58 protein-coding genes and 1 tRNA gene (1 of these 59 only partly in view) are annotated in these 55068 nt (G+C 60.4%); 34 read left to right on the top strand and 25 right to left on the bottom strand.

Annotated elements, in window-relative coordinates:
* Positions 1-882, top strand: the 3' portion of a protein-coding gene (locus ACO07T_RS08160; protein WP_422048993.1) for a Tex family protein. The gene continues 1479 nt to the left of window position 1, outside the view; only the last 882 of its 2361 coding nucleotides appear in the window; its start codon lies off the left edge, out of view; it ends in the stop codon at positions 880-882.
* 158 nt (positions 883-1040) lie between these two features.
* Here ACO07T_RS08160 and aroQ read toward each other — a convergent pair whose 3' ends face one another.
* Positions 1041-1478 (bottom strand): type II 3-dehydroquinate dehydratase, encoded by a 438-nt coding sequence (aroQ, locus tag ACO07T_RS08155; protein WP_422048992.1) that lies wholly within the window; start codon positions 1476-1478, stop codon positions 1041-1043.
* A 217-nt stretch (positions 1479-1695) separates the two neighbouring features.
* Between aroQ and ACO07T_RS08150 the strand changes: the two genes are divergently transcribed.
* Complete coding sequence (locus ACO07T_RS08150) at positions 1696-2805, top strand: MHYT domain-containing protein (RefSeq protein WP_422048991.1); 1110 nt, start codon at positions 1696-1698, stop codon at positions 2803-2805.
* 92 nt (positions 2806-2897) lie between these two features.
* Here the strand turns inward: ACO07T_RS08150 and ACO07T_RS08145 are convergent, their stop codons facing one another.
* The 7 genes from ACO07T_RS08145 to cofG are packed head-to-tail and all read right to left on the bottom strand — an operon-like array spanning position 2898 to position 9378.
* The gene (locus ACO07T_RS08145) at positions 2898-3929 is read right to left on the bottom strand and encodes a TIGR03842 family LLM class F420-dependent oxidoreductase (RefSeq protein ID WP_422048990.1); all 1032 of its coding nucleotides are present in this window, start codon (positions 3927-3929) and stop codon (positions 2898-2900) included.
* Positions 3930-3974: 45 nt separating this feature from the next.
* A complete protein-coding gene (gene npdG / locus ACO07T_RS08140) occupies positions 3975-4643 on the bottom strand; it encodes an NADPH-dependent F420 reductase (protein ID WP_422048989.1) in 669 nt (222 codons plus the stop codon).
* Positions 4640-5404 carry a coenzyme F420-0:L-glutamate ligase gene (gene cofE, locus ACO07T_RS08135; protein WP_422048988.1) on the bottom strand — a complete coding sequence of 255 codons (765 nt, stop codon included), beginning with the start codon at positions 5402-5404 and terminating at the stop codon, positions 4640-4642. Before cofE ends, npdG begins: the two co-directional genes overlap by 4 nt.
* Positions 5401-6030: a 2-phospho-L-lactate guanylyltransferase gene (cofC, locus tag ACO07T_RS08130; RefSeq protein ID WP_422048986.1), complete on the bottom strand. Its 630-nt coding sequence runs from the start codon at positions 6028-6030 to the stop codon at positions 5401-5403. Before cofC ends, cofE begins: the two co-directional genes overlap by 4 nt.
* Positions 6027-6998, bottom strand: coding sequence for a 2-phospho-L-lactate transferase (gene cofD, locus ACO07T_RS08125; RefSeq protein ID WP_422048985.1), 972 nt, complete (start codon positions 6996-6998; stop codon positions 6027-6029). The genes cofC and cofD overlap by 4 nt, the downstream gene beginning before the upstream one ends.
* A complete protein-coding gene (cofH, locus tag ACO07T_RS08120) occupies positions 6995-8251 on the bottom strand; it encodes a 5-amino-6-(D-ribitylamino)uracil--L-tyrosine 4-hydroxyphenyl transferase CofH (protein ID WP_422048984.1) in 1257 nt (418 codons plus the stop codon). The genes cofD and cofH overlap by 4 nt, the downstream gene beginning before the upstream one ends.
* Entirely contained in the window at positions 8230-9378 is a 1149-nt protein-coding gene (gene cofG / locus ACO07T_RS08115) for a 7,8-didemethyl-8-hydroxy-5-deazariboflavin synthase CofG (RefSeq protein WP_209077380.1), read from the bottom strand. The genes cofH and cofG overlap by 22 nt, the downstream gene beginning before the upstream one ends.
* 472 nt (positions 9379-9850) lie before the next feature.
* Between cofG and ACO07T_RS08110 the strand changes: the two genes are divergently transcribed.
* The 7 genes from ACO07T_RS08110 to ACO07T_RS08080 all read left to right on the top strand — a co-directional run bounded on the left by ACO07T_RS08110 (position 9851) and on the right by ACO07T_RS08080 (position 17131).
* Entirely contained in the window at positions 9851-10684 is an 834-nt protein-coding gene (locus ACO07T_RS08110; protein WP_422048983.1) for an FAD binding domain-containing protein, read from the top strand.
* An 11-nt stretch (positions 10685-10695) separates the two neighbouring features.
* Positions 10696-11190 (top strand): (2Fe-2S)-binding protein, encoded by a 495-nt coding sequence (locus tag ACO07T_RS08105; protein WP_209060036.1) that lies wholly within the window; start codon positions 10696-10698, stop codon positions 11188-11190.
* Positions 11187-13616, top strand: coding sequence for an aerobic carbon-monoxide dehydrogenase large subunit (locus ACO07T_RS08100; RefSeq protein ID WP_422048982.1), 2430 nt, complete (start codon positions 11187-11189; stop codon positions 13614-13616). Before ACO07T_RS08105 ends, ACO07T_RS08100 begins: the two co-directional genes overlap by 4 nt.
* An 80-nt stretch (positions 13617-13696) precedes the next feature.
* Entirely contained in the window at positions 13697-14563 is an 867-nt protein-coding gene (locus ACO07T_RS08095; RefSeq protein WP_422048981.1) for an AAA family ATPase, read from the top strand.
* On the top strand, positions 14563-15765 hold the full coding sequence (locus ACO07T_RS08090; RefSeq protein WP_422048980.1) for a vWA domain-containing protein: 1203 nt from the start codon (positions 14563-14565) through the stop codon (positions 15763-15765). Before ACO07T_RS08095 ends, ACO07T_RS08090 begins: the two co-directional genes overlap by 1 nt.
* A gap of 27 nt (positions 15766-15792) precedes the next feature.
* Positions 15793-16563 carry an XdhC family protein gene (locus ACO07T_RS08085; RefSeq protein WP_422048979.1) on the top strand — a complete coding sequence of 257 codons (771 nt, stop codon included), beginning with the start codon at positions 15793-15795 and terminating at the stop codon, positions 16561-16563.
* Positions 16564-16678: 115 nt separating this feature from the next.
* Positions 16679-17131: a CoxG family protein gene (locus ACO07T_RS08080; protein ID WP_209060064.1), complete on the top strand. Its 453-nt coding sequence runs from the start codon at positions 16679-16681 to the stop codon at positions 17129-17131.
* Positions 17132-17208: 77 nt separating this feature from the next.
* On the opposite strand, the gene ACO07T_RS08075 is transcribed toward ACO07T_RS08080, so the two are convergent.
* Positions 17209-17285, bottom strand: a tRNA-Met gene (locus ACO07T_RS08075).
* A gap of 300 nt (positions 17286-17585) precedes the next feature.
* Between ACO07T_RS08075 and phnC the strand changes: the two genes are divergently transcribed.
* The 5 genes from phnC (at position 17586) to ACO07T_RS08050 (ending at position 22412) form a co-directional block, all read left to right on the top strand.
* Complete coding sequence (gene phnC, locus ACO07T_RS08070; protein WP_422048978.1) at positions 17586-18410, top strand: phosphonate ABC transporter ATP-binding protein; 825 nt, start codon at positions 17586-17588, stop codon at positions 18408-18410.
* 58 nt (positions 18411-18468) lie between these two features.
* Positions 18469-19371 carry a phosphonate ABC transporter substrate-binding protein gene (gene phnD / locus ACO07T_RS08065; RefSeq protein ID WP_209060068.1) on the top strand — a complete coding sequence of 301 codons (903 nt, stop codon included), beginning with the start codon at positions 18469-18471 and terminating at the stop codon, positions 19369-19371.
* A 71-nt stretch (positions 19372-19442) separates the two neighbouring features.
* A complete protein-coding gene (phnE, locus tag ACO07T_RS08060; RefSeq protein WP_422048977.1) occupies positions 19443-20345 on the top strand; it encodes a phosphonate ABC transporter, permease protein PhnE in 903 nt (300 codons plus the stop codon).
* Positions 20342-21667 (top strand): phosphonate ABC transporter, permease protein PhnE, encoded by a 1326-nt coding sequence (gene phnE, locus ACO07T_RS08055; RefSeq protein WP_422048976.1) that lies wholly within the window; start codon positions 20342-20344, stop codon positions 21665-21667. Before phnE (ACO07T_RS08060) ends, phnE (ACO07T_RS08055) begins: the two co-directional genes overlap by 4 nt.
* 127 nt (positions 21668-21794) lie before the next feature.
* Complete coding sequence (locus ACO07T_RS08050; protein WP_422048975.1) at positions 21795-22412, top strand: chloramphenicol acetyltransferase; 618 nt, start codon at positions 21795-21797, stop codon at positions 22410-22412.
* 33 nt (positions 22413-22445) lie between these two features.
* Here ACO07T_RS08050 and ACO07T_RS08045 read toward each other — a convergent pair whose 3' ends face one another.
* Both ACO07T_RS08045 and phnF read right to left on the bottom strand, forming a co-directional pair.
* Positions 22446-23627, bottom strand: coding sequence for an alpha-D-ribose 1-methylphosphonate 5-triphosphate diphosphatase (locus ACO07T_RS08045; RefSeq protein ID WP_422048974.1), 1182 nt, complete (start codon positions 23625-23627; stop codon positions 22446-22448).
* Between the two features lie 84 nt (positions 23628-23711).
* A complete protein-coding gene (gene phnF / locus ACO07T_RS08040; protein WP_209077405.1) occupies positions 23712-24443 on the bottom strand; it encodes a phosphonate metabolism transcriptional regulator PhnF in 732 nt (243 codons plus the stop codon).
* A 96-nt stretch (positions 24444-24539) separates the two neighbouring features.
* Here phnF and phnG point away from each other — a divergent pair, with 96 nt between their 5' ends.
* The 7 genes from phnG (at position 24540) to phnN (ending at position 29584) form a co-directional block, all read left to right on the top strand.
* The gene (gene phnG, locus ACO07T_RS08035) at positions 24540-24983 is read left to right on the top strand and encodes a phosphonate C-P lyase system protein PhnG (RefSeq protein WP_422048973.1); all 444 of its coding nucleotides are present in this window, start codon (positions 24540-24542) and stop codon (positions 24981-24983) included.
* Positions 24983-25552 carry a phosphonate C-P lyase system protein PhnH gene (phnH, locus tag ACO07T_RS08030; RefSeq protein ID WP_422048972.1) on the top strand — a complete coding sequence of 190 codons (570 nt, stop codon included), beginning with the start codon at positions 24983-24985 and terminating at the stop codon, positions 25550-25552. The genes phnG and phnH overlap by 1 nt, the downstream gene beginning before the upstream one ends.
* Positions 25552-26646: a carbon-phosphorus lyase complex subunit PhnI gene (locus ACO07T_RS08025; RefSeq protein WP_422048971.1), complete on the top strand. Its 1095-nt coding sequence runs from the start codon at positions 25552-25554 to the stop codon at positions 26644-26646. The genes phnH and ACO07T_RS08025 overlap by 1 nt, the downstream gene beginning before the upstream one ends.
* Complete coding sequence (locus ACO07T_RS08020; RefSeq protein WP_422048970.1) at positions 26643-27512, top strand: alpha-D-ribose 1-methylphosphonate 5-phosphate C-P-lyase PhnJ; 870 nt, start codon at positions 26643-26645, stop codon at positions 27510-27512. The genes ACO07T_RS08025 and ACO07T_RS08020 overlap by 4 nt, the downstream gene beginning before the upstream one ends.
* Complete coding sequence (phnK, locus tag ACO07T_RS08015; protein WP_209060095.1) at positions 27509-28279, top strand: phosphonate C-P lyase system protein PhnK; 771 nt, start codon at positions 27509-27511, stop codon at positions 28277-28279. The genes ACO07T_RS08020 and phnK overlap by 4 nt, the downstream gene beginning before the upstream one ends.
* A gap of 61 nt (positions 28280-28340) precedes the next feature.
* On the top strand, positions 28341-29030 hold the full coding sequence (phnL, locus tag ACO07T_RS08010) for a phosphonate C-P lyase system protein PhnL (protein ID WP_422048969.1): 690 nt from the start codon (positions 28341-28343) through the stop codon (positions 29028-29030).
* A complete protein-coding gene (gene phnN, locus ACO07T_RS08005; protein WP_422048968.1) occupies positions 29030-29584 on the top strand; it encodes a phosphonate metabolism protein/1,5-bisphosphokinase (PRPP-forming) PhnN in 555 nt (184 codons plus the stop codon). Before phnL ends, phnN begins: the two co-directional genes overlap by 1 nt.
* Here phnN and ACO07T_RS08000 read toward each other — a convergent pair.
* Entirely contained in the window at positions 29566-30249 is a 684-nt protein-coding gene (locus ACO07T_RS08000) for a DUF1045 domain-containing protein (RefSeq protein ID WP_422048967.1), read from the bottom strand. The two genes, phnN and ACO07T_RS08000, sit on opposite strands and share 19 nt — an antisense overlap.
* 52 nt (positions 30250-30301) lie before the next feature.
* Here ACO07T_RS08000 and ACO07T_RS07995 point away from each other — a divergent pair, with 52 nt between their 5' ends.
* Positions 30302-31447, top strand: a complete 1146-nt coding sequence (locus ACO07T_RS07995) for an alpha-D-ribose 1-methylphosphonate 5-triphosphate diphosphatase (protein WP_422048965.1) — start codon at positions 30302-30304, stop codon at positions 31445-31447.
* On the opposite strand, the gene ACO07T_RS07990 is transcribed toward ACO07T_RS07995, so the two are convergent.
* The 3 genes from ACO07T_RS07990 to ACO07T_RS07980 form a co-directional block, all read right to left on the bottom strand.
* Positions 31444-31926, bottom strand: coding sequence for a GNAT family N-acetyltransferase (locus ACO07T_RS07990; RefSeq protein WP_422048964.1), 483 nt, complete (start codon positions 31924-31926; stop codon positions 31444-31446). The two genes, ACO07T_RS07995 and ACO07T_RS07990, sit on opposite strands and share 4 nt — an antisense overlap.
* A 47-nt stretch (positions 31927-31973) precedes the next feature.
* Positions 31974-32360, bottom strand: a complete 387-nt coding sequence (locus ACO07T_RS07985) for a VOC family protein (RefSeq protein WP_422048963.1) — start codon at positions 32358-32360, stop codon at positions 31974-31976.
* A 104-nt stretch (positions 32361-32464) separates the two neighbouring features.
* A complete protein-coding gene (locus tag ACO07T_RS07980; protein ID WP_209086019.1) occupies positions 32465-34063 on the bottom strand; it encodes a phosphoenolpyruvate carboxykinase in 1599 nt (532 codons plus the stop codon).
* 374 nt (positions 34064-34437) lie between these two features.
* Here ACO07T_RS07980 and ACO07T_RS07975 point away from each other — a divergent pair, with 374 nt between their 5' ends.
* From ACO07T_RS07975 to ACO07T_RS07945, 7 genes are read left to right on the top strand one after another with little or no spacing between them, the layout of a single operon-like run.
* The gene (locus ACO07T_RS07975; protein ID WP_209060121.1) at positions 34438-35139 is read left to right on the top strand and encodes a response regulator transcription factor; all 702 of its coding nucleotides are present in this window, start codon (positions 34438-34440) and stop codon (positions 35137-35139) included.
* A gap of 33 nt (positions 35140-35172) precedes the next feature.
* Positions 35173-36858, top strand: a complete 1686-nt coding sequence (locus ACO07T_RS07970) for a sensor N-terminal transmembrane domain-containing protein (RefSeq protein ID WP_422048962.1) — start codon at positions 35173-35175, stop codon at positions 36856-36858.
* Between the two features lie 27 nt (positions 36859-36885).
* Positions 36886-37338: an HPr kinase/phosphorylase gene (locus ACO07T_RS07965; RefSeq protein WP_422048961.1), complete on the top strand. Its 453-nt coding sequence runs from the start codon at positions 36886-36888 to the stop codon at positions 37336-37338.
* A 9-nt stretch (positions 37339-37347) separates the two neighbouring features.
* Positions 37348-38271, top strand: coding sequence for an RNase adapter RapZ (rapZ, locus tag ACO07T_RS07960; RefSeq protein WP_422048960.1), 924 nt, complete (start codon positions 37348-37350; stop codon positions 38269-38271).
* Positions 38268-38660, top strand: a complete 393-nt coding sequence (locus tag ACO07T_RS07955) for a PTS sugar transporter subunit IIA (protein WP_209060126.1) — start codon at positions 38268-38270, stop codon at positions 38658-38660. The genes rapZ and ACO07T_RS07955 overlap by 4 nt, the downstream gene beginning before the upstream one ends.
* A 4-nt stretch (positions 38661-38664) precedes the next feature.
* Positions 38665-38943: an HPr family phosphocarrier protein gene (locus tag ACO07T_RS07950; protein WP_247738586.1), complete on the top strand. Its 279-nt coding sequence runs from the start codon at positions 38665-38667 to the stop codon at positions 38941-38943.
* Positions 38944-38974: 31 nt separating this feature from the next.
* Positions 38975-39862 carry a lysophospholipid acyltransferase family protein gene (locus ACO07T_RS07945; protein WP_422048959.1) on the top strand — a complete coding sequence of 296 codons (888 nt, stop codon included), beginning with the start codon at positions 38975-38977 and terminating at the stop codon, positions 39860-39862.
* 132 nt (positions 39863-39994) lie between these two features.
* Here the strand turns inward: ACO07T_RS07945 and ACO07T_RS07940 are convergent, their stop codons facing one another.
* Positions 39995-40870 carry a 3-hydroxybutyryl-CoA dehydrogenase gene (locus ACO07T_RS07940; protein ID WP_209060130.1) on the bottom strand — a complete coding sequence of 292 codons (876 nt, stop codon included), beginning with the start codon at positions 40868-40870 and terminating at the stop codon, positions 39995-39997.
* A gap of 161 nt (positions 40871-41031) precedes the next feature.
* Between ACO07T_RS07940 and ACO07T_RS07935 the strand changes: the two genes are divergently transcribed.
* Positions 41032-41868 (top strand): DUF6473 family protein, encoded by an 837-nt coding sequence (locus tag ACO07T_RS07935; RefSeq protein ID WP_422048958.1) that lies wholly within the window; start codon positions 41032-41034, stop codon positions 41866-41868.
* Between the two features lie 75 nt (positions 41869-41943).
* On the opposite strand, the gene ACO07T_RS07930 is transcribed toward ACO07T_RS07935, so the two are convergent.
* The 6 genes from ACO07T_RS07930 to ACO07T_RS07905 form a co-directional block, all read right to left on the bottom strand.
* Complete coding sequence (locus tag ACO07T_RS07930) at positions 41944-42873, bottom strand: electron transfer flavoprotein subunit alpha/FixB family protein (protein ID WP_209060135.1); 930 nt, start codon at positions 42871-42873, stop codon at positions 41944-41946.
* Complete coding sequence (locus tag ACO07T_RS07925; RefSeq protein ID WP_209060137.1) at positions 42873-43631, bottom strand: electron transfer flavoprotein subunit beta/FixA family protein; 759 nt, start codon at positions 43629-43631, stop codon at positions 42873-42875. Before ACO07T_RS07925 ends, ACO07T_RS07930 begins: the two co-directional genes overlap by 1 nt.
* Positions 43632-43919: 288 nt before the next feature.
* Entirely contained in the window at positions 43920-44492 is a 573-nt protein-coding gene (locus ACO07T_RS07920) for a cob(I)yrinic acid a,c-diamide adenosyltransferase (RefSeq protein WP_209060139.1), read from the bottom strand.
* 4 nt (positions 44493-44496) lie between these two features.
* A complete protein-coding gene (locus ACO07T_RS07915) occupies positions 44497-44700 on the bottom strand; it encodes a twin transmembrane helix small protein (RefSeq protein WP_209060141.1) in 204 nt (67 codons plus the stop codon).
* Between the two features lie 79 nt (positions 44701-44779).
* Entirely contained in the window at positions 44780-45613 is an 834-nt protein-coding gene (locus ACO07T_RS07910; RefSeq protein ID WP_422048957.1) for an SDR family NAD(P)-dependent oxidoreductase, read from the bottom strand.
* A gap of 87 nt (positions 45614-45700) precedes the next feature.
* Positions 45701-46309, bottom strand: a complete 609-nt coding sequence (locus ACO07T_RS07905; protein WP_422048956.1) for an SH3 domain-containing protein — start codon at positions 46307-46309, stop codon at positions 45701-45703.
* 162 nt (positions 46310-46471) lie between these two features.
* Between ACO07T_RS07905 and ACO07T_RS07900 the strand changes: the two genes are divergently transcribed.
* On the top strand, positions 46472-48817 hold the full coding sequence (locus tag ACO07T_RS07900) for a DNA topoisomerase IV subunit A (protein WP_422048955.1): 2346 nt from the start codon (positions 46472-46474) through the stop codon (positions 48815-48817).
* Between the two features lie 136 nt (positions 48818-48953).
* On the opposite strand, the gene ACO07T_RS07895 is transcribed toward ACO07T_RS07900, so the two are convergent.
* Positions 48954-49994, bottom strand: a complete 1041-nt coding sequence (locus ACO07T_RS07895; protein ID WP_422048954.1) for a hypothetical protein — start codon at positions 49992-49994, stop codon at positions 48954-48956.
* Between the two features lie 291 nt (positions 49995-50285).
* Here ACO07T_RS07895 and ACO07T_RS07890 point away from each other — a divergent pair, with 291 nt between their 5' ends.
* A complete protein-coding gene (locus ACO07T_RS07890; RefSeq protein ID WP_422048953.1) occupies positions 50286-51020 on the top strand; it encodes a substrate-binding periplasmic protein in 735 nt (244 codons plus the stop codon).
* Positions 51021-51190: 170 nt separating this feature from the next.
* Here the strand turns inward: ACO07T_RS07890 and ACO07T_RS07885 are convergent, their stop codons facing one another.
* The gene (locus tag ACO07T_RS07885) at positions 51191-51907 is read right to left on the bottom strand and encodes a hypothetical protein (protein WP_422048952.1); all 717 of its coding nucleotides are present in this window, start codon (positions 51905-51907) and stop codon (positions 51191-51193) included.
* A 306-nt stretch (positions 51908-52213) separates the two neighbouring features.
* Complete coding sequence (locus ACO07T_RS07880; RefSeq protein WP_422048951.1) at positions 52214-53476, bottom strand: cytochrome P450; 1263 nt, start codon at positions 53474-53476, stop codon at positions 52214-52216.
* A gap of 278 nt (positions 53477-53754) precedes the next feature.
* On the opposite strand from ACO07T_RS07880, the gene ACO07T_RS07875 reads away from it, so the two are divergent.
* Both ACO07T_RS07875 and ACO07T_RS07870 read left to right on the top strand, forming a co-directional pair.
* Entirely contained in the window at positions 53755-54378 is a 624-nt protein-coding gene (locus tag ACO07T_RS07875; RefSeq protein ID WP_422048950.1) for a hypothetical protein, read from the top strand.
* A gap of 101 nt (positions 54379-54479) precedes the next feature.
* A partial coding sequence (locus tag ACO07T_RS07870; RefSeq protein WP_422048949.1) for a GTP-binding protein occupies positions 54480-55068 on the top strand: 589 nt, incomplete at its 3' end.

Genomic DNA, 55068 nt, shown 5'->3' with positions numbered 1-55068 from the left:
GTGGACCTGAACATGGCCTCCGCACCGCTCTTGGCGCATGTCTCCGGTCTTGGGCCCGGTCTGGCAGAAGCGATTGTGGCGCATCGGGACGAAAACGGCGCCTTTGGCTCGCGCAAGGAGCTGTTGAAGGTGGCGCGCTTGGGGCCGGTGGCCTTTGAACAATGCGCGGGGTTCTTGCGGATCACCGAAGGAGATGAGCCGCTAGACGCCAGCGCGGTGCACCCGGAAGCCTATGATGTGGCACGCAAAATTGTTTCGGCCTGTGGTCGGGACGTGCGCAGCCTTATGGGCGATGGTGCGGCGCTGAAGCGGCTGCGGGCGGAGGAGTTTGTTTCCGAGAAGTTTGGTCTGCCAACCGTGCGCGATATTCTGAGCGAGCTGGAAAAGCCGGGGCGTGACCCGCGCCCGACGTTCAAGACCGCGACCTTTGCCGATGGGGTGGAAGAGATTTCAGACCTCAAGCCTGGCATGGTGCTCGAAGGCACAGTGACCAATGTGGCGGCCTTTGGGGCCTTTGTGGATGTGGGCGTGCATCAGGATGGTTTGGTGCATGTGAGCCAGCTGGCGGATCGCTTTGTGAAAGACCCGCATGAGGTGGTGAAGGCTGGCGATGTGGTGAAGGTCACCGTGACCGAGGTGGATGTGCCGCGCAAACGCATCGGGCTTTCCATGCGCAAGGATGGCGGGGCATCGGCCAAAGAAGACCGCAACGCACGCGCGGGCTTTGGCGGCAAAGGACGTGGTGGGCCTGCTGGCGGGCCGCGTGGGAAAGGGCCGCGCGGCGGTGGCGGCGGAGGCAACTACAGTGCCAAGCCCAAGCAGCAAGACAGCGGCAATGGCGCATTGGGCGCTGCGTTGATGGATGCGATGCGCAAGAAGTGATGAGGGGAGGGCGGCGCCTGCCTGGGTAGGCGCTTTTGCAGCGTGAAAGGCTGCGCTGTGGTTCCCCAAACCACTTGGCTCACTATCTGTTGAGCCGTTGCAGATGCGCCTGCCGGGGGGCAGGCAGGCGCAGACCTCCCTGCGGTCGGTCGGAAGGATTAACCCAGCAGTGTGCCCATGCGGCGCATGGCCAGTGCGTAGCCTTCCACGCCAAAGCCTGCGATCACACCTTCGGCGCGGGCAGAGACATAGGAGTGATGCCGGAAGGTCTCGCGTTTGTGAATGTTGGAGATATGCACCTCCAGCACCGGGCCTTCAAAGGTGTTGAGCGCATCCAGAATGGCTACGGACGTATGGCTGTAGGCGGCAGGGTTGATGATGATCCCGGCCGCTTGCGCGCGGGCCTCATGGATCCAGTCGACCAGCTCGCCTTCGTGATTGGATTGCAGCAGCTTCACCGACAAGCCAAGCGCGGCCCCGACCGCGGCGCAGGAGGTTTCAACATCGGCCAGCGTGTCGTGGCCGTAAATCTCCGGCTCGCGTTTGCCCAGAAGGTTCAGGTTGGGGCCGTTGAGGATGTAGATTGTGCTGCTCATCTGCGCTCTGCCTTTTGTGGTGCTTCCGACCTAGCCGGAAACGGCGGGCCGGGGCAATAGGGCGCAAAAACGCGCAGGAAATCTGTGACATGGGAGAAAAGCCCGGTGCGGCACTTCTAACGCCATAAAAGTGCGGGAGAAAATTGCCTTTGAACGGGGGCTTTGCTAGCGTCGCCACAGCAACCAAAACGGCAGCGATCGGGGGAGGGTCACAGGCGTGTTGGATTTTTCGCACAACCCCTGGCTTGTGGCGACGTCATTGGCGGTGGCGCTGATGGCGGGGTTCACCGGGTTGTCCCTCACACGCGGGGCCAATGCGCTGCCCGATGCGCGGCGCAAGATTGTGGTGGCGCTGGCGGCGGTGGTGCTCGGCGGGGGCATCTGGTCGATGCATTTTGTCGCCATGCTGGGGCTGCAGCTGCCGATCCTGTTTTTCTATGACGCGCTGATCACCTTGATCTCTGCGCTGGTGGCGATCCTGATGGTCGGGCTGGCGCTGTTGCTGCTGCACTTCCGAGAACGCTCGCCGCAGGTGATCCTTGGGGCAGGTGTGATTGTCGGCCTTGGCATTGTGGTGATGCACTATGTCGGCATGGCCGGGATGCAGCTGTGCCGACCAGTTTATGGCGTGCTGGATGTGGTGATCTCCACCGTGGCCTCTGTGGTGCTGTCGATTCTGGCGATCTGGGTCGCCTATGATGCGCGCACGCAGCGCAATATTGTGCTGGGCACCGTGTGTTTTGGCTTTGCTGTGTTCTCCATGCATTTTGTGGCGATCTTGCTCACAGGGTTTCTGCCCAGTGAGGCCGCCGCTGTCGCTGGCCCGGCGCTCGACAATCAGGTGCTGGCCATGGGGGTCACGCTGGCAGTGTTTCTGATTTGCGGGGCTTTCCTGCTGACCGGGATCACCTTCATTGCCCCGCAAGAAGACACCGAGACCGCACCGCCAGAGCCCGTCGCAGAGCCTGCGCCGACGCCACAGCCTTTGGCGGCCACGGCGGGGGTGCCGTTTGAGCGTGAGGGGCAGACGTTTTTTGCAGACCCGACGCAGGTCGCGGCCATTCGGGCGGAGGGGCATTATACGGTGCTCTATCTTGGGGCGGAGAAGCTGTTTTGCCCCTGGTCCATCACGGAGGCGGCCAACCGGCTGGAGGCGAGCGGGTTCTTAAGGGCGCACCGCAGCTATCTGATCAATCCGAGCCATGTGAGCAGCTTTGAGCGCAACAAGGACAATGGCACGCTGTATTTTGAGACGGTGGAGTCGCTCAGCAAGGTGCCGGTGAGCCGCTCCCGCATGGGGCCGCTGCGCGAAGCGCTGGGGTTGTGAGGGATTTGGCCCTGGCCGCAGCATAGCTTGCATGGCTGCTGGGCTGAGTACCGGCCCCATAGGTCACGGAGCCGGTTATGTCTGGGGCAGATTTATTCCGCTGCGATGGCCTCGTCGGCCTGTGCCTGGAAGGCCGGGATGATGTGGTTGCCGTAGTCGGAGATGATTTTCTCCTCCTCGCCATTGTCCAGATAGATGTTGAACTGGGTCACACCGGCCTCTTTGAGTTCGTTGAGCTTGCTGATGTGCTCGTCGATCTCGCCCAGAACGCTGAAGCTGTCGACGATGTCATCGGTGATGAAGTCGAGGTAGGGGTTATCGCTCTGGCCGTGTTTGGAATAGTCATAGCCTTTGCGGTCTTTGATGTATTCGGTCAGGGCTTTGGGGATGTCTTCGCGCTCGGTGCCGTATTTCTCAACGATGTCAGCGACGTGGTTGCCAACCATGGCGGGGAACCATTTGGTGGCTTCGCGGCCTTTGGCGCGGTCGCCTGTGTAGGCCGGCGCGGCGGCCATGACGCCGAAGTTGGACATGTCGCGGCCTTCGGCCTCGCCTGCGGCAATGGCCTGATCGGTGAGCCATTTGATGATTGCAGGCTCGGCAATCTGCAGGATCAGACCATCACCGACGCGGCCTGCTGAGGACAGGGCCTTGGGGCCATAGGCGGCGACCCAGACGGGGAGTTCATAGCCGGTGGCCCATGGGAACTGGATCGGGTTTGGCGCGTCGCCGTATTGTGCCTCATCGCCGCGCACGAGGGCTTTCACGACATGAGTAAACTCCTCAAGGCGGGCGAGGGGGGCTGGCTTTTTGCCCATCACGCGCACGGCGCTGTCGCCGCGGCCAAGGCCAAGTTCAAAGCGGTTGCCGGATTGCTTGGCAAGGGAGCCAAAGAGCGAGGCGGCGTGGGACCAATCGCGGGTGTTCGGGTTGGTGACGCAAGGCCCGAATTTCATCTTGGTGGTGTGCTCCATGCACATGGCCATGGCCACATAGCTTTCGCGCCACAGGATGTGGCTGTCATAGAACCAGCAGTAGGTGAAGCCTGCGTTTTCGGCTTGGCGCACAAGTGCCTTGGCGCGCTCAGGCTCAACGAAGCCTTTAAAACAAATACCAAATTCCATGGGGGTCTCCTTGTTGGGTGTTGTTGTGTTTGGGGGGCGGGTGGATCAGTGATCCGGCGCCCAGATTTTGATGCCGGCGTGGGAAAACGGCACGGCTTTGGAAATATTGGTGCGGATCAGGATCGGGGTGATTGCCTCAACACAGCGGGCGGCCTGTGCGGGGCCTGCGTTATAGGCGGTGACGCCAAGTTTCTCGCAGAGTTCCATGACCTTTTTGCGCGCGGCCAGCTGGTTGCCGCAGACGAGGATGTCGCAGTTGATGTCCCACTCAAGCGTGTTCAGGGTGACCGCAGAGACATTGTGCAGCGCGCCGATCACCGGGATGTCGGCTCCGAGAATGGCCTGCGCGGCCTCGGTTGCGGAGCCTTCTGGCGGCATGTCCACAAGCTTGGGGTCGCCCTCTGCCAGCGGCACCACGATGTCCACAAGGATCTTGCCCGCAAGATGGGGTTTGAGCGCCTCAAGCGTGGCGTTGTGGCCCGCAAATGGCACCGCGAGGATCACCATTTCCTCGGCGGCCTGTGTGGCACCTTCGTTGTCGGCTCCGGTGATCGGGGCGGCGTCGGCGGCCAGTTTGGACTGAAGCTCGGTGGCGATCTCGCTGGCGCGGGCGCCGTCCCGTGAGCCGAGCACCACCGGCACGCCCGCGCGGGCAAAGCGCAACGCGAGACCTTGGCCCTGCGGGCCGGTGCCGCCGATAATTGCAATTTTCATCTGAACATATCCTCTTTCTTTTTGCGGACCAGATCGCTGGCCTGTCCGGTGTTTCCATCCCAGGTGAGGCCCCGGATCACCACGAGGGGTGTCTGTGAGGCTTTGGAGATTGCGAGGCCTGAGGCGGCGGCCAGTTCATCGCCGAAGGCCGGTTGCGTGACCGCCAGATCGCGGCCGTGGGCGTCTTTGTTGCCGACCTCGGATTTGAGCGCGGGCAGCCCGGCCATGCCGATGGCCACATTGACCTGCCCCAGCCGCCATGGGCGGCCGAAGGTGTCAGAGATCACCACGCCCAGACGGGTCTGAAACCGCGCGGTGAGGGCCGCGAGCAGGGCGGCGGCGCTGGCGTCGGGATCGCGGGGCAAAAGGAGCGCCATGTCCTCGCCGCCGATATTGGACTGATCAACGCCTGCGTTGGCAGAGATGTGGCCGCTGACATGTTCACAGATCAGGGTGCCTTCGCCCGCGTCGGGGTGTTTCCAGCTTTTGACCACGCGCGCGCTTTCGCGCAGCACCACCTCGACCTTGCGCGGGTCTTTGGAGATGCGCTGCGCCAATGCGTTTGCCTCCTCCCCCGGGGTGACGGTGGCGAGATCGACCAGCAGCCCTTCGGCTTTGGACACCACCTTCTGGGCGACAATCAGAATGTCATTGGGCTCCACGCCGATTGGCTCCAGAGCCTCGGCAAGAATGGCGGCGAGATCGTCGCCGGGGTGGATTTCAGGGATGCCGGGGACAGCGATGATGGAAAGCGCGCTCATAGGGCCTGTTGTCCTGTGGAGGGGCGTTGGCGCAGCTGTTGGATCTGGGCCAAATCGCGGGTGGTATCGACGTCAAAGCGCAGGGTGCTGCTGCGCAGGATGTGGCAGGCGAGACCCGCGCGGGCGGCGGCTTTGCGATGCGCGCGGAAGGAGCCGGGGCCAAAGCAGAACGCGAACTCGGCCTCTGGATGGAGCATCAGGCAGTTGGTGCCGCCATCGCTGGATTCACAGAGCGCCGCGGCGGTGGGCGGCAGGACGAGTCTCGAAAGCTGCGCAATGTCGGCCGCAGAGAGCAGGGCGAGATCGCCGGGCAGGATGGCCAGATGGACAAAGCCTTGCTCTGCGGCCCAGAGCTTGGCCTGCGCGCAGGCGCTGTTGAGGCCCTGCGCCGCTTCTTCCATCAGCACAGCGGCCCCGCGCGCTTGCGCTTCTTCGGCTATAAGGGAGCTGGCGGTCACGACCACCACCGAGGCGTCACATTGCGCCGCTGCAATCTGATCAAGCGTGCGCAGGAACAGGGAGAGGGCGAACCTCTGCCGCTCCTGCGGGGGCAGGGCCTCGCTGAGGCGGGTTTTGGCCTGTTTCGGGTCCTTCATCGGAATGGCGATCAGCAGCTTGCCCGTCATGCGCAGACCTCATCCGGGGCGGGGGCAGAGGGAGACAGGTTGGCGAGATGCAGCAGGCGCTGCGCCAGCGCGCATTTGTCGGCGCGGGTTTTCATCACGGTCTGCTCGGCATGCAGAGGCAGGTCGGTTGCCACCTGATCCCCCGCGTCGGTCACGTCGATCACCAACCCGTCGATCAGCCCGTCATAGAGATCGGCGATATAGGCGGTGGAGGGCGTGTGACCGAGGCTTTGCAGCATCTTGTCGGCCGGTCCTTTGAGCGCGCGACCCCCCACAAAGGGGCTGACTGCAAGGCGGGGGGCGGTGGCCTGTGCCAAGGTCTCGCCGATCCCGGGAATGCCGAGAATGGGCATGATCGACATCAGGGGATTGCTGGGCGCAATCACGATCAGGTCGGTGTCGGTAAGCGTGTCCAGTGCTGCCGGATTGGCGCGGGCGGCTTCCTGGTCCTCATAAGCCAGATCGCGCACCGCAGGGCGGCATTGATCACGCACGAAATACTCCTGAAAGCTCTGCCAGCCGCTCTCTGTACACACCCGGGTTGGCACTTGGTCTTCGGTGGAGAGAAGCAGCCGTGCGGAAAGGCCAAAGGCTTTGGCGATGTGATCTGTGATCTCCTGGCGCGCGCGGCCCTGCACCAGTTGCATGGTGCGGAAGATGTGCAGGCCGAGGTCACGGTCGCCCAGCGTCATCCATGTTTCTTGTCCCAGATCCTTAAGGACCGAAAGCGCGCGCAGGGCGTCGTCTTCCACGCCCCAGCCCTGTGCGCGGTTGATGCGGTCGCTCAGCGTGTAGAGCATGGTGTCCACATCCGGTGACACCCAGAGACCGTGGAAGCTGTCGTCATCGCCGATGTTGCAGATCACGCGCAGATCAACATTGGCCAGATGCGCAAAGCCTTCGGCCATTTTGGCACCGCCAACGCCGCCGGCGATCAGGGTGACGCGGGTTTGAGATAGGCCGGTCATTCTGCGGCCACCCGTGTGGTGTCTTCCTCAAGGAAGGCCAGCGGATCCTGGCCCTGACGGGCGACGAGGGGCGCTTGGGTGTCAGGTGTGTGATCATCGTAGGTTTCCAGCGTGTCATAGACCGTGTTGCGGCGCACCGGGATGCGGCCTGCGGCGCGGATGATCTCGACCATTTCGGCGGCCATGATCTCCTGCCCGTTTTTGGCACCGGCAGAGCGGCTGATGCTTTCGTTCATCAGGGTGCCGCCCAGATCGTTCACGCCGCGATCCAGCATGTAATGCGCGCGCTCGGCCCCGAGTTTGGTCCAGCTCACCTGAATGTTGTCGATCTGGCCGTGCAGGAAGATGCGGCTGACGGCGTGCATCTTTTCGGTTTCATCATGGGTCGGGCCGGGGCGGACAATTTCCGGATTGGCGGTGAAGAGCGGGGAATCCTCATGCACAAAGCTGAGCGGGACCAGCTCGGTGAAGCCGCCGGTGTCTTTCTGAATGTCACGCAGGATGCGCATGTGCTGCGCCCATTGTTTGGGGCCGTCGATATGGCCGTACATGATGGTGGCGGTGGTTTTCACCCCGACGGAATGGGCGGCGCGGATGATCTCGACCCAGCGCTCGGCGCTGAGCTTGTTCTTGGTCAGCTGTTTGCGAATATCCGTGTCCAGAATTTCGGCGGCGGTGCCGGGCATGGAGCCAAGGCCGCATTCTTTGAGATCCTGAATGAAATCGGCAAAGGACAGTTTGGTTTTGGCCGCGCCGTACCACACCTCAAAGGGCGAAAACGCGTGGATGTGCATGTCGGGCAGTTCGGCCTTCAGCCCGAGCAGCAGATTGCGGTATTCCTGACCGGACATTTTGGGATGCAGGCCGCCCTGAATGCAGACCTCGGTGGCACCTCGGTTCCAGGCCTCCACCGCGCGGGCGACAACCTGATCCACATTGAGCCACTCGGCTCCCGCATCTTCGCGGCGTTTGGCAAAGCCGCAGAATTTGCAGCCCATGTAGCAGACATTGGTGAAGTTGATGTTGCGGTTCACAACAAAGCTGACCTGATCGCCGTTGGCGCGGTGGCGCAGCTGGTCCGCAACCGCAGAGATTGCCGCGATGTCTGCGCCCTGCGCGGCAAAGAGGGTTTCGCCCTCCTGTTCGCTGATCTCCTGACCGTCGAGGGACCTTTCAAGGATGGCGCGCACGGCAGGCGAGGTGCCGTGCAGCGAAACGGGGGCGGGGCCGTTCACGCAGTTGTGGTCAAACATGTCTCTTCCTCCTGTTGCAGCGCGAGCCCGTCTGCGCGGGCCTGTGCCTTGGCGCGCTGTGCCAATTCCGGCGCCATGAAGCGGGCGCTGCGCTTGAGATAGGCGGGGTAAACGGTGAGGCGTTCCTGCAGTTGGTGGCCGGTGCGCGCGGTGTTTTCGGCCAGCGTGCGGATTTCGGGCCACTCGTGCTGCGGGTTGATAAAGTCGATGGTCACCGGGCTGATGCCGCCCCAGTCGTTGATCCCGGCGCTCAGATATTCCAGATGCCGGGCGCTGAGGTTCGGAGGCGCTTGAAGGCTGACATCGGCGGGCAGGATCAGGCGCGCCGCGGCAAGCGTTTTGAGCATGTCCTGAAGGCTGGGCTCCGGATGGTGCTCCATGGCGATGCCGGGTTTGGCCTGAAAGTTCTGCACGATCACTTCCTGCACATGGCCATAGGTCAGATGGCTTTCGCGAATGGCATGCAGCGCCTCTATGCGTTCTTCCCAGGTTTCACCGATGCCGATCAGAAGGCCAGTGGTGAAGGGGATCTCAAGCCGCCCGGCGCGCTCCAAAGTGCGCAGGCGTTGCACCGGGGTTTTGTCGGGGCAGGCGTAATGCGCCATACCTTTTTTCATGAGCCGCCGACTGGTGGTTTCCAGCATCATGCCCATGGAGGCGCTGACCGGTTTGAGCTGTGCCAGCTCGTCCTCAGTGAGGGAGCCCGCGTTGACATGGGGTAGCAGGCCGGTTTCATCCAGCACCAGCCGGCACATGTCGCTGAGGTAGTCGACCAGAGTGTCATAGCCATAGGCCGCCAGCGCCGCGCGGGCCTTCTCATAGCGTTTCTCTGGCTTCTCTCCGAGGCTGAAAAGCAGCTCTTTACAGCCCTTGGCTTCGCCGCGTTTGGCGGAGGCCAGAACCTGCTGGGGAGACATGAGCTGCGCGGCGGGATCATCGGGGTGTTTGACAAAGGTGCAGTAGCCGCAGGTGTCGCGGCACATGTTGGTCAGGGGCACAAAAACCTTGCGCGAGTAGGTCACCGTTTTGCCCCAGTGGCTGTCTCGCATGTCACGCGCCCGCGCCATTAGCGTCTCAAGATCAAGGGCTTGCAGTGCGTCTGCCGTCAGTTTGAGTGGGTCGGTCATGGGGCCTCCTGTTGGAGGTAGGGTTTGATCAATTGATCAAAAAAGCCAGAAAAAAATTTTACCAAACGATAAAATAAGCAAAATAGTCAGGAATCCACATGGATTTGATTAAATTGCGGGCGGTTTGGGGGGGCGGCGTGCCGGGTTCAGCGTCTGATTGCGCCGAGAGAATCGCTTTTGCGCCTCAGAGGAGATTCGCCCTTTTGTGCCGTTTGAGGCGGGCGGGTAGGATTTGCGGCGCTCTTGAGAGGAACGTGTGGCGCGTCAGGTCCGCCAGCGGAGGACGGCATGTGGCTTGCGGAGTATCAGCGACGCATCTGGTGGATTTTGCGGGTTTCGCAACTCGTGCAGCCTATTCGCATTTCGTGCAACGAACCGCGCGGGCTGTTTTTAAAGGCTGGCGCGGATCCTCTGCTGTTGGCGGACTGGTTGTCGGAGGCGCGCACTGGGCGTGCCAGGGAGGACAAGCCAGATGATACCAGCGGGGTTCGAGTACCACCGTCCGTCTGACATTGCGTCAGCGGTTTCGATTTTGCAGGAACATGGAGATGAGGCGCGGGTGATCGCGGGCGGGCACAGCCTGATCCCGATGATGAAACTGCGCATGGCCGATATGGGCCACCTGATTGATCTTCAGGATATCGACGCCTTGAAGGGCATTGAGATTGGCAGCGATGCGGTGACCATCGGGGCGATGGTGACACAGCATGAGCTGATCACACATGAAGGTCTGTCAAACGCGGTGCCCTTGATCAAAGAGGCAGCGCTTTTGATTGCCGATCCGCAGGTGCGCTACATGGGCACGGTGGGCGGCAATGTCGCCAACGGTGATCCGGGCAATGACATGCCGGGGCTGATGCAGTGCCTGAACGCGCGCTTTGAGCTGAGCGGGCCGGATGGGGTGCGCGCAGTGGCGGCGCGTGAGTTCTATGAGGCGGCTTATTTTACCGCGCGCGATGATGAGGAGATCCTGACGCGGATCACCATTCCTGTGCCAGCAAGTGGCACCGGCTATGCCTATGAAAAGCAGAAGCGCAAGATTGGCGATTATGCCACGGCGGCGGCGGCTGTGATGACTGGTGGCGGCACGGCGTCGGTGGCGATGACCAATCTCGCGGACACGCCGATCTGGTCTGACGCGGCTGGCGCGGCGTTGGCGGCGGGGGACGTTGACGGCTGTGTCAGCGCGATGATGGGGGCGATTGATCCGGTGGCGGACAACCGCGGGCCGATCGAATTCAAGAAACATGTGGCTGCCGTGATCCTGCGCCGCGCGATTGCGCGTGCTCAGAGCCGTGCGAGCTGAGGGGGGACGTCATGTCAAAGATGCATGTAAAGATGACCGTGAATGGCAAAGAGGTGGAAGGGCTTGCGGAGCCGCGCACGCTTTTGATCCATTTCCTGCGTGAAAACCTGAACATCACCGGACCGCATATCGGCTGTGAGACCTCCCATTGCGGGGCCTGCACGGTGGATCTGGACGGCAAGTCTGTCAAAAGCTGCACCGTGTTTGTGGCCCAAGCGCAGGGCAAAGAGCTGACCACGGTGGAAGGTCTGGTGAACGAGGACGGCAGCCTCGGTGTGCTGCAGGAGATGTTCCGCGAGCATCACGGGCTGCAATGCGGCTTCTGCACACCGGGGATGATCACCCGCGCGCACCGTCTGTTGCAAGAAAATCCTAATCCGACCGAAGAAGAGATCCGCTTTGGCATGGCGGGCAATATCTGCCGCTGCACCGGATACCAGAACATTGTGAAGTCGATTGCGGCGGCGGCGGACACGCTGAACGCTCAGAAGGAGGCGGCAGAATGAATGATTTGACCCCAAGCCCCGAAGAACGCGCCGCCAACCTGAAAGGCATGGGCTGTGCCCGCAAGCGTGTGGAAGACGTGCGCTTTACCCAAGGGCGCGGCAACTATGTGGATGACATCAAGCTTGACGGCATGCTGTTTGGCGACTTTGTCCGCTCGCCCTATGCCCATGCGCGGGTTGTGAGCATCAATTCTGAGGAGGCCATGAAGGTTCCCGGCGTGGTGGCGGTGATCACCGCGGCGGATCTGGAACCGCTGGGTTTGCACTGGATGCCGACACTGGCCGGTGACAAGCAGATGGTGCTGGCGGATGGCAAAGTGCTGTTTCAGGGCCAAGAGGTGGCCTTTGTGGTGGCCGAAGATCGCTATGCGGCGGCTGATGCGGTGGAACTGGTGGAAGTCGAGTACGAAGAGCTTCCTGTCATCGTGGATCCGTTTGAGGCGTTAAAATCCGACGTGGTACTGCGCGAGGATACGGTGGATGCCAACGGTAAGGCCACTGATGGCGCGCATGGGCCGCGCAATCACCCCAACCACATCTTCACCTGGGAACAGGGTGATGAGGCGGCAACCGAAGCGGTGATGGCGGAGGCCGAAGTGGTCGCGGAAGAGACCATGTATTACCACCGCACCCACCCGTGCCCGCTGGAAACCTGCGGCTCTGTGGCCTCGATGGACAAAGTCACCGGCAAGCTCACACTCTGGGGCACGTTTCAGGCGCCCCATGCGATCCGCACCGTGGTCTCGCTGATTTCCGGCATTGAGGAGCACAATATCCGTGTTATCAGCCCCGATATCGGCGGCGGCTTTGGCAATAAGGTGGGCGCTTATTCAGGCTATGTCTGCTCGGTTGTGGCCTCGATTGTCACCGGCAAGCCGGTGAAATGGGTTGAAGACCGGATGGAAAATCTGATGACCACGGCCTTTGCGCGGGACTATTGGATGAGCGGCAAGATTTCCGCCACCAAAGAGGGCAAGATCACCGGGCTGCATTGCCATGTGACCGCAGATCACGGCGGCTTTGACGCCTGCGCCGACCCGACCAAGTTCCCGGCTGGGTTCATGAACATCTGCACCGGCTCTTATGATATTCCGACAGCCTATCTGGCGGTGGATGGGGTTTATACCAACAAAGCGCCGGGCGGGGTGAGCTATCGCTGTTCCTTCCGTGTGACGGAGGCGGTGTACTTTATCGAGCGGATGATTGAGGTGCTGGCGATCAAGCTCAATATGGATGCCGCCGAGCTGCGCCGGATAAATTTCATCAAGAAAGAGCAGTTCCCTTATCAGTCCGCGCTGGGCTGGGAATATGACAGCGGGGATTACCACACCGCCTGGGACAAGGCGATGGAGGCTGTGGATTACCAAGGCCTGCGCGCGGAACAGGCGCAGCGGATTGAGGATTTCAAAGCTGGCAAGACCCGCAGCCTGATGGGCATCGGTCTGACCTTCTTTACCGAGATCGTCGGGGCGGGGCCTGTGAAGAATTGCGACATCCTTGGCCTTGGCATGTTTGACAGCTGTGAGATCCGCATTCACCCGACAGGCTCTGCGATTGCCCGACTGGGCACGATCAGTCAGGGGCAGGGGCATGCGACCACCTTTGCGCAGATCCTCGCCTCTGAGATCGGTCTGCCTGCGGACAGCATCACCATTGAGGAAGGCGACACAGATACCGCGCCTTACGGGCTTGGCACTTATGGGTCACGCTCTACCCCGGTGGCGGGGGCCGCGACAGCGATGGCGGGGCGCAAGATCCGCGCCAAGGCGCAGATGATTGCGGCCTACCTCTTGGAAGTGCATGACGATGACGTCGAATTTGACGTGGATCGCTTTGTGGTCAAAGGCGCGCCGGAACGGTTCAAGACGATGAAAGAGATCGCCTTTGCCGCCTATAATCAGGCCATTCCGGGGATTGAGCCGGGGCTTGAGGCGGTGAGCTATTATGATCCGCCCAATATGACCTATCCCTTTGGCGCTTATGTCTGTGTGATGGACATTGATGTGGACACCGGCGTGCCGGAAATCCGCCGCTTTTATGCGCTGGATGACTGTGGCACGCGGATCAACCCGATGATCATTGAAGGGCAGATCCATGGCGGCCTGACCGAGGCGCTGGCCGTGGCGCTGGGGCAGGAGATTGCCTATGATGAGATGGGCAATGTGAAGACCGGCACGCTGATGGATTTCTTCCTGCCCACATCATGGGAAGTGCCCAACTATGAAACCGACTACACCGTGACCCCAAGCCCGCATCACCCGATTGGCGCAAAAGGCGTGGGCGAGAGCCCGCATGTGGGCGGTGTGCCCTGTTTCTCCAATGCGGTGCATGATGCCTTCCGCGCCTTTGGTTTGACGCAGACCAATATGCCGCATGATCACTGGCGGATCTGGAAGACCGCCAACGATCTGGGCCTGCATGGCTGATCCGCTAATGACCTCGCCCGCGTTGCGGGCGGGGGCCTCCGGCGGGGATATTTTGAGAATGAGAAGGTGAGGGGCGCGCGATGAGCGTGAACGATTTGCAATCTGCCTTGGCGGAAGAGGGCTATGTAGCGGATGCGCGCCTTGCGATGGCGCTGCATCTGGCGGAGACCCTGGGGCGGCCCTTGCTGCTTGAGGGGCCTGCGGGGGTTGGCAAGACCGAGGTCGCCAAGGCGATGGCGGCGGTGCATGAGACCAAGCTGATCCGGTTGCAGTGTTATGAGGGTTTGGACGCAAGCCACGCGATTTATGAGTGGAACTATCAGCGCCAGCTCTTGGCGATCCGCGCGTCTGAGGCGCAGGGCGGCATGGCGGAGGCGGCGCTGTTTGGGGAAGACTATCTGTTGAAACGCCCGCTTCTGGAAGCGATCACTCAGGAGCAGCCGCCAGTCTTGTTGATTGATGAGATCGACCGGGCGGATGAGGAATTTGAAGCCTATCTTTTGGAGGTGTTGTCTGATTTTCAGATCACCATTCCGGAGGTGGGGACCGTTGAGGCGGTCACGCGGCCCATGGTGATTTTGACCGCCAATGGCACGCGGGAGCTGTCAGACGCGCTGCGGCGGCGGTGTCTTTATGCTTATGTAGAGTATCCGGATCGGGAGACCGAGCTGGCGATCCTGCGCACACGCATGCCGGAGATGGAAGGCCTGCTGGCGCGCCAGATTGTGGGCGTGGTGCAGGATTTGCGCCGTGAGGAGCTTGAGAAAGCGCCGGGTGTGGCGGAGATGCTGGACTGGGCGGCGGCGCTGGCGGGACTTGGGGTGAATGATCTGGCCCAGAGCCCGGAGGCGGTGCAGGCGACATTGGTGTGTCTGCTCAAGACCGCGGCGGATTATGATGCGGCCCCACGTGAGGTGATGGACCGACTGATCGGGAAGGTCGCCTGATGCAGGTGACGCGGTTTCCCTCCCGTGCCGAAGGATTGGCTGACCGCATGGCGGGGTTCATGGCGCATTTGCGTATGAATGGCTTGCCTGTGGGTGTGGCGGAGACCGGCGATGCGCTGGCCGCTTTGGCGGCGGTGGAGGCGACGGATGTGGATCGGGCGCGTGAAGCGCTTTGTGTGCTGCTGTCAGGAGATGCGGAGAGCTGGCGCAGGTTTGACGACCTGTTTGATGCCTATTGGTTCAACGCAGGCAAACAGAAGCAAGGTACCGCCAAAAGCGATCATGTGAAGGTGCAGGCGGCGCGGCCTTTGCTGTGGCAGACGCATTTTGGCGACGGTGCAGAGGACGGCGCTGAGGGTGGCATCGAGAGTTCTGAAGACGCCTTTGCGCCGGATGAGGGCGATGGCGAGGCTGAGGGCACCGATGGGCGGCTGATTGCGACCCGGACGGATAACCTCTTCCGGCGGGATCTGCGTGAGTTGATGGATGAGGACAGTCTGCGCCGTGCCGAAGCGGCGGCGGTGCGGATTGCGCGCGTGATACGGGATCGGCGCTCGCGGCGGCGCAAGCAGGCGCTGCGCGGTCAGCAGCTCGACATGCGGCGCATTCAGCGGGCCTCGCTGGCACGTGGTGGCGAGCCGATGGAGCTGCATCGGCGGGCGCGGCCACCGAGACCGATGCAGATTGTGGCCCTGTGTGATGTGAGCGGGTCGATGACGGTTTATGCGCGGGTGTTTCTGGCCTTTCTCAATGGGTTGGTGAGCAGTGAGACGCGCACCGATGCCTATCTGTTTCACACGCGGCTGATGCGGGTGACGGATGCGATGCGCGATCATGACACGCTGCGGGCGGCCTCTCGGCTGTCGCTGATGGCGGAGGGCTTTGGCGGGGGTACGGATATTTCCGGATCGCTGGAGCGTTTCCTGAGTGGTTATGGCGCACGGGCGCTCAATGGGCGGACGGTCGTGATCATTCTGTCGGATGGTTATTGCACGTCTGATCCGGAGGCGCTGGGCGCGGCTTTGGCAAAACTGAGGAAGAAGGCGCGGCGGATTGTCTGGCTGAACCCGCTGAAGGGCTGGCGGGATTATGCGCCGGTGGCGGCGAGCATGCAGGCGGCGCTGCCCTATCTGGATGCGCATCTGCCGGCGAACACGCTTGAGGCGCTTGGCGCGCTGGAGCGAGAATTTGCCCGCCTGTGACGGTGCGTGGCTTTGAAGGAGGAGCGCATGGAGGCGTTTGACATATTTGATACGGTGGCGCGGCTGCGTGAGAAGGGGGCGCCGTTTTGCGTCGCAACTGTGGTGCGCACCGCCGATGTGACCTCTGCCAAAGCAGGGGCGAAGGCGGCGGTCACGCAGAGCGGTGAGATCATTGGGCATCTGGGCGGGGCCTGTGTGAAACGCGCGGTCAAAGAGGCGGCCGCAGAGGCCTTGGTGGCGGAGACGCCGCGCATGATCCGGGTGAAACCTTCAGACAAAGTGGTGACCTTGCTCGATCCGGATGGGGTGCAGACGTTTAAGAGCGGGTGCCCGTCAGGCGGCACGGTGGATGTGCTGATCGAGCCTTATCAACAGGCGCAGCGACTGGTGATTTTTGGCGACACACCGATTGCACAGGCGGTGGCAGCCCATGCCACGCTGGCCGGGTTTCGGGTGTGCCGAGGCGATGAGGGTGTGGGCCAGATCGAGGCGCGTGATTTTGTGCTGGTGGCCTCGCAGGGGCAGCGGGACAGCGATGCGCTGCGCTCGGCGCTGGAGACCCCGGCGCGGCGGGTGTCGATGGTGGCGAGCCGCAAAAAAGCGGCGGTGCTCTGTGAGAAGCTGATTGCGGCAGGGCTGGAGGAGGCCAGGGTTGGCCGGCTGAAGAGCCCGGCGGGGCTCGATATTGGTGCGGTGGACCCACATGAGATCGCGCTGTCGATCCTTGCGGAGATCGTTCAGTGGCGCCGGATGGATCAAGCGGAAGCGGGGGAGGGCAGCGATGAGAAACTTGCTTGAGAAGTGGCGGGCGTTTTGGGCCCCACGTGAAGATTTGACACCGGAGCAGGCCGCAGAAGAGGCGCTTCGGGTGTTTCCCAAATGTTGTTGAGACCAAGAAAGGCAGAGATACCAGATGGAACTAAAAGATGAGATTCGCATTTCGGCACCCCGCGACGTGGTGTACCGGGCGCTCAATGACCCTGAGGTGCTGAAGCAGTGCATTCCGGGCTGTGAAGAGCTGGAGCAGCACACGCCGGAGCATCTGGAGGCCAAAGTGGTGCTGAAAATCGGCCCAGTGAAGGCGAAGTTTGCGGGGGAGGTGTTTCTGGACACCAGCGGCGCGCCGGATGGGTTCACGCTCAAAGGTGAGGGCAAAGGCGGCGCGGCCGGGTTTGCCAAGGGCGGTGCAGAAGTCACCTTGGTTGAAGACGGTGCGGAGACAGTGCTGAGCTATGAAGCCAAGGCAGAGGTCGGTGGCAAGATTGCGCAGTTGGGCAGCCGGCTCATTCAGGGCACGGCGAAGAAACTCTCTGCGAAGTTCTTTGCACAGTTTGCGGAAGTCGTTGCGGAGCAGACAGCGGCGTAAAGAGGGATCTAAAGTCCACTCACAGATCCCAAAAAAGCGAAACCCGGATGGCGATCCATCCGGGCTTCTGGAATTCTTGGTGGCGGTACAGGGACTTGAACCCCGGACACGCGGATTATGATTCCGCTGCTCTAACCAACTGAGCTATACCGCCGTAAGTGAGGTGCGATTTAGGGTGTTCCTGAGGTGGGGTCAAGAGAGAAATCTGCATTTCTGCGCGGGTTTTTTGATTTCGGAAAACCAGAGCGGCGCGGCGCAGAGGTTCCAAGGTATTTTGCGCTGAAACGGCCTGTTTTTCCGCACGCGGAGGTAGGCGCGACGGCTTAACGGCGCTCGCGGAGCCGCGATGAAAGTTAAAATTGTGCCGACTTCCGTTACAGAAACTTCATCATTCTGACAATTAAGCTTTGGATTCGGCCTGTAGCCAGCGCCCATCGAATGGTGGGGATAGGCCGTGCTAAAAGTAGAAAAACTGACCAAAGCCTTTGGTCCAAATGTGGCTGTCGACGCGGCCAACTTCGTTGTCGAGAAGCCAGCAATGATTGGGATCATCGGGCGCTCTGGGGCCGGTAAATCCACCCTGCTGCGGATGCTGAACCGTCTGACGGAAGAGACCAGCGGGCAGATCATCTTTGAAGGCACCGATGTGACCGCGCTGAAGAACGGTGACAAGCGTCGCTGGCAGAGCGAATGCGCGATGATCTTTCAGCAGTTCAACCTCGTGCCGCGGATGGATGTGGTGAGCAACGTGTTGCATGGCACGCTCAACCGTCGCAGCACGCTGGCAACCATGTTCAACCTGTTCCCCAATGAGGACATCCACCGCGCGATCGATATTCTGGATCGTCTCGGCATTGCAGAACATGCCGCCAAGCGCGCCGAAGCGCTGTCAGGCGGGCAGCAGCAGCGTGTGGCGATTGCGCGCGCGCTGATGCAAGACCCGAAGATCATTCTGGCGGATGAGCCGATTGCCTCGCTCGATCCGATGAACGCGCAGGTGGTGATGCAATCGCTGCGCCAGATCCACGAAGAAGACGGCCGCATGGTGATCGCCAACCTGCACACGCTGGACACGGCGCGGCGCTATTGTGACCGTGTGATCGGCATGCGCGACGGGCGCATCGTGTTTGACGGCACGCCTGCGCAGCTGACCACCGGTGTGGCGCGCGACATCTATGGTGCGGATGCCACCTTTAGCGAAGCGGCCACCTCGACAGAGATCGAGACGCTGGACCGCACCGACGCAGAAGTCGGCCGCAAGACCCCTGAATACGCCTGAGTTTCATCACACCCCACGTCACAGAAGCGTGGGGTTTTTTATCAACCGGAGAGAAACGATGAAAAAACTGATTGCTGCCGTTCTGGCGACCACTGCCCTGACGGCCCCTGCGTTTGCTGAAGAGATCAGCGAATTCCGCATTGGTCTGCTGGGTGGCGAAAACGCCCAGGACCGTCTGAACAACAACGAGTGCCTGCGCGCCAAAACCGAAGAAGTGCTGGGTGTCCCAACCAAGCTCTTCGCCCCTGCCGACTACAACGGCGTGATCCAGGGCCTGCTGGGCGGCACCATCGACATGGCATGGCTGGGCGCATCCGGCTACGCAAAGACCTACCTGTCTGACCCGGAAGCGGTTGAGCCGATCCTGGTGAAAGTGAACGTGGACGGTGGCTATGGCTACTACTCCATCGGTTTTGCCCGCAAAGACAGCGGCATCACCTCTCTGGAAGACATGAAGGGCAAGACCTTCGGCTTTGGTGACCCGAACTCCACCTCCGGCTTCCTGATCCCATCCATCGAGATCCCTGAAGTGACCGGCGCGACCATGACTTCTGGTGACTACTTCGGCGAAGTGAAATTCTCCGGTGGCCACGAGCAGACCATCGTTGGCGTGAACAATGGTGACTTTGACGGCGGCGTGACCTGGGCTGACGGTCTGGGCGAGTGGGAAGACGGCTACAACTCCGGCGCGCTGCGTCGTGCGGTTGATGCGGGTCTCGTGGACATGAACGAGCTGGTGAAAATCTGGCAGTCCAAGCCGATCCCAGAAGGCCCAATCGTGCTGCGCAAAGCGCTGCCGGAAGACGTGAAAGTGAAATTCACCGCGCTGATGGCCTCCCTGCCATCCATGGACCCAGAGTGCGCCTATGGTGTGCTGTCCGGTGAAGCCAAAGGCGTGCAGCCAATCAGCCATGACGCTTACGAAGTGATCATCGAAGCACGCAAACTGAAGTCCAACTAAGACGACTTCACCACTTTGAGCAGGCCCTGTGCAGTTGCGCGCGGGGCCTGTTTCCTGACTGAGGGGCTCCCATGACAGATTTGACCGGTAGCGGCACTGGCAGCCGTAACGCGGGCGGCGTGCGCGCGGATTACATGGCGCAGGTGCGGCGCAAGCGGATGATGGACGGCATCATCCTCATCGTTTTCATCGCCTTGATGACAACGGGTTTCATGATTGCGGATGACCGCAATGCCGGTGGGTTCTGGGACGGGCTGCACCGTCTGTTTGATTTCCCCAAAGAGGTGCTGGGCGAGGCCTTTGAAAAGGCCGCTGATCTGCCTGCGCATCTGCTCAAATTCCTGCCCTCGCTGATTGAGACGATCAACATCGCGGCGGCCTCCACCCTGATTGGCACGATGCTGGGCATGGTGCTGTCGCTGCTGTCCACACGTGGCATGGCCAAATGGCCGCGTCTCATTCCGCTGTTTCGCCGGATCATGGACATCATGCGCGCCATGCCGGAAATCGTGATTGCGCTGGTGCTGATCTTTGTGATGGGCGGCGGGCCGGTGCCTGCGATGGTGGCGATTGCGTTCCACACCGCGGGCGCGATGGGCAAGCTGTTCTCCGAAGTCAATGAAAACGCCTCGCTCAAGCCCGTGGAGGGGCTGCAATCTGTCGGCGCAAGCTGGACCCAGTGCATGTGGCTCGGGGTGATCCCGCAGGTGGCGCCCAACTACTTCAGCTACGGCCTGCTGCGCTTTGAGGTGAACATCCGCGCCTCCGCCATCCTTGGCTTCGTTGGCGCGGGCGGCATTGGCTATGAGCTGCGCAACGCGATGAGCTGGGGCAAAGGCCAATATGATGAGGCCGCCGCGATCTTCATCCTGCTGTTTGTCACCATTGTGGTGGTGGATCAGCTGTCCTCGCTGGTGCGCGAGCGCCTGACCCACGGCAAATCTGAGCACAAATTTGAGAAGGCCTCGGCATGAGTATCGCAGCCAATGAAACCGATTTCCTGAAGGTTCAGGCGGATCGCCATTTTGCCAGAAAGAAGCTCATGAGCTTTGGTTTGCCGGCGCTGGTGATTGCCTATCTGACCTATATCTTCTTCATCTTTGACATTCCCGGTCTGGCGCAGCGCTTTGAGGCGGACAATGCCCGCGCGCTGGTGGCGGACAGCTACAGCTACAAAACCCATGTGGCGCGCGACAACCGCTCCGGCGCGGTGTCTGTGGCCATCGAGGGCGAGCGCAAAGGCACCTATCCTGAGGGCACAGCACCGGATTGGGTCACGCTGGGGGACACCGACACGGTGATCGATCTGGGTGACGGTCATGTGGTGACCTATGGCGCAGACAATTTTGTCAGCTACGACGTGCCGGGCTATGGGCTGATCACGGCGCAGCCAAGCCGCGCCAAAGGGGTGCAGGCGGTGCTGCCGGAAGGCGAGACACCTGACTGGATCAATGCCTCCAAGAACCGCATGACCATCACCACCGGTGCCGGGCGTCTGACCGTGACGCGCAACCGCACTGAGGTGTTCCGGTATTTCACCGGTTGGGAGCTCTTCTTCTTCACGCTTGATAGCCCCTACCACGGGATGCCTGTTGGCGAAGTGATGTCACGCGCGCTGGGCGGTGAGGCGGCTGCGATCTGGCAGGACTTCTGGACCAACAAGATGTGGCGTCACCAGGATGTGGCCTGGGCGATCTTTGAGACCATCCTGATGGCCTTCCTTGGCACCATGGGCGCGGCCATTGTGGCGCTTCCGCTGGCCTTTCTGGCGGCCAAGAACTTCACGCCATTTGTCGTGCTGCGCCAGATCACGCGCCGTATCTTTGATTTCTTCCGCGGTGTGGATGCGCTGATCTGGACGATTGTTCTGGCACGCGCCTTTGGGCCGGGGCCACTGACGGGCGCGCTGGCGATCCTGATCACGGATACCGGCTCTTTTGGCAAAATGTTCTCGGAAGCTCTGGAAAACGTCGATCAGAAGCAGATCGAGGGCATTCAGTCGACTGGGGCCAAACCGGTGCAGCGATATCGCTTTGGGGTGATCCCGCAGGTGACGCCGATCCTGATGAGCCAAGTCCTGTATTTCCTGGAATCCAACACCCGCAGCGCCACCATCATTGGCGCGATCACCGGCGGTGGCATCGGCTTGATGCTGACACAGGCGATGATCACGCAGAAAGACTGGGAAGAGGTCACCTACTACATCGTGCTGATCGTGCTGATGGTGATGGTGATGGACTGGTTCTCCGGCTGGCTGCGCCGCAAGCTGATCACCGGGGACGAAAGCGGCCACTGATCCGCGACAAGAGTTTTGCCTTCGGCGAGGATATTTGGAGAATGAGAAAGCATGGGGGTCCCCCTGTTTCCTCTTGCCCAAAATATCCCCGCCGGAGGCATAGAAGTTCACACAACAGGAGCCGCATATGGCCAAGCTCTCCGCAGAGACGCCGCTGATCCACCCAGACTGTATTCTGCATGACGCGACTTTCGGGCGTTATGTGGAGATCGGGCAGGGCAGCCGGATCATTTCAGCGCATTTTGACGATTATTCCTATTGTGACCGCATGGCGGAGGTCGCAAACGCCAAGATTGGCAAATTTGCCAATATCGCCGCTTTCAGCCGGATCGGGGCGACGGATCACCCGATGGAAAACGCCTCGCTGCACCACTTTCTCTATCGTTCAGATGACTACTTTGACGATGCAGAGCCGGATGCGGCGTTTTTTGCCCATCGTCAGAGCCGGGTGGCGACCATTGGCCATGACACCTGGATTGGTCACGGCGCGATGATCAAGCCGGAGGTCACGTTGGGCCACGGCAGCATTGTGGCGAGCGGCGCGGTGGTGACCAAAGATGTGCCGCCTTACATGATTGTCGCCGGCATGCCTGCCACACCGCTGCGGCGGCGGTTCAGCGAAAATGTGTCTGAGCGGTTGATGGCGCTGGCCTGGTGGGATTGGGACCACAGCCGGTTGCGCGCAGCGCTCACGGATTTTCGCGCGCTGAAGGCAGAGGCCTTTCTGGAGAAATACGGGGGCTGAGGCGTTACTCTCAGACCTCCTTGCGGCGGCGGATTACTCCGCCGCCATTTTTGTATCTGATGCCGCGTCAAAGAAACGGTGGGCCACGTCGCCAGACAGGTGGCTGATGCGCCCGCCTGCGATGGTGCCTTCAATCGCGTGGGTCTCCGGATGGACAATGGCGATGTCGGCGCGTTGGCCCAAATCCAGCGTGCCGCGATCGTCCATCTCCATGATGCGCGCCGCGTTGGTGGAGATCATCGCCCAGGCGGTGGGCAGATCACAGAGACCGTCATCCACCATGCGGAAGGCGGCTTTGGAGAGCGCGGGGTAGTGATAGTCTGACACCAGCGCATCGCAAAGATCATCAGCCACCAAGCGCGCGGCCTGAATGTTGCCAGCCTGGCTGCCGCCGCGCACGATGTTGGGCGCGCCCATCACCACGTGATCGCCAACCGCTTTGGCCACGGCTGCGGCGCTGCGCGCGGTTGGGAATTCACAGACCCGCGCGCCCAGCACGGAATAGCGTTCCCGTGTGTCACCATCAGGATCATCGTGGCTGCCGTAGCGCACACCGATCTGGTCAAAGGCTTCGGCCAGCGCGCAGAGGTGGCGGGGCACCTGCGGGCTTTCGTCAAAGGCGGCGCGCACCAGTGCCATATGCTCTTCTGGCGTGCGCCCGGCGCCTTTGGCCCAATGGGCAAGGTTTTCCGGTTTCTCGCGGGCCAGATAAAGCGCTTCTTCGAGGTGGTTGTTGAAGACCACATAGTCGACTTTGTGCCGCTCCACCGCTTCCAGAAGCCGCGCGCGGGTGTCCACGGTGTGGGTTTCACAGCGGATCTGAATGCGCAGATCGGTGTGGGTATGGGGGCGGTAGGCATCGAGTGCGGCCAGCAGAGTTTCCGCTGCATCAGGGCCACGGTGGCCGCCTTCCCAGCTCCAGCTTTGGGCGAGCCAGGCGGTGGTCACCCCATTGGCAGCGGCATCGCGGTCAGTGCCGCGCAGGCCCATGTCCACAGGGAACGGCGCTGAGGGGCGCGGCGCGATGTGGCGCTCAAAGGCATCGCCGTGCAGATCAATGATGCCCGGCATCAGCAGATAGCCGGAGAGATCTACCTCCGCTTGTGTGTCATCAACAATCAGGCCGTCCGCGAAGGACAGCGGGGCATCCTGCAGCATGCCGTCGCGCAGGACGTGTGCGCCTGTGAGGCGCAGAGACAGAGAGGATCTGGACATAAGAATGCTCTTTTGGTGTTTTCGCTCTCTCTACGTCTCTTATGTGTCGGCTGCGTGACGTCTGCGGCTTGTTGGGCAAATTATTCAATCTGTAAGTGTGAGCGTGACGCGGTCGCCGGCAAACCAGGTGATGCCGAACTCGACCGGATTGCCCGCCGGGTCGATGTTGATGGCTTTGGTGCGCAGCACGGGATCGCCCTCACTGATGCGCAGGTGCAGGGCTTCTGTGGCGCTGGCGCGCCGGGCGGTCAGGCGGGTTGAGGCGCGGGTGTAATCCGCCACGCCGTTTTCCTTGAGCGCCGCCGTGACAGAGCGCAGACGTGAGAGCTGTTCCGGCAGATCGGGAAAACGCGCCGCCGGGAAGACGCTTTTGAAGAGGGCGATCGGGTTGCCGTCTGCCAGAGACAGACCGTCATAGACATGGACTTCCGCCCCTTCCTGCAATGCGAGCGCTGTGGCCTCTGCCGCATCTGCGCTGCGGGTTTCCAGATGCAGCACCTCTTTGCCCGGCAGACGCCCGGCCTGCGCGATGTTGCGGTGAAAGCGCACCCGTTTGCCGATGGCGTAGTCGGTTGGCACCTGCGCCACAAACACGCCAGCGCCGCGTCGGGCGTGGACCAAGCCGTTGTCAGACAGCGATTTTAGCGCGTGGCGCACGGTGTGGCGGTTGACGCCAAAGCGGCCGGAGAGCTCGGCCTCGGTGGGCAGCTTGTCCCCCGGACCATAGCGGCCTTCGGCGATGTCTTCGGTCAGGGTGTTGGCGATGGATTGCCAGATCGGGGTGCGTTTGGCGCTCATGTTGCGGGTCTCTGTCATGAAAACTTCATGGGGGGATGGATTGCGCGACTCGCGATGTGTCGCTAGAATTTGTCTAGTTGTATAGGAAAATAGACAAATCGACAAGGTGTCTAGATGACCGCAGAAAATAACAGACGCGCCTGGATGTCGCTGCTCGCCAAAGCGCCCGCAGACCGGCTTGTGGCGCTTTGGCAAGAGCATGGCGCAGCGCCGGCATTTCACTGGCTGCGTGCGCCGGAGATCGGCGCGACCATGGTGCGTGGGCGCCTTGGCGGCACCGGCGCGCCGTTCAACCTCGGAGAGATGACGCTGACCCGCTGCGCGTTGCAGCTGGAGAGCGGCGAGGTGGGCCATGGCTATGTGCAGGGGCGTGACAAGCAGAAGGCAGAGATTGCCGCGCTGGTGGATGCGCTGATGCAGGGGCCGGAGGCGGCGGCGGTGGAAACCGCGATCCTGACGCCGCTGGGCGATGAGCTTGCGGAGGCCAAGACCGCGCGGGCGGAGAAGGCGGCTGCCACAAAGGTGGATTTCTTCACTATGGTGCGGGGAGAGGATTGATGAACGCAGATGTTCTGAAAGGCGGATTTGCCAATGCGCCTGTGGATGCGGCGCATGCGTTTCGCGCAGCCATGAATGTGATGGCGCGGCCCGGTACAATCGAAACCCTTGTGGGTGCGGTGCCACCTGCGCCAATGTCCACGGCGGCAGGGACGCTGATCCTGACGCTCTGTGATCCGGACACGCCGTTGCATCTGGCGGGTGACTGGGATTGCCAAGAGGTGCGGGACTGGATCGCCTTTCACATTGGGGCGCCGATCGTTGGGGCCTCGCACGCGATGTTTGCGGTTGGTAGCTGGGACGCCCTTGCGCCGCTCAGCCGCTTTGCGATTGGCACGCCGGAATATCCGGATCGTTCCGCCACATTGATTGTGGAGCGCGAGGCGCTTGCCCAGGAAGGTGCAACCTTGCGTGGGCCGGGGATCAAGGAAACCGCTGAGATGGCGCTGCCGGAAACAGAGGCGTTTCAGATGAATGCGCTGCTGTTCCCGCTGGGGCTCGATTTCTTCTTCACCTGCGGGGATCAGGTTTCCGCGTTGCCGAGAACAACGAAAGTGGAGGCGGCCTGATGTATGTTGCAGTGAAAGGCGGCGAGCGCGCGATTGACAATGCGCATGCGTGGCTGGCCGAAGAACGCCGTGGTGATCTGAAAGTGGCGGAACTGTCCGTTTCGCAGATCCGCGAACAGCTGGCGCTGGCGGTGAACCGGGTGATGGCTGAGGGATCGCTTTACGATCCTGATCTGGCCGCGCTGGCGATCAAGCAGGCGCGGGGCGATATGATTGAGGCGATTTTCCTCATTCGCGCCTATCGCACAACGCTGGCGCGATTTGGCGCGTCTGCGCCGGTGGAAACCGCTGATATGGCTTGCGACCGCCGGATTTCGGCGACCTTCAAAGATGCGCCCGGTGGGCAGGTCTTGGGGCCAACGTTTGATTATACGCACCGTTTGCTGGATTTCGCCTTGGCCGCAGAGGGTGAGACGCCTGTGGTGGAACGTGGCGAAGCACGCATGGAAGCAACGCCGCATATCACCGAGTTTCTGAATAGAGAGGGGTTGATCCAGACCGAAGCCAGCTCGGAAGAAACGCCGGGGGATTTGACCCGCGAGCCGCTGGAGCTGCCCGCCAACCGCCCGCTGCGCCTGCAGGCGCTGACGCGGGGCGATGAGGGGTTTGTGCTGTCGATGGCTTATTCCACGCAGCGCGGCTATGCCCGCAACCACGCCTTTGTGGGGGAACTGCGCATTGGCAAGGTCGCGGTGGAGATGGAGATCCCGGAGCTGGGTTTTGCCATCGAGATTGGCGAGATCGAGCTGACCGAATGTGAGACGGTGAACCAGTTTCAGGGCTCCAAAACCGAGCCGCCACAGTTCACGCGAGGCTATGGGCTGGTGTTTGGTCAATCTGAGCGCAAATCGATCTCCATGGCGCTGGTAGACCGCGCGCTGCGCTGGCAGGAGCTGGGCGAAGACAACCTCGGCGCGCCTGCGCAGGATGAGGAGTTTGTGCTTTATCACTCCGACAACATTCAGGCGACGGGGTTCTTGGAACACATCAAACTGCCGCATTACGTGGATTTCCAGTCTGAGCTGGAGCTGATCCGTAAGCTGCGCCGTGAGGCGATGGAAAATGTGGCACCGGTGCAGGAGGCGGCGGAATGAGCGATTACAACTTTGCCTATCTGGATGAGCAGACCAAGCGGATGATCCGCCGGGCCATCCTCAAGGGGCTGGCCATTCCGGGCTATCAGGTGCCTTTTGCCAGCCGCGAAATGCCGATGCCTTATGGCTGGGGCACGGGGGGCGTGCAGGTCTCTGCCGCCACATTGACGCCCGAGGATACGCTGAAGGTGATCGACCAAGGCGCGGATGACACGACCAATGCGGTCTCGATCCGTAAGTTCTTTGAGAAGACTGCTGGTGTGGCCACCACAGAGGAAACCGCGCAGGCCAGTGTCATTCAGACCCGCCACCGCATTCCTGAAGAGGCGCTGCGTGAGGATCAGATCCTTGTCTATCAGGTGCCGATCCCGGAACCGTTGCGTTTTCTGGAGCCCTCGGAGGTGGAAACCCGCAAGATGCACAGTCTTGAGGAATACGGGCTTATGCATGTGAAACTCTATGAGGACATTGCCAAACACGGGGCGATTGCCACTTCTTATGCCTATCCGGTGAAGGTGGAGGGGCGCTATGTGATGGACCCGAGCCCGATCCCGAAGTTTGACAACCCGAAGATGGAAATGGCCGCGATCCAGCTGTTTGGCGCGGGCCGTGAGCAGCGGATCTATGCGCTGCCGCCGTACTGTCAGGTGGTGAGCCTTGATTTTGAGGACTTTCCCTTTGAGGCCAGCAAGGCCGATCACCCCTGTGACATGTGTGGTGCCGAGGACAGCTATCTGGATGAGGTGATCATGGATGATGCGGGCAACCGGATGTTTGTCTGCTCTGACACCGACTATTGCGCCAGCCGCCGTGCCGCCGGGCATATGGGCGCGCAGGCCGCAGCCCTTGAGGAGACAGCCGCATGACGCCGCTTCTGAAAGTTGAGAATATCAGCAAATATTACGGCAACCGTATTGGCTGCAAAGATGTGAACTTTGATCTCTATCCCGGAGAGGTCATGGGGATTGTTGGGGAAAGTGGCTCTGGCAAGTCCACTTTGCTCAATTGCCTTGCCGGTCATCTGACCCCGGAAACGGGCGAGGTGCTGTTTGAGATGCGCGATGGTGCAATGCGGGATACGGTCACCATGAGTGAGCCGGAGCGCCGTATGCTGAGCCGTACCGACTGGGCTTTTGTGCATCAGCACGCCCGTGATGGCCTGCGCATGAATGTGAGCGCGGGTGGCAATGTGGGCGAGCGGCTGATGGCCGTGGGGGCGCGCCACTATGGCAATATCCGCGAAGAGGCGATTGACTGGCTGGGCCGGGTGGAGATCAACGAGAGCCGTGTGGATGACCGCCCGACGCAGTTTTCCGGCGGGATGCAGCAGCGCCTGCAGATTGCGCGCAATCTGGTGACCGGGCCGCGGCTGGTGTTCATGGACGAGCCAACTGGCGGGCTTGATGTCTCTGTGCAGGCGCGTCTGCTCGATTTGTTGCGCGGATTGGTGCGGGAAATGGGCTTGAGCGCCATCATCGTGACCCATGATCTGGCGGTGGTGCGTCTGCTCGCGGATCGGCTGATGGTGATGAAAGACGGCCATGTGGTGGAGACCGGTCTGACCGATCAGGTGCTGGATGATCCACAGCATGCCTATACGCAGCTGCTGGTCAGTTCCGTTCTGCAAGTTTGATGGGAAAAGGGGGGGCTGTCTGCCCCCAAACCCCCGAGGATATTTGGGAATGAGAAATCAGATGATTGAGATTAAAGATCTGAGCAAGACCTTCACCCTGCACAATCAGGGCAGCGCCGTGATCCCGGTGATGGATGGCGCCAACCTGAGTGTGGCGCGCGGGGAATGTGTGGCGCTGACCGGGGCGTCTGGTGCTGGCAAATCCACCCTGATGCGGATGATTTATGGCAATTACCTGGCCGCAGGTGGGTCTATCCTGGTCGATGGCGTGGATGTGGTGCAGGCCGAGCCGCGCGAGATCCTGGCGCTGCGGCGTGAGGTTTTGGGATATGTGAGCCAGTTTCTGCGGGTGGTGCCCCGGGTGCCGACGCTGGATGTGGTGGCGGAGCCGTTGCTGGCGGTGGGTGTTGAGGCTGAGACGGCGCGGGAGCGTGCGCGGGAGTTGCTGACCCAGCTGCGCATTCCGGAGCGGCTCTGGCAGCTGAGCCCGACGTCGTTTTCCGGTGGGGAACAGCAGCGGGTGAATATTGCGCGCGGCTTTGCCCATAGTTATCCGGCGATGTTGCTGGATGAGCCGACAGCTTCGCTGGATGCGACCAACCGCGCCACGGTGCTGGGGCTGATTGAAGAGGCCAAGGCGCGCGGGGCGGCGATTGTCGGGATTTTCCACGATGAGGCGGCACGCGATCAGGTCTGTGATCGGGAGATTGATGTGTCTGTTTTCACCCCTGGCCTGCAGGGGGCGGCGTGATGGGAAACACGGCGTTGCCTGTGCGGGTTGTGGGGGTCGTGGGGCCTTCCGGCGTGGGCAAGGACACGGTGATGGAGGCGATGGCGGCGGCACGTAGCGATGTGGTTTTGGCGCGTCGGGTGATCACGCGAACGGCGGGTGCGGGTGGCGAGAACTCGATTGGCGCCAGGGATGCGGAGTTTGATGCGCTGGTGGCCGAAGGCTCTTTTGCGCTTTGGTGGCCCGCACATGGGCTGCGCTATGGCGTGCCGCGGGAAGCTCTGCAGCAGGCCGGCGCACGGATTGTGCTGGTGAACTTGTCCCGTGGTGTGCTCGATCAGGCGCGGGCGGCGTTTGAGGATTTTGCGGTGCTTTCGCTGACCGCAGATGTGCAGACGCTGGCGCAGCGGCTGGCGGCGCGGGGACGGGAGAGCGAGGCGGAGATTGCCGCGCGTCTGGCCCGTGCTGGCGTGTCGCGCCCCGCAGGCGCTGATGTTGTGGAAGTGGCCAATGACGGTGCGCTGGCGGCCACGGTGGCCGCCGCGCTTGAGGCGCTTCAGCCGGTGAGGGCGTAGCGGTGGATTTCGTGAAACATCTGGCTGTCGTCTTCGCCCACCAAGGTCAGGCTGTTCACCACAAAGGGCTGCGGCAGGAGCGGTGTGATGTGGGGCAGAAGCGCGGCCTGGGATTGCTCGGCATCCTTGCCAAGGCGGCCCGTGAGTGTGATGTGGAAGCGAAATTCCTCCATCACGTAAGGGTATCCCCATTGCGCCAGCAGCGCTTCCTGCGCGGGCGACAGATTGGCCTGACGGCGGCGCGCCAGTTCGGCCTCAGAGGGCGGGCGGCGGAACATGTCGAGCTCGGTGACAGCACGCGCGGCCAATGCGGCCAGCGGGGTCTGATCGCCGTCGATCTTCAGGGCCAGAAAGCTGCCGAGGCGGGCCAATGTCAGACCGGGCAGCGTGACAGGGGCCAGCGTGGCGCAGAGCGCGGCCAGCGCCTCCTGCAGGGCGTCCGGGCTTTGGCCATCTGCCAGAAAAAACGGCGGTTTGATGGTGCCGTGCAGCCCGTATTTGCGCGGCGTGGCGGTGATCTCTTCCACCGGGCGCGGAAGATCTGCAATCTCCGGGTGGGGGCAGTGTTGGCCCGCCACAGGATCCCAGCCCAGCCAATGGGCGCCAAAATCAGCCAGGGCTCCGGGCTCTGGCGTGTAGTAAATGCCGTATCGTTTGAACTGCATATTGCCTCTTTCAACCTTTTGACAGCGAATGCCAAAAATGCGTGACACCCACATGACACAAGAGATGATCCTTGCAAATGCCACCCTTGTTTTGCCCAACGAGACCGTGACCGGCTCTATTGTGGTGCGCGACGGGGCGATTGCCGAGATGGATCAGGGCGCGGCGGTGCCTGCGGGCGCGGTGGATTGCGAAGGCGATTATGTTGCGCCGGGGCTGATCGAGCTGCACACCGACAATCTGGAGCGGCATATGCGCCCGCGTCCCAAGGTGGACTGGCCGCATCAGGCGGCGATTGTGGCCCATGATGCGGAGCTGGCGAGTGTGGGCATCACCACGGTGTTTGATGCGCTGCGCATCGGCTCGATCCTGTCTGACCCAAGCAAGAAATACGGCAAATATGCCCGGGCTGTGGCCGATGAGATCCTGTCGATGCGCGACAGCGGGGGATTACGGATCAGCCACCATCTGCACCTGCGGGCAGAGACCTGCTCGGAGACGCTGATTGAGGAGCTGGCGGAGTTTGGGCCTGAGGATCGCGTGGGCATTGTCAGCCTGATGGATCACACGCCGGGGCAGCGTCAGTTCACTGATCTGAGTAAGTTTGAGGCCTATATTCGCGGCAAATACGCCATGGATGCGGAGGGGTTTGGGGATTACGTCGCCTTTCTGCATGGGCTGCATGACCGGCTGGGTAAGGCGCATGAGGAGGCCACAGTTGCGGAGGCCAAGCGCTTTGGGGCTGTGCTGGCGAGCCATGATGACACCACGGAGGCGCAGGTGGCAACTTCCGCAGGCTATGGCATCCATCTGGCGGAGTTCCCGACAACGGTGGAAGCGGCACGCGCCAATCACGCCCATGGCATTGCCAATATCATGGGCGGGCCGAACCTTGTGCGCGGGGGCAGCCATTCCGGCAATGTGGCGGCGATGGAGCTGGCGGAGCTCGATCTTCTGGATATCATTTCCTCAGACTATGTGCCTTCGTCGCTGCTGTTTGGCGCTGTGATGCTTGGCCAGACCTGGGGCAACATGGCCAAGGGGCTGCACACGGTCACTGCGGCACCGGCGCAATACACCAACCTGACGGACCGTGGACGTCTGGAGGTCGGCTTGCAGGCGGATATGATCCGGTTCCGGCTGACTGAGGGGGTGCCCTCGCTGCGTGCCGCCTGGCACAAGGGGGTGCGCTCGGCCTAGAGCTTTGAAAAGGCTGGCGCGTAGGAGACCGCGAACGGGGTTTTGAGCGCGCCTGCTGCAAGCTCCAGCGCCATGAAATAGGGGCCTGCGAATTGGTTGGTGAAGCCTTTGGCCAGCTCAACAGAATACCCAAAGCGACTGTAGTAGGCGGGGTTGCCGAGTACGAAGCTGGCTTGCCAGCCCTCACGTTGCGCCTGCGCAAGACCGTGGCGGACGAGGGCTGCGCCGATGCCCTGCTTCCGGTGATCTGGCGCTACGGACAGCGGGCCAAGGCCCAGCGTGCGGACCGGGGCGGCCATTGGGGAGAAGAGGACGTGGCCGATGATGTGGCCGTCTTCTTCTGCGACCAGTGAGAGCGCGGCATCGCCCTCTGCGCGCAGCATGTCGACAAGGCGGGCCTCCTCCGGTTGGCCAAAGGCGGCTTCGGACAGGCTATGGATGGCGTCGATGTCGGCGGCAGTTTCTGGGCGGATGTGCATTTTGGGGTGCCTTTGGGGAGAGCGGCGGTGCGCAGGGACTGCGCACCCTACGGGGAAGTGGTGAAGAGGGCGAGTTTGTTGCCTTGGGGATCGCGCAGATAGGCGACGTAGAAATCTGCGCTGTAGGCTTCGCGAAAGCCCGGCGCGCCTTCGTTGGTGCCGCCTGCTGAGAGCGCTGCGGCGTGCAGATCGCGCAGCTGCTGTTGGCTCTCGGCCTGAAAGGCCACCATGGTACCGTTGCCCGCAGAAGCCGATGCGCCGTTAAACGGGGCTTTGACGTAGAAATCCGGAGAGGTTGGCGGGCTGCCGGGTGGGATGTAGCTGAGGTCGCCATGGTAGTGCTCAAGCCGGTAGCCGAGCGCGGGCAGGAAGGCAGAGTAGAACCGCTCTGCGGCGGGGATGTCGTCTGCGCCGACGGTGATATAGGCGATCATGTGAGGTGTCCTTTCAAAGGAAGCATAGCAAGCAAATCACACGCCGCATGCAAAAAAGCCCCGCGCGGGTGGCACGGGGCTTTTCAGTAAAACGGGTGAAGCGCTTAGCCGATGGCGGCGGCTTTCACGTCTGCGTCGATGTAGGGCAGGTATTGCTCGAAGTTGTCGGCAAACATGCCCACCAGCTTGGCGGCTTGGGCGTCATAGGCGTCTTTGTCCGCCCAGGTGCCGCGTGGGTCGAGCAGGCTGTCGTCAACGCCCGGTACAGAGACAGGCACTTCGAAGCCGAAGTTGGCGTCTTTGCGGAATTCCACGTGGTTCAGGGAGCCGTCGAGTGCTGCAGTCAGAAGCGCGCGGGTGGCTTTAATTGGCATGCGGGAGCCGGTGCCGTAAGCGCCGCCGGTCCAGCCGGTGTTCACCAGCCAGCAGGTGGTGCCGAATTCCGCGATCTTCTGGCGCAGCAAGGCACCGTAAGCTTCCGGACGGCGTGGCATGAACGGCGCGCCGTAGCAGGTGGAGAAGGCCGGGGTTGGCTCGGTCAGACCACGCTCGGTGCCGGCCATTTTGGCGGTGAAGCCGGACAGGAAGTGGTATTCTGCCTGCGCAGGCGTCAGACGTGCGATGGGAGGCAGGATGCCGAAGGCGTCGCAGGTCAGCATGATCACGTTTTTGGGGTGACCGCCAAGACCGTTGTCGGATGCGTTCGGGATCGACTCCAGCGGGTAGGCGCAGCGCATGTTTTCGGTGAGGCTCTTGTCCTCAAAGTCGAGCTCTTTGGTCTCTTCGTCATAGACCATGTTCTCGATCACGGTGCCAAACATCTTGGTGGTGGCGTAGATCTCTGGCTCGGCTTCGGGGTTGAGACCGATGGTTTTCGCGTAGCAGCCGCCTTCAAAGTTGAAGGTGCCACGGTCAGACCAGCCGTGCTCGTCATCGCCAATCAGGGTGCGGTTCGGATCGGCAGAGAGCGTGGTCTTGCCGGTGCCGGACAGGCCGAAGAAGATCGCCGCATCGACCGGGTTGTCTTTGGCGTGGTTGGCGGAGCAGTGCATCGGCATGATGCCTTTTTCCGGCAGCAGGTAGTTCAGCAGGCCAAAGACGGATTTCTTGTTTTCACCGGCATATTCGGTGTTGCCGATCAGGATCATCTTTTTCTCGATGTTGACCGCGATCACGGTCTCAGAGCGGCAGCCGTGCTTGGCCGGATCGGCCTTGAAGCTTGGGCAGTTGATGATGGTGTAGTCGGCCACGAACTGATCCAGCGCATCGCGGTCAGGGCGGCGCAGCAGGTGACGGATGAAGAGGTTGTGCCAAGCCAGCTCGTTCACGACGCGCACGTTGATGGCGTGGGTCGGATCGGCACCGGCGGTGAGATCCTGCACGAAGTAGTCGCGGCCTTTCATGTGCTCCAGCATGTCGGCATGCAGGCGGTCAAAAGCGTCGCTGGCCATCTCGTGGTTGTTTTCCCACCAGATGGTGTCTTCGGTCATCGGGGTGCGCACGGTGAACTTGTCTTTGGGCGAACGGCCGGTGAATTCACCGGTGCTCACCAGGAAAGTGCCGCCGTTGCCGAGCGTGCCTTCGTTGCGCTTCAGAGCGTGCTCAATCAGCGCTGGCTCCATAAAGTTGTAATAGACATTGCCCAGACCTTCGATCCCTTGATCTTGCAGGCGGAATTGCGGGTTTACCCGTCCAAATGTCATTTCTTACACTCCTGTAGCCGCGTCTGTTTGGCGGCGGTCGTTGATAAACTTCGGAAAGCAATAATCTTGCGCGACCATCATTTCCGATGCGTTACCCGCCGGTCTTAACATGACGTTTCACAATAAGAACAGGCAGGTTTGGTATAGTTAGCGCAACCAAGTGCAGGTTAGCGCAACCAAGTGTTCCGATCGGAAAATTCGCGCAAAGTTTGTCGCCGAAAGTGAGACAATTTAGCCATTGGTTAGCGATTTTGCGGCCTAATGAGTCCGGTTTGAGACCCGAATCGCACTTTTGCGTTGATTGCCTCAGCCTGAGATGCGCATAATACCGCAAAAATTAGGCATAAAATAAGAGCAGTGAGAGGATCCGTCCGATGTCAAGAATTGCCCTTGTGGACGACGACAGAAACATTTTGACGTCGGTTTCAATCACCCTTGAGGCTGAGGGGTTTGAAGTCGAGACCTACAATGACGGCCAGCAGGCGCTGGACGCATTCAACAAGAAACTCCCCGACATGGCGGTGCTCGACATCAAGATGCCGCGCATGGATGGTATGGATCTGCTGCAACGGCTGCGCCAGAAAACCACGATGCCGGTGATTTTTCTGACCTCCAAGGATGACGAGATCGACGAAGTGCTGGGTCTGCGCATGGGCGCGGATGACTACGTCAAGAAGCCGTTCAGCCAGCGCCTGCTGGTGGAGCGCATTCGTGCCTTGCTGCGCCGTCAGGAAGCCGTAGATGGCGATATTGTTGGCGACACCGAAGACACCAAGATCATGGAACGCGGTGAGCTGACCATGGACCCGCTGCGCCACTCGGTGAGCTGGAAGGGCAAGGATGTGACGCTGACGGTCACCGAATTCCTGCTGCTTCAGGCGCTGGCGCAACGCCCGGGTTTTGTGAAGAGCCGCGACCAGCTGATGGATGTGGCCTATGACGATCAGGTCTATGTTGACGACCGTACCATCGACAGCCACATCAAGCGCCTGCGCAAGAAAATGCGCACAGCTGATCCGGACTTTTCCGCGATTGAGACGCTGTATGGCATTGGCTATAGGTACAACGAAGAGTAACGACACCAGGCCGAAAGGACCGACGTGCGAGATATGGCGCAAGGGCGGGACGGGGACGTTGTTTTGGGTGACGATTGGGTCGCGCCTGAAGCCCGTGCCGAGAGGGAAATGCGAGGCCGGCGCGAACGCCGCCGTCTTTTGCCTCTGAGCAAATCGCCCCTCACGCGAAAGATCATCACCTTCAACCTGATCGCCCTTTGCGTTCTGGTCGCGGGGATTTTGTACCTCAACAGTGCGCGCGACAGCTTTGCCGTGCAACGCGCCGGTGGGCTGGCCACAGAGGCGCGCCTGATTGCAGGGGCTTTTGAGGCGCAGCTTCCGGCAGGGGCGCCGGTGAACCTTGTGACCAATGACGGGGTTGATGTGGCGGGCACGCTTGCGAAGCTGCCGCTGCAGATGGGCACCACGGTCACTGTGTTTGACTCCGCCCCAAGTGTTGTGGGCTCCAAAGAGGGCATCACCTCCACCGCGCTGGCAGAGGTGCTGTCAGAGCGCCCTGAAGGCACGCCACTGACTTCGGCCCTCAGCCGTGCATGGACAGCGATTTCCGGGCGGGATGGCTCTGAGCCGCGCACAGGCCCGGCGCTCAATGAAGAGCTGAACCGACTGGCGCAGGATGCGGTGGCCGGCAGTGAGAGCCTTGATACGCTGGCCAATGCCACAGGCGAGCGCATCTTTGCCGTGGCGGTGCCGATCAAACAGGGCGCGCGGGTGATTGGCGCGGTGGTGCTGACCAGTGCCTCCGGTGAGCTGGATCACATGGTGAGCTCGGAGCGCGAGCGCGTTTTGCAGATGTTCCTGATTGCCACGGTGGTCTCTGTTGGTCTGTCGATGGTGCTGGCCTCAACCATTTCCAATCCGCTCTCTGATCTGGCCGCGGCCGCAGAGCTTGGCGGGGACAGCGACAACCGCAAGGTCAATCCTGGCCGGGTGCGTATTCCCGACCTGACCGCGCGGCCTGACGAGATTGGCCGCCTGTCCGGTGCGCTGCGCGGCATGGTGTCAGCGCTTTATGAGCGTATCGACAGCAATGAACAGTTTGCCGCCGACGTGGCCCATGAGATCAAAAACCCACTGGCGTCGCTGCGCTCTGCGGTGGGCTCTCTGCGGGTTGTGAAGAAAGACGAACATCGCGAGAAGCTGCTGAGCGTGATTGAGCACGACGTGCGACGCCTTGACCGCCTGGTGAGCGATATTTCCAACGCCTCGCGGCTGGATAGTGAGCTGGTCAAGGAAGAAGAAGAGAACTTCGACCTGCTGATGATGATTGGCAATCTGGCGCAATATCTGAGCGAAGATGCCAAATCCAAGAACATCGACTTTATTGCAGACCTCCCTGATGGGCCGATTGAAATCAATGGGCTTGAGGCGCGGCTGGCGCAGGTGTTTGTCAATCTGATCACCAATGCGATCAGCTTCTGTGAAGAAGGCGATGCGATCCGCGTCTGGGCGCGGCGGCGGGAAAACCGTGTGCTGGTTGTGGTGGAAGACACCGGGCCGGGCATTCCGGAGCAGTCGCTCAACAAGATCTTCAACCGCTTCTATTCGCACCGCCCAGAATCGCAGTTTGGCAATAACTCGGGTCTTGGTCTCGCGATCTCCAAACAGATTGTGGAAGCCCATGGTGGCGTGATCTGGGCTGAGAACATTCGTCCGACAGATGCGGATGTGACCTCTGAACCGTTGGGTGCGCGTTTTGTCGTGGGCTTGCCGGTCTGAGCCATGGAGCAGGCGCCGGGCAAACCAGTGAGCGCGTCCAATCCCTCAGAAGACCTGCATGTGGCAGAGACCCTGTTGCATGGCTCCTGCGTGGCAGATGGAGGGCGTGCGGTGCTGATCCGTGGGGCCTCCGGGCGCGGGAAATCCTCGCTGGCGTTGCAGATGATGGCGTATGGCGCAAAGCTGGTGGCGGATGATCAGACCATGGTGCGCTGCGACGGGGCGGCGCTCTGGGTGTCTGCGCCTGAGACGACGCGCGGGCTGATCGAGGCGCGCGGGGTGGGCATTCTGCGTGCGGAGACTGCCGAGACCGCGCAGCTGCAGCTGGTGGTCGATCTGGACCAAACCGAAACGGACCGGCTGCCCCATCCAAGGCACGCACGCATTCTTGAGAAGGATGTGCCCTTGCTCTGGTCGGTGGACGCCCCATATTTTGCGGCAGCGCTTTTGCAGATGCTGCGCCACGGCCGAAACGCATAAGGACAGATCATGCCTGCCTCCGATAAGCCCTTTCCTCTTGTTTTGCTCACCGGCCCGTCCGGTGCGGGGCGCTCGACCGCGATCAAGGCCTTGGAGGATGTGGGCTATGAAACCATAGACAACCTGCCGCTTGGCCTGCTGCAGCGGTTGCTGTCCGGGCAACCATTGCGGCAGCCCATGGCGCTGGGGCTGGATGTGCGCAACCGGGATTTCTCGCCGGACGCTTTGCTGGCGGCAATGGAGATTGCGCGGGGCATTCCCAATGCGGCGGCGGATCTTCTGTATCTGGATTGCCGGGCGGAGGTGCTGCGGCGGCGCTATAACGAGACCCGGCGCAGCCACCCGATGGCGCGTCAGGAAGATCCCACCGAAGGCATTGAGCGCGAGCTTTCGCTGCTGAGCGGGGTGCGCACCTATGCGGATGTGCTGATCGACACCTCAGAACTGAGCCCGCATGAGCTGCGTCAGGCGGTGCAGGCGCGCTTCTCGCAGCTCAATGAGCAGGCGATTGGCCTGACCATTCAATCCTTCAGCTACAAGCGCGGCCTGCCGCAGGGTGCGGATATCGTGGTCGACTGCCGGTTTCTGCACAATCCGCATTGGCAGGAAGACTTGCGCGCGCTGGACGGCGGGGACGCCGCTGTTGGCGCCTATGTGTCTGAAGACCCGGGATTTGCGCCGTTTATGGAGCGCATGGAGCAGATGGTGGAAGGGCTGCTGCCGGGCTACATTCGAGAAGGCCGCAGCCATCTGATGATTGCCTTTGGCTGTACGGGCGGCAAACACCGCTCGGTCTTTGTCACCGAAACCATGGCCGAATCCCTTGCAAACAGGGGCTGGCAGGTGTCTATAAGACATCGCGAGCTTAACCGGTTTGCGTCGCTGCCAGCGCGGATACCGGTCAGCCAGGAAGATGGGGAACACACAGTTTGATCGGAATAGTGATCGTCGCGCATGGCGGGTTGGCCAAAGAGTATCTGGCCGCCATGGAACATGTGGTCGGCACGCAGGGTGGCGTGCAGGCGATCACCATTGAGGCCGATCATGACCGGCCGCAAAAGCAATCTGAAATTTGTGAAGCTGCGGATTCCGTGGATCGCGGCGATGGCGTTGTCATTGTCACCGATATGTTTGGCGGCTCCCCGTCCAACCTGAGTCTGCGGGCCTGCGCCCCGGCCAATCGCCGGATTCTCTATGGTGCAAATTTGCCAATGTTGATCAAATTGGCCAAAAGTCGCCATTTGGATGTGGCCGATGCAGTTCGCGCTGCGCTAGAGGCCGGTCGCAAGTATATTGACAGCCAAAATATTCAAGCAGGGTAGTGACATGAGCCAGATTGTCCAACGCACGATGCAGATCGTGAACGAAAAAGGCCTGCATGCGCGGGCGTCTGCCAAGCTTGTGGAAGTGGTCGAAGGATTTGACGCCAGTGCCGAAGTCGCAAAGGATGGCTTGAGTGCCGGAGGCGACAGTATTATGGGTTTGCTGATGTTGGCGGCCTCCAAAGGCACCAGCATTGACGTAGAAACCAGCGGGCCAGATGCTCTGGCCTTGGCCGACGCCATTGAGGCGCTTGTCGCAGACAAATTCGGCGAAGGCTTTTAGAACAGGCGCGCGGTGGCGCAGGAAGACGGACTTGGTAGACACGGTGCCAGAGGCGCAGGCGGGCAAACCTGCAAGCGAAACTGACGGTCAGATTTATGACCGCCGTACCCTGACGTATGCCAACTCCTTTGATGACCGCTGGACCGCTTTGGCCATTCGGGTGATCGAGTGGTTTACCGGCAAGCTGACCGTTCTGCGCATGGTCAACAAGTTTGAGCGCGACAACGAACAGTACCGGGGCCAGAAGTTCTGGCGCGGGGCGCTCAATGTCATGGGCATTGAGCTCAAGACGCCTCAGGCGCAGCTTGAGAACATTCCCGCCGAGGGACCTGTTGTGGTGGTGGCCAATCACCCCCATGGCATGGTTGACGGGATGATCTTTGCCGATCTGATTGGGCGGGTGCGTCAGGACTACCGCATCCTCACCCGGTCTGTGCTCACCGGTCTGGATGAGGCGGCCTCAAGCTTCATGATTCCGGTGCCTTTCCCGCATGATCCGGACGCGCAACGCAAGATGGTTGAGATGCGTGGCAAAGCCATGGCACATCTGAAAGAGGGCGGCGTGGTCGCGCTGTTCCCATCCGGTGTTGTGATGAGCTCTGACAGCTGGTTTGGCCCCGCGATTGAGCGGGAATGGAATGTGTTCACAGCCCAGCTGATCCGCCGCTCCGGCGCGCGGGTGGTGCCGATCTATTATCCCGGCCAGAACAGCCGCGCGTATCAGATTGCCAACAAGATTTCCCCGATCCTGCGTCAGGGCCTGTTGTTGCATGAGATTGTGCGTTCTTGCCACAAGCCGCAGAAACCGGTGGTGGGCAAGCCGCTGACGGATGCACAGATGGAGCGCCTGCACACGGACCCACGCGGCTTTATGGCGTGGCTGCGCCAGCACACGCTGGATCTGGGCAAAGACAGCTGACATTGTCCGCCACAGGCGGGGCTGACGCTTGATATCTTCTTACAGGGTAAAAGTGCCGGAGGGCATTGTGGCTTGCCGGAGGGCAAAGCGTGTGAGGGGCGCGGCGCGGGGCCGCGCGTCCCTCAGAGGTTCTTAGCGGGTCGGGATCGGTGTCTCGCCGCGATAGTCATAAAAGCCGCGTTTGGTCTTGCGGCCAAGCCAGCCGGCTTCGACATATTTGGTCAGCAGCGGGCAGGGGCGGTATTTGGTATCCGCAAGCCCGTCGTGCAGCACGTTCATGATCGCAAGACAGGTGTCCAGACCGATGAAATCCGCGAGCTCTAGCGGGCCCATCGGGTGGTTTGCACCGAGCTTCATGGCGTTGTCGATGGAGGCGACGTTGCCCACACCTTCGTAAAGCGTGTAGCAGGCCTCGTTGATCATCGGGATCAGGATGCGGTTCACGATGAAGGCCGGGAAGTCTTCGGCGCTGGCGGCGGTTTTGCCCAGACGCTCCACGATGTTCAGGCAGGCCTTATAGGTGGGCTCATCGGTGGCAATGCCGCGGATCAGCTCGACCAGCTGCATCATCGGCACCGGGTTCATGAAGTGGAAGCCCATGAAGCGCTCAGGGCGGTCGGTGCGGCTGGCCAGACGGGTGATCGAGATCGAGGATGTGTTTGAGGTCAGGATCGTGTCTGGACCGAGATGCGGTTTCAGCGTGTCAAAGATCTGATGTTTGATCTCTTCCCGCTCGGTCGCCGCCTCGATCACCAGATCGGTGCCGCCCAGATCCGGCAGCTGCAGTGTGGTTTTGATGCGGGCCATGGCCTCGGCCTTTGCATCGGCGGAAATCTTCTCACGGCTGACCTGGCGCTCAAGGTTTTTGTCGATGCGCGCCACGGCGGCATCCAGCGCGTCCTGGTTGATATCGTTGAGCAGCACATCATAGCCAGAAAGCGCCATTACATGCGCGATGCCGTTGCCCATTTGGCCCGCGCCAACGACGCCAATCGTTTTGATGTCCATGTCACTTATCCTCTGAGACCTTTGCGAGGACCTTATGCCTGCGTGGGCGACAGCTGCAAGAGGGGGGAGTCGCTAAAACTTATGTCAAAGGCGCGCATTAGCTTTTTCGCAAGAGCTTTGCGCGATTCTCTCAAACGGGTGAGAAAATTAGTGGTGAGAATATGTCTTACGAGAAGATGAAGGGCGGTGAGCTCAATTATGAGCCGTGTCGTTACGGGGAGTCCCGGCTGGCCTTCCGTGGACCAAAGAAAGATCTGGACGCGCCTTATGTTGCGTTTCTGGGTGGGACAGAGACCTATGGGAAATTTGTTGCGCATCCGTTTGTGGAGATGCTGGACGACAGGCTGCCGCTGGACTGTGTGAACCTTGGCTATGTGAACGCCGGGATTGATGCCTTTCTGGCAGAGCCGACCGTTTTGGAAATGGCGCAGCGGGCCGAGGTGACCGTGGTTCAGGTCATGGGCGCGCAGAATATGTCCAACCGGTATTACAAGGTGCATCCGCGTCGCAATGACCGGTTCATTGGGGCCTCCAATATGATGCAGATGGTGTTCAATGAAATTGATTTCAGCGAGTTCCATTTTACCCGCCATATGCTGGGCACGCTTTGTGCGCGCACGCCGGACCGCTACTGCATGGTGCGCGATGAGCTGCGCATGGCGTGGAGCGCACGGATGAAGCTGTTGCTGAACACGATTGGCGGCAAGGTGGTGCTGTTGTGGGTGGCTGACCATGCGCCGGACACAGCGCTTGGCACCAGCGGTCTGGGGCCGGATCCGCTGTTTGTGGACCGTCTGATGATTGAAGAGCTGCGCCCGCTGGTCGAAGACATCGTAGAAGTGGTGCTGAGCGAAGAGGCAATGGCGCAGGGCGTCACAGGCATGGCTTTTGGCGATATGGAGCGCGGTGCGGCGCAACGTATGCTGAGCGTGAAGGGCCATGAAGAGACTGCAGAGGCGCTGGCTGAAAGCCTGCAGGTGCTGATGCCGCTGGGGTGAGCCACACGGGCGCCAGACGAAACAAAAAAGGCCCGCCAATCAGGCGGGCCTTTCTGTATCTGAAAGCAGTGTCGCTTAGCCGAGTTTTTCGGTCAGAGCAGGCACGGCTTCGAAGAGGTCAGCCACCAGACCGTAGTCTGCAACCTGGAAGATTGGCGCTTCTTCGTCTTTGTTGATCGCAACGATGATCTTGGAGTCTTTCATACCTGCAAGGTGCTGAATGGCGCCGGAGATACCTGCTGCGATGTAGAGCTCAGGAGCCACAACCTTACCGGTCTGACCGACCTGCCAGTCGTTTGGTGCGTAGCCGGAGTCAACCGCGGCGCGGGATGCACCAACAGCTGCGCCCAGCTTGTCTGCCAGAGCTTCGATGATTTTGAAGTCTTCTTCAGACCCAACACCGCGGCCACCGGAGACAACCACGCCAGCGGAGGTCAGCTCAGGACGGTCGCTCTCGGCAACTTTGTCCTCAACCCACTCAGACAGGCCTGGGTTTTCTGCTGCGCCGATGGTTTCCACGGATGCGGAACCGCCTTCGCCTGCAGCGTCAAAGGTGGACGTACGGAAGGTGATGACCTTCTTGGCGTCGGAAGATTTCACGGTCTGGATCGCGTTGCCTGCGTAGATCGGACGCTCGAAAGTGTCGCCATCCACAACTGCGGTCACGTCAGACAGCACCATCACGTCCAGCAGCGCGGCCACGCGTGGCATCACGTTTTTGGCGTCGGTGGTGGCTGGTGCAACGATGTGGCTGTAGTCGCCCGCGAGGGAAACGATCAGCGCAGCAGTTGGCTCGGCCAGACGATGGCCAAGGGATGCATCCTCAGCAACCAGAACTTTGGCAACGCCGTCGATTTTCGCGGCAGCTTCGCCAGCAGCGGCAGCAGATGCGCCAGCGGCCAGAACGGTCACGTCACCCAGTGCTTTTGCAGCGGAGACAGCTTTGGCGGTGGCGTCCAGCGCCAGCTCACCGTTGTTGACTTCTGCGAGAAGAAGAACAGCCATTATACAGCCCCCGCTTCTTTGAGTTTTGCAACCAGCTCATCTACGGAGCCAACCATGATACCTGCGGCGCGCTCAGTCGGCTCGGAGGTTTTCACGATTTCCAGACGTGGGGAGACATCAACGCCGTAGTCGGCAGCGGTTTTCTCATCCAGCGGCTTTTTCTTCGCTTTCATGATGTTTGGCAGAGACGCGTAGCGCGGCTCGTTCAGACGCAGGTCAACGGAGATGATTGCCGGGGTGTTGACTTTGATGGTCTGCAGACCACCGTCCACCTCACGGGTCACAACCGCTTTGTCGCCGTCCAGATCCACTTCGGATGCGAAGGTCGCCTGGGACCAGCCCAGCAGAGCAGACAGCATCTGGCCGGTTGCGTTCATGTCGTTGTCGATTGCTTGCTTGCCGCAGAGCACGAGGCCCGGCTGCTCTTCTTCGACAACTTTTGCCAGGATCTTGGCAACGGCCAGCGGCTCGATGTCCTGATGTACATCGTCAGCAGCCACAACCAGGATGGCGCGGTCCGCACCCATGGCGAGGGCGGTGCGCAGGGTTTCCTGAGCTTGCTTCACACCGATGGAAACGGCGACGATTTCGTCCGCTTTACCGGCTTCTTTAAGACGGATGGCCTCTTCGACTGCAATCTCATCGAATGGGTTCATCGACATTTTGACGTTGGCGAGATCGACACCGGTCCCATCCGCTTTCACGCGGACTTTCACGTTGTAGTCAATCACGCGCTTGACAGGTACAAGTACCTTCATGGGCGTAGACTCCTCAAAGTTTGTCAAAGCCGCCTAGGCAGCTCATCCGAATGCTCTCACGGCGTTGATATATATTCGCGCGCTCAGGAAACAGAGCAAAATCGTCACCTTGCAGCGCAACGACGTCGCGTATTGATGTTTTCACGCGACGTTCTTCGAAAGATTGTTGCCGCGTCGCAGAAAGTTACGTGAGGAGAGTTTGCGTCAACCGTGCCGTTAACGCAAACAGATGGGCTCATGCGCCCGATTTGATTCGCGCTGCTGCGTGCGCAACGGAGGAGGCGGGGCTCAGCGATTTGCGCCGGGCACCCAGAGCACGTCATCCTTGCCGTTGTTGTTGGCCACACGGGAGGCCACGAAGAACCAGTCGCTCAGACGATTGAGGTAGGTCACCGCGTCGCTGTTCACGTCTTCATGCTGGGCAAGTTCAACCGACAGACGCTCTGCACGGCGTGCTACTGTGCGGCAGACATGCAGATGCGCCGCCAGTGCGGAACCACCGGGAAGCACAAAGCTGCGCAGCGGTTCAAGATCGGCGTTCATGGCGTCGATTTCTTGTTCAAGGCGCGCAACCTGGCTCGCCGCCATACGCAGGGGCGGGTATTCGGCTTCGGCATCTTTGGCCATGTCCGGACGACACAGATCGGCACCAAGATCGAAGAGGTCATTCTGGATGCGCATTAGCGCGGTGTCCATCTCGCCAACCGCATGCAGGCGGGCCACGCCAACGGCCGAGTTGAGCTCATCAGACGTGCCATAGGCCGCGACGCGCCCGTCGTATTTGGCAACGCGGTCGCCATTGCCAAGTGCGGTTGTGCCCTTGTCGCCGGTGCGCGTGTAGATTTTGTTCAGTACCACCATGTCGTCATCCCCCCTGACGCAGCCAAACAAACGCCAGGATCAGCAGAACCGCCACAAATTGGGCGATCAAGCGCAGGCGCATGATTTTGTTGGCATATTTCTTGTTAAATTCGCCGCCTCTGGCAAACCCGCCGACACCCACCATCAGGATGATCAAAACGCCAATACAGGCGACAGCGGCAACCCAAAAAAGGGGATCATTGGCCATGAGACTGCTCCTCGAGTTTGTGGTGGCTCTGTGTAAACGCTTTGGGCGCAAAAAAGAACCACCAACTCTTTACGCGCGCTCAGCCTTTGGAGATCACCCAATCGAGCGCGCGGGTCGACAAAAGGCGCCGCAGGACGTGCATCAGCCGTGCAGGAAAGGTGATGCGGTAGCGCGCGCGCGGTTTTTCGGCCTCCAAAGCATGGATCAACTTGTCGCAGACCGCCGAGGCAGGCAGTTCAAACTTATCTGGCGTCTGATCCTCTTCGGTCAGGCGCTCGACCAAGCCTTTGCGGTAGTCCTCTGCGTGGGGCGAGTTTTCCCAGTCGATCCATTTGAAGAACTGTTTTGCGGCATTGGTGCGGATGTTGGAGGTGATCGGGCCGGGTTCGATCAGGATCACGTGCAGCGGGGTTTCGCGCAGCTCGATGCGCAGGCTGTCGCTGAGGCCTTCCAGAGCGAATTTGGTGGCCACATAGGCTCCGCGATAGGGCATGGAGACATATCCCAGAACCGAGGAGTTCTGAACGATCCGCCCATGACCCTGTTTGCGCATGATTGGCACCACCTGTCGGGTCAGGTCGTGCCAGCCGATCAGGTTGCTTTCCATCATGTCGCGCAGACCGTCGGTTGGCAGGTCTTCAACCGCGCCGGGCAGGGCGCGCGCGCCGTTGTTAAACAGCGCATCCAGCGTGCCGCCGGTGGCAGCAAGCACTTCCTCAAGGCCGGTGCGGATGGTCTCCGGATCGAGATAGTCGATGCGCGGGCTTTCATAACCCATGGCAATCAGGCGGTCGCAGTCTTCCTGTTGGCGGCAGCTGGCGAACACGCGCCAGCCGCGGGCCTTCATGGTTTCAGCGGCTGCAAGGCCAATGCCTGTGGAGCAGCCTGTGATAAGGAGCGTTTTCTGGGTCATAGCGGGACTGGCCTTCTTTTGCGCGCGTTTGCGCGGCACACTAGGCCGGACCAAGACCGGAGCAATAGCCCAGACGTGGCGTCTTACTTAACTGTTAGGTGATGTGATCATTTTTGCGGACATCCAGCCGACAATGCCGCTTTCCTGATCACGCAGTTTGAGCCAGCCGGAGCCGCTTTCGCGCAGGATTTGCACTTCCTGGCCCCGCGACAGCACGGCCAGCACGCCATATCCGGTGCCCGGTCCGCCGCGCATGTTCACGCGGGTGCCGCGCACTTGCCGCATATCGGCAGCGGTGCGGGGCGCGGGCTCCGCTGCCGGCACCGGGGTGGCCTCAGCAACGGCCGGAACAAAGGCCGCATTCGGGGTCTCGTAAGAGGCCAGATTCACGCTGAGCGAGGTGGCAAACACATTGTTGGTGATGCCGGGCTGCACTGCCGGGATGACCGAGGCTGTATCTGCGGAGCGTGCTGCTGCTGGCGTGGCCCGAACCGTGGGCACAGAGGTTGCGGCGCGCGCAATGGACTCTTTGTTGGTGACCGGTGCTGACGTCTCCATGGCAGTGGAGGCGATGACCGTTTCCGGCTGGGCCGATTCCACGATGCGCTGTGATTTTGGCTCAAAATCCGCGCCACCGCTGAGTTCCCAGAAGGCCCAACCCATAATGCCGAAACTCACAATGACAAACTTATTCACTTTGTACCCTCCCCAGGGAATCAATAAATCAATACAGACGCGCTTCTTAAGCGCTTGATGCAAAAGATAAACTGAGGAAATCCTTAACTTGTGGGGGAAAAATCGGCGGCTGTCCCCGTGCATGTGCTTTACCGTGACGGCGGCAAAAGTTATCACTCAGCCATGACTGATCTGATCGATGACGACGAGCTCCCCTCTCAGAACGTAACGGAACCGCTGCGGCGCGCGATTGGCGACCGCTATCTGACCTATGCGCTGAGCACGATTATGCACCGCGCGCTGCCAGATGCGCGGGATGGGTTGAAGCCGGTACACCGCCGAATCCTCTACGCGATGCGTGAGCTGAAACTTTCCGCCACCGGCGGTTTCCGGAAATCCGCGAAGATTTCCGGCGATGTGATGGGCAACTATCACCCGCACGGCGATGCCGCGATTTACGACGCGATGGCGCGTTTGGCGCAGGACTTCAACGTGCGCTATCCGCTGGTCGACGGTCAGGGGAACTTCGGCAATATCGACGGGGACAACCCGGCGGCGAGCCGATACACGGAAGCGCGGATGACCTCGGTTGCAGAGGCGCTTTTGGAAGGGCTGAACGAGGACGCGGTTGATTTTCGCGAGAACTATGACGGCACGCTGAGCGAGCCTGTTGTGCTTCCGGCGACCTTCCCGAACCTTCTGGCCAATGGCGCCAGCGGCATCGCGGTGGGGATGGCGACAAACATTCCGCCCCACAACATCAGCGAGCTGTGTGACGCCTGTCTGCACATGATCAAGACGCCGGATGTGCGTGATGACACGTTGCTCAACTATGTGCCGGGGCCGGATTTCCCGACCGGTGGCGTGATTGTTGAGCCGCCTGAAAGCATCGCGCAGGCTTATCGCACCGGGCGCGGCTCGTTCCGTCTGCGCTGTAAGTGGGAGAAGGAAGATCTGGGCCGCGGACAGTGGCAGATTGTGGTCACCGAGATCCCCTATCAGGTGCAGAAATCCAAGCTGATCGAGAAGCTGGCCGAGCTGATCCAGACCAAGAAGGTGCCTATTCTGGCAGATGTGCGCGACGAGTCGGCAGACGATATTCGCGTCATTCTGGAGCCGCGCAGCAAAAACGTAGAGCCGGATGTTCTGATGAACATGCTCTATCGCAGCAGCGATCTGGAGATCCGCTTCTCGTTGAACATGAACGTCTTGATTGATGGCGTGACCCCGAAGGTCTGCTCCATGAAAGAGGTTCTGCGCGCGTTCCTGGATTTCCGCCGTGAGGTGCTGATCCGTCGCTCCAAACACCGGATGGAGAAGATTGACCACCGTCTGGAAGTGTTGGAGGGCTTTATCATTGCCTTCCTTAATCTTGACCGTGTGATTGACATCATCCGCTATGATGATGCGCCCAAACAGGCGTTGATGGCGGAGAATTGGGATCTGGATCACCCCCGCGCGACCAGCGAGGCGGACTATAAGTCACCGCTGCCCGGCAGTGGCGCAACCCAGCTGACCGAGGTGCAGGCAGAGGCGATCCTCAATATGCGCCTGCGCAGCCTGCGCCGTCTGGAAGAGCTGGAGCTGATCCGCGAGCGGGATGCGCTGCAGGAAGAGCGCGCTGGCATCGTTGCGCTTTTGGGCAGCGAAGACATGCAGTGGGAGCGTATCTCCGATCAGCTGAAAGAGGCCAAGAAGACCTTTGGCAAAGGCTATGAAGGTGGTGCGCGCCGCACCGTCTTTGCCGAGGCTGCCGAGGTGGAAGAGGTGCCGATTGAGGCGATGATCGACCGCGAGCCGGTGACGATTGTCTGCTCTCAGATGGGGTGGATCCGGGCGATGTCCGGTCACATTGATCTGACCCGCGAGCTGAAATTCAAAGATGGTGACGGGCCGCGGTTTATCTTCCACGCGGAGACCACGGACCGCCTGCTGATGTTTGGCAGCAACGGGCGTTTTTATACCCTGAGTGCAGCCAACCTGCCCGGCGGGCGCGGCATGGGGGAACCTGTGCGCCTGATGGTGGATCTGCCCAACGAGGCGGAGATCGTGGACATCTTTGTCCATGCGCCGGAGCGCCGGTTGCTGGTGGCCTCAAGCGCGGGTGACGGGTTTGTGGTGCCTGAAAAGGATGTGATTGCTCAGACGCGGACCGGGAAACAGGTGCTGAACGTCAAAGACGACGTGAAGGCGATGATCTGTAAGCCAGTGGATGGCGATCACGTGGCGGTGGTGTCCAAAAACGCGCGCTTCCTCGTGTTCCCTGTGGATGAGCTGCCAGAGCTGGGCCGCGGCAAAGGTGTGCGCCTGCAGAAGTACAATATGGCGCGCGGCCGTCAGGGCACGCTGGAGCTTGATGGTGGCCTGTCTGACATCACCACGTTCAAGTGGGAAGATGGCCTCACCTGGTCGATGGGCAACAGCGGCAAAACCCGCCATGAGCCTGATTTGTCGGACTGGCTGGCGAAGCGGGCCGGGGTGGGCAAGAAGCCGCCTTATGGCTTCCCCAAAGACAATAAGTTCAAATGATTTTCGGGGGCCACCGTGCCCCCGTTTTTCTTTGATGTGAGATGAGATTTCGCGGTGGGTGAAAGGCCCATCCTTAGATTTTACGACCTATGGTTGTGCGAGGTGCTTGGGGGTTAGTTCCATGGTTTGGGGGAGCTTAGAATTTTGTCCTATGCCGTTCTAGCGTGTGGCCATAAGGGCTCAGCTCACCATAGAAAATGACCGTTGAACCTGGCCGCAAACTGCCGCTGTCATTTTTGGAGAAACCGCAGGTCTCTAGCGTTACATTTTTTGCATCTAAAGGGGTAAGTGAAAGGCAAAGTCCCATTTTGCGAACGATCTTTGCATGGGAGATCACGTAGGCCTTTTCCGCCTTCGGATGATTTGTCAGCACGTTTATGGCTGTCGGGATCAAGGTGTGCTTTCCCCCTAGTTGCCAGCTCGCGAATGCAAGTGCCAACAGCACGGTACCACCAAACATTGCCTTCGGGCGTGAGCTTTTCCAGCCGTCCGGCCGTTGGTAAGGAGGGCGCATAATCATAGCCGCAACGGCAAGGGCGATTGGTCCCAAGAACGCTGCTTGCAAAAGCACTTCGTGTTTTTGTTCCCAAGCAAGCTGCTGAGGGGTGGCGATTGTTTTTGAGAAGATCGTAAGGGTCGTCAAGCCCATCCAAGGCAAGCAGGCGACGTAAAGGCATGACTTATCGAGCCAGTCTTGTTGTCGGGGTTCTGCGGCTTCAGTGTAGATCGCAGTGTGCAGGCTCTGAGTGTCAAAATAGTCGGCATAAACCTTATGTGCAAAGCCTGACATGAATACCAATAGGTTGATAAGTGCCGCTGCGGCGGACGCGGCCATAAGCAGGAGTGCCGTGGCAAATTGTCTGTCGGACGCGGGAGCGTCAAATAGCCTAAACAGCAGATAGAAAAGGGCGCCGATAAATATGAGGTTTGCCAGGTGGTTTAGTAGTTCGGAGCCTCGAACAAACACATCTTGCATTGCATTCTCAAATTTGCCCGGTAGCAGGAACTCCATGGCTTTCAAAAATATTAGAATGACCACAAGCGCATCAATGGCGTTTATGATTTCTGGGGAGGAGAATGTTGGGGCAGCGAGTGAGATAAACGTGGCAATCGCGAAGAGCCCAATGAAGCCCAGCAATCTAGCGGATACATCTACGGTTAGTAGTGCATAATTCAAGGTCGGCCCTCTCAACTTTTGCGTGAATATTTCTCGGAAAATAATGTCGCGATTTTGACGCGCATATGGCGTCAAAAAGGAAGTGCTGCAATTAGTGTGCGCTTTGGCTCTGAGCCTGTTGCTCTAGGTCTTGCGACGTTCGTTTCGACAGCCGTAAGACTTCTCCATTTTGAACCGAATTTTGCTGAGCTGAGCGCTGTGCGCGGGGCCGGTTTTTAGACTTTGTTAGTCTGAAAAACCTAGGTCCAGCGCTGGAATACTTATTCATTCGGTCAAAAAGAAAGCACAGCCATGAAAACCATTCTTGCAGCCGGCACCCTCGCACTGGCCAGCCTGTCTGGCACCGCCAGCCTTGCAGAAACCCTTGTGGTGGGCGTTGAGAACATCGACTACCTGCCGCACTACAAATGGGACGGAAAATCCTACACCGGCTTTGCGGCTGATGTGCTGTCCGCCTTTGCTGCGGATGAAGGGCATGAGCTGCAGTTCAAAGCGCTGCCGATCAACCGCCTGATGCAGGCGGTGGTGTCCGGGGATGTGGATTTGAAATATCCGGACAATGCTTATTGGTCCGCTGATCTGAAGAGCGGCGTTGAAATGCACTACTCCACCGTGGTCGAAGCGACCGTGGAAGGGGTGATGGTGGTTCCTGAGAACCTCGGCAAACCTGTGGATGAGATCGCGCAGATCGGAACGGTTTTGGGTTTTACGGCCTTTTCCTGGTTGGACCGGATTGAAGCAGGTCAGGTGACGCTGAAAGAGAACCCGAACTTCAGCGGCCTGGTCCGCCAAGCGCTCGCGGGGCGTATCGATGGCGCCTATGCAAACGTGCATGTTCTGAACCGGGTTCTGAGCGAAATGGGGCAGGACGAAGGGGCGCTGGTCTTTGATGAGAGCCTGCCGAATTCGCAGGCGGATTATCATCTGTCCTCCAGCACGCGCGGCGACATTGTTGACTCGTTCAACGCGTGGTTCGCGGCCAATCAGGACACGGTTGCAGCGCTGAAAGAGAAGCACGGCTTCTGATCTGCCTGAGACAAAAAGCATGTGAAGCGTCGATCATGAGAATGGTCGGCGTTTTCTTTTTGTGGCGTTGTCCAACAAATTTGCAGCGGCTGTCTTGGGTCACACATGCCAGCCCGCGACCCTGGGTGGTCGGCTGTGATTTCCGCGTATTTGTGGAGAGTGTGTTCAGATTAGCGATGTGAGCTTGCTGTATGTAAGTATACTTTCATGCCAGCCCATCGGTGGCAGAAATCTTGTAGTCTTTCTTCGATCACTTTGCTGGGGTTCACCACGAAGAATGTTCTTGGACTGTAGGACGTCGCACGAACCGCCAAACTTGGCATCCCAATCTCTTTCAGCCAATAGTCGACTTCAGCGTCATGGCCGCCTCGCCGCCGAGTATTGTGGTGATAGATCACTGCGCAACGGCCCTGGGCCAATTTTTGTAATTCTGCCAGCGGCATCTGTTTACCAAACTTTGCGCGTCCTTTGCGCCTGTCATCGTCATCGATGATGCCATTGTCTGGGTCTGCGAAAACAAGGTCGCAGGTTGACAGCTGATCCATCGCTCGCCCAAACCAAGAACGACGCCAATCGCGACGCTCGCGCGGTGCTACATTGCTCGTGTCAACGGTTTCATCAAACGAGACTGCGCCATCTAGCACCGGCAACAGAGAGCTGATTGAGCGCGCCTCTTTGACGATGTTACGCAAATGATAGAAGAGCGTCGGGTCCAGATGTTGATACCGCTCCGGTTGATCTAGGTATGTGATGTACCGCCCATCTTGATTATGGCTCTCGTCGGGGTGTCGGTACCACGCAACACCCAGCTGATGTCCGGGCGACAGGGCTCTTAGCAGGCCGAGCTTTACGAAGTCTCCGACGTCACCGGCGTAACGATCTTGCATCGGATATCCTGTATTAAGTGTATAACACATTGTTTTCAGATGCTTTAGCGATCATTGGATGCCATGGCCACTGTTTTGTAGTTGCCGCCGTCTGTTCATATCTTTTGGTCTTTGGTTTAGGCGGCGTCTGCATTTAGGCATGCCATCAGAGGGGCTCTGGCTGGTTGGAAACACAGTTTCGCGTGTATTGTTTTGGCGACGCAGTTCAGACGCCAGCTAAACTGTGTTGCTCGACGCTACACTTGTTCTTTCGTCTGACTTAGGAGCCGCTGTGTCAGTTTGTAAGAGCAGGCCGCTCTCGCTGCATCAGTAGGCAGGCGCGCGAGCCTGATTGATCTCTTTGGCTTGCAGCCAAACTCCGCCTTCGGGCCTCAACGTGAGGATCATCACTGGCTTTGGCGGGCGGCCTGCGATGTCTTCAAAGTGAAAACGGCGCAGGAGGGCTGCGAGGATGATCACGGCCTCCTGCAGCGCAAAGCTCGCGCCGATGCAGATACGGGGGCCGTCGCCAAACGGCAGGTAGGCATAGCGGTCAATGGCTTTGCGGTTGGCAAAGCGGTCCGGGTCAAACGCGTCCGGATTGTCCCAGAGCTGGTGATTGCGCTGCAGCGCGTAGATCGGGATCATCACCGTATCGCCGGGATGGATGTCGCGGGCGCAGAGCGAGTCTGCCTTTTGCGCTGTGCGGGAAATGATGCCTGCTGGTGGGTAGAGCCGCAGGGTTTCCTCGACAATCTGGCGCAGATAGGTGAGCTGATCGACATGATCGCCGGTGATCGGAGCGTCGCCGCAGACCGCGTTGATCTCGGCGCGGGCCTTTGTTTGCACCTCCTGGTCAAAAGCGCAGAGGTAGAGCGCCCAGGCAAGGGTCAGCGCGGTGGTTTCATGTCCGGCGACGATGAAGGTCAGCAGATTGTCACGCAGCTCTGCGGTGTTCATGCGCTTTTTGGTTTCCGGGTCTTCGCCCGCCAGCAGCAGATCCAGCAGATCCGGCGTGTCTTTTGCTCCGCGCGCGCGCCGGGAGTCGATGGCCGTGTCGGCGACCTTTTTCATCTCGACCATGGCCTGGCCGGTGCGGATGCGGCCGGGGCGGGGCACCCAGTCGGGCACGCCCAGCATGTCCAGTAAGGAGATCTTGCCAGCCTCTGCGATATAGGCGTCGATGGCCTCATGCACCGCGCCGCTGTCCATCCTGCCATCACCTGAGAAGGTGACTTCCGAGATCACGTCAAAGGTGGTTTTGACCATCTCATCTAGAAGGTCGACGGCGCGCGGTCCCGCAGTCGCGATACGGTCGGCGGCGCGCTCTCCGGCGGCGGCCATAACGGGGGCGAGGTTGCTGATGTTGCGGTGGGTGAACACGGGCGCAGCAGCGCGGCGTTGCCAGCGCCAGTGTGCGCCTTCAGCGATAAACAGGCTGTCGCCGATGGCAGGGCGCAGGATGTTCTTGGTCGCGCGGGACTTGGGATAGTCGTCGACCTTCTCCAGAAGCATCTGCCGGATGGCGCCGGGGTCCATCACCATGTGCCAGCGCAATCCGGTGCGGCCAGACACCATGGGCTGGCGCACGGCAATTTCCGGCAGGATCGACAGAAGATTGCTGCGCGCCGCCTTGAGCGAGCCCCAGAGCCCAAGCGGCTCGGTGGCAAGTTTAGCGTGAAACAGGCAGGGCCTTTGCGCGGTCGGCTTCGGTCAGCTGGGACTGATGTACATCATCTGGCATGTCGATCCTTCTACGCAAAAGTGTAGGCTGCGGATCAACTCAAATAAAGGCCAAGATTGCGTGAAAGCCGGGCATCGGCTATGTGATCGCTCAATCACAACGACGAGCAGCAGGAACAGCTTACATGGGCAGGATCGGGATGTGTTTGGCGGCGTTGGCCGTGCTGGTATCTTGCGGTGCGCGCAGCACCGAAGTGACCAGCGAAAAGCTGGACCTCGGGGATTTCACAATGGGCCACAACATTGTGGTGGCGCCGGATCTTCAGAAAGGCCCGCTGTCGCGCGAGTTGCCCAAGGAGCAGTGGATTGCCTCGATGAAGAACGCGGTCGATGCGCGTCTGGGCCGCTATGACGGGGAGCGTCTGGTGCATTTTGGCATCAACCTGTCAGGCTACATGCTGGCGCAACGCGGTGTGCCGGTGCTGCTGTCCACGAAATCTGCGCTGATCCTCACCGTCACCGCCTGGGATGACCGTGCGGGGGCGAAGTTCAACGAAGAGCCGCGCGAGATCATTGTGCTGGAAAGCTTTGGCAGTGGCACGCTCGTGACGTCCAGCGGGTTTACCATGACCGCAGAAGAGCAATTGGAAAATCTCACCTTCAACGCAGCGCGTGAGATCGAGCGCTGGATGCATGAGAATCGGGCCTGTCTGGTGGACGATGTGCCCCCCGAAGAGCTCGCAAAATGCTGGCCGTCTGAGAAAGATGAGCGTAAGCGCGCGCAGCTGGAACGAGAGCTGCGTCGATAAACGGCAAACCCGCTTGATTTTTTGCGCGCAACCAAATATGTCGCGCGCGGTAGAGGAAAACGGGCCAAGACCGGCCCCCCACAAAGTAGAAGGCGCCCGAGATGGCTAAGGAAAAGTTTGAGCGCAGTAAACCGCACTGCAACATCGGCACCATTGGTCACGTTGACCACGGCAAAACCACGCTGACCGCCGCGATCACCAAACAGTTTGGTGACTTCAAAGCGTACGACGAAATCGACGGCGCGCCAGAAGAAAAAGCACGTGGCATCACCATCTCCACCGCGCACGTGGAATATGAAACCGAAGCACGTCACTACGCACACGTTGACTGCCCAGGCCACGCTGACTACGTGAAAAACATGATCACCGGTGCGGCGCAGATGGACGGCGCGATCCTGGTTGTGAACGCAGCAGACGGCCCAATGCCACAGACCCGTGAGCACATCCTGCTGGGCCGCCAGGTTGGCATCCCTGCCATGGTTGTTTTCATGAACAAAGTGGACCAGGTTGACGACGAAGAACTGCTCGAGCTGGTGGAAATGGAAATCCGCGAGCTGCTGTCCGAGTATGAATTCCCAGGCGACGACATCCCTGTGATCGCAGGCTCCGCTCTGGCGGCTCTGGAAGACCGCGACGCCAACATCGGTTCCGAGAAAATCGCAGAGCTGATGGCAGCTGTTGACGAGTACA

Origin of the sequence: Shimia sp., assembly GCF_965227725.1 — a bacterium.
GTDB lineage: Bacteria > Pseudomonadota > Alphaproteobacteria > Rhodobacterales > Rhodobacteraceae > Shimia.
The sequence above is the reverse complement of the archived record's forward strand: the minus strand, read 5'-3'. Positions and strand labels throughout refer to the sequence as shown.

Excerpts from the sequence above, each read along its gene's own strand:
- ACO07T_RS08110 (WP_422048983.1), top strand. The coding sequence starts at position 9,851 with ATGATACCAGCGGGGTTCGAGTACCACCGTCCGTCTGACATTGCGTCA.
- phnG (WP_422048973.1), top strand. The coding sequence starts at position 24,540 with ATGACCGCAGAAAATAACAGACGCGCCTGGATGTCGCTGCTCGCCAAA.
- ACO07T_RS07925 (WP_209060137.1), bottom strand. The coding sequence starts at position 43,631 with ATGAAGGTACTTGTACCTGTCAAGCGCGTGATTGACTACAACGTGAAA.
- ACO07T_RS07970 (WP_422048962.1), top strand. The coding sequence starts at position 35,173 with ATGGCGCAAGGGCGGGACGGGGACGTTGTTTTGGGTGACGATTGGGTC.
- ACO07T_RS08000 (WP_422048967.1), bottom strand. The coding sequence starts at position 30,249 with ATGCAGTTCAAACGATACGGCATTTACTACACGCCAGAGCCCGGAGCC.
- ACO07T_RS07935 (WP_422048958.1), top strand. The coding sequence starts at position 41,032 with ATGTCTTACGAGAAGATGAAGGGCGGTGAGCTCAATTATGAGCCGTGT.
- ACO07T_RS07995 (WP_422048965.1), top strand. The coding sequence starts at position 30,302 with ATGACACAAGAGATGATCCTTGCAAATGCCACCCTTGTTTTGCCCAAC.
- ACO07T_RS08100 (WP_422048982.1), top strand. The coding sequence starts at position 11,187 with ATGAATGATTTGACCCCAAGCCCCGAAGAACGCGCCGCCAACCTGAAA.
- ACO07T_RS08080 (WP_209060064.1), top strand. The coding sequence starts at position 16,679 with ATGGAACTAAAAGATGAGATTCGCATTTCGGCACCCCGCGACGTGGTG.
- ACO07T_RS07890 (WP_422048953.1), top strand. The coding sequence starts at position 50,286 with ATGAAAACCATTCTTGCAGCCGGCACCCTCGCACTGGCCAGCCTGTCT.
- cofC (WP_422048986.1), bottom strand. The coding sequence starts at position 6,030 with ATGACGGGCAAGCTGCTGATCGCCATTCCGATGAAGGACCCGAAACAG.
- ACO07T_RS08020 (WP_422048970.1), top strand. The coding sequence starts at position 26,643 with ATGAGCGATTACAACTTTGCCTATCTGGATGAGCAGACCAAGCGGATG.
- ACO07T_RS08095 (WP_422048981.1), top strand. The coding sequence starts at position 13,697 with ATGAGCGTGAACGATTTGCAATCTGCCTTGGCGGAAGAGGGCTATGTA.
- ACO07T_RS07990 (WP_422048964.1), bottom strand. The coding sequence starts at position 31,926 with ATGCACATCCGCCCAGAAACTGCCGCCGACATCGACGCCATCCATAGC.
- phnE (WP_422048977.1), top strand. The coding sequence starts at position 19,443 with ATGACAGATTTGACCGGTAGCGGCACTGGCAGCCGTAACGCGGGCGGC.
- ACO07T_RS08090 (WP_422048980.1), top strand. The coding sequence starts at position 14,563 with ATGCAGGTGACGCGGTTTCCCTCCCGTGCCGAAGGATTGGCTGACCGC.
- npdG (WP_422048989.1), bottom strand. The coding sequence starts at position 4,643 with ATGAAAATTGCAATTATCGGCGGCACCGGCCCGCAGGGCCAAGGTCTC.
- phnL (WP_422048969.1), top strand. The coding sequence starts at position 28,341 with ATGATTGAGATTAAAGATCTGAGCAAGACCTTCACCCTGCACAATCAG.
- ACO07T_RS07900 (WP_422048955.1), top strand. The coding sequence starts at position 46,472 with ATGACTGATCTGATCGATGACGACGAGCTCCCCTCTCAGAACGTAACG.
- phnK (WP_209060095.1), top strand. The coding sequence starts at position 27,509 with ATGACGCCGCTTCTGAAAGTTGAGAATATCAGCAAATATTACGGCAAC.
- ACO07T_RS07930 (WP_209060135.1), bottom strand. The coding sequence starts at position 42,873 with ATGGCTGTTCTTCTTCTCGCAGAAGTCAACAACGGTGAGCTGGCGCTG.
- ACO07T_RS08050 (WP_422048975.1), top strand. The coding sequence starts at position 21,795 with ATGGCCAAGCTCTCCGCAGAGACGCCGCTGATCCACCCAGACTGTATT.
- ACO07T_RS07950 (WP_247738586.1), top strand. The coding sequence starts at position 38,665 with ATGAGCCAGATTGTCCAACGCACGATGCAGATCGTGAACGAAAAAGGC.
- cofG (WP_209077380.1), bottom strand. The coding sequence starts at position 9,378 with ATGACCGACCCACTCAAACTGACGGCAGACGCACTGCAAGCCCTTGAT.
- phnF (WP_209077405.1), bottom strand. The coding sequence starts at position 24,443 with ATGACAGAGACCCGCAACATGAGCGCCAAACGCACCCCGATCTGGCAA.
- phnN (WP_422048968.1), top strand. The coding sequence starts at position 29,030 with ATGGGAAACACGGCGTTGCCTGTGCGGGTTGTGGGGGTCGTGGGGCCT.
- ACO07T_RS08145 (WP_422048990.1), bottom strand. The coding sequence starts at position 3,929 with ATGGAATTTGGTATTTGTTTTAAAGGCTTCGTTGAGCCTGAGCGCGCC.
- phnD (WP_209060068.1), top strand. The coding sequence starts at position 18,469 with ATGAAAAAACTGATTGCTGCCGTTCTGGCGACCACTGCCCTGACGGCC.
- cofD (WP_422048985.1), bottom strand. The coding sequence starts at position 6,998 with ATGACCGGCCTATCTCAAACCCGCGTCACCCTGATCGCCGGCGGCGTT.
- ACO07T_RS07910 (WP_422048957.1), bottom strand. The coding sequence starts at position 45,613 with ATGACCCAGAAAACGCTCCTTATCACAGGCTGCTCCACAGGCATTGGC.
- ACO07T_RS07980 (WP_209086019.1), bottom strand. The coding sequence starts at position 34,063 with ATGACATTTGGACGGGTAAACCCGCAATTCCGCCTGCAAGATCAAGGG.
- ACO07T_RS08025 (WP_422048971.1), top strand. The coding sequence starts at position 25,552 with ATGTATGTTGCAGTGAAAGGCGGCGAGCGCGCGATTGACAATGCGCAT.
- aroQ (WP_422048992.1), bottom strand. The coding sequence starts at position 1,478 with ATGAGCAGCACAATCTACATCCTCAACGGCCCCAACCTGAACCTTCTG.
- ACO07T_RS07885 (WP_422048952.1), bottom strand. The coding sequence starts at position 51,907 with ATGCAAGATCGTTACGCCGGTGACGTCGGAGACTTCGTAAAGCTCGGC.
- ACO07T_RS07975 (WP_209060121.1), top strand. The coding sequence starts at position 34,438 with ATGTCAAGAATTGCCCTTGTGGACGACGACAGAAACATTTTGACGTCG.
- ACO07T_RS07875 (WP_422048950.1), top strand. The coding sequence starts at position 53,755 with ATGGGCAGGATCGGGATGTGTTTGGCGGCGTTGGCCGTGCTGGTATCT.
- rapZ (WP_422048960.1), top strand. The coding sequence starts at position 37,348 with ATGCCTGCCTCCGATAAGCCCTTTCCTCTTGTTTTGCTCACCGGCCCG.
- phnH (WP_422048972.1), top strand. The coding sequence starts at position 24,983 with ATGAACGCAGATGTTCTGAAAGGCGGATTTGCCAATGCGCCTGTGGAT.
- cofE (WP_422048988.1), bottom strand. The coding sequence starts at position 5,404 with ATGAGCGCGCTTTCCATCATCGCTGTCCCCGGCATCCCTGAAATCCAC.
- ACO07T_RS08105 (WP_209060036.1), top strand. The coding sequence starts at position 10,696 with ATGTCAAAGATGCATGTAAAGATGACCGTGAATGGCAAAGAGGTGGAA.
- ACO07T_RS07985 (WP_422048963.1), bottom strand. The coding sequence starts at position 32,360 with ATGATCGCCTATATCACCGTCGGCGCAGACGACATCCCCGCCGCAGAG.
- phnE (WP_422048976.1), top strand. The coding sequence starts at position 20,342 with ATGAGTATCGCAGCCAATGAAACCGATTTCCTGAAGGTTCAGGCGGAT.
- ACO07T_RS07940 (WP_209060130.1), bottom strand. The coding sequence starts at position 40,870 with ATGGACATCAAAACGATTGGCGTCGTTGGCGCGGGCCAAATGGGCAAC.
- ACO07T_RS08085 (WP_422048979.1), top strand. The coding sequence starts at position 15,793 with ATGGAGGCGTTTGACATATTTGATACGGTGGCGCGGCTGCGTGAGAAG.
- ACO07T_RS08045 (WP_422048974.1), bottom strand. The coding sequence starts at position 23,627 with ATGTCCAGATCCTCTCTGTCTCTGCGCCTCACAGGCGCACACGTCCTG.
- ACO07T_RS07915 (WP_209060141.1), bottom strand. The coding sequence starts at position 44,700 with ATGGCCAATGATCCCCTTTTTTGGGTTGCCGCTGTCGCCTGTATTGGC.
- cofH (WP_422048984.1), bottom strand. The coding sequence starts at position 8,251 with ATGTTTGACCACAACTGCGTGAACGGCCCCGCCCCCGTTTCGCTGCAC.
- ACO07T_RS07920 (WP_209060139.1), bottom strand. The coding sequence starts at position 44,492 with ATGGTGGTACTGAACAAAATCTACACGCGCACCGGCGACAAGGGCACA.